We start from the raw sequence: 56,959 nt of genomic DNA on the forward strand, positions 1-56,959 counted from the left end.
AACCAGCAAGTCGCCGGCATGGAAACGGCTGACCTGCAGGCGCTGGGCACCGACCAGTTCCGCGTGCTGTCCTCCGCCCAAGTTGGCGCGATGACTACCGAGCAGTTGGCGGCCATCGAGACCGCCGACCTGGCCGTGCTGTCCACGAACGCCATCCGCGGCATCACGTCCGAGAACATTGACGCGTTCACGACCGAGCAGATCCAAGCCCTCAGCACGGGTCAGATCCAATCGCTGACAACGCAGCAGCTCCGCGGCCTGACCACCGAGCAGATGGCCGCGCTGGAGACGCAGGACCTGCGTACGCTGTCCACGGCCCAGATCCGCGTGCTGTCCACCGAGCAGCTCAACGCACTGACGACCGAGCAGGTCGGCACGCTGACCACGACCCAGGTTGCTGGCCTGACCACGCAGCAGATTGCGGGCATGGAGACCGCTGACCTGCGCGCGCTGAGCACCGATCACTTCCGCGTGCTGTCGTCCGCCCAAGTCGGCGCGATGACGACCGAACAGCTGGCTGCCATCGAGACCGAAGACCTCAAGCAGATCACGACGGCAGCGCTGCGTGGTCTCACGTCCGAGAACATCGACGCATTCACGACCGAACAGATCCGTGCGCTGAGCACCAACCAGTTCCAGTCGCTGACCACGCAGCAGCTCAAGGGCCTGTCCACCGAGCAGATCTCCGCCATGGAGACTGAAGACCTGCGCGCGCTGACCACCGCCCAGATCCGCGTGCTGGCCACCGAGCAGCTGAACTCGCTGACCACCGAGCAGTTCTCCGCCCCGACGACCATCCAGATCAGCAGCCTCACCACGCAGCAGGTTGCCGCGCTGGAGACCGCCGACCTGCAGGCGATGACGACCGACCAGTTCCGGTCCATGTCCTCCGCCCAGATCGGCGCGCTGACCACCGATCAACTGGCTGCGCTGGAGACCGCTGACGTCGCCGTGATCACCACGGCTGCGCTGCGCGGCATCACGTCCGAGAACATCGATGCATTCACCACGGAACAGATCCGTGCGCTGAGCACGGCACAGATCCAGTCGCTGACGACCCAGCAGCTCAAGGGCCTGTCCACCGAGCAGATGGCAGCTCTCGAGACGCAAGACCTGCGCGCCCTGAGCACCGCCCAGATCCGCGTGCTGTCTACCGAGCAGCTCAATGCGCTGACGACCGAGCAGGTCGCCACGCTGACGACGACCCAGGTTGCTGGCCTGACCACGCAGCAGATTGCGGGCATGGAAACGGCTGACCTGCGCGCGCTGGGCACCGACCAGTTCCGCGTGCTGTCGTCCGCTCAAGTCGGTGCGATGACGACCGAACAGCTGGCTGCCATCGAGACCGAAGACCTCAAGCAGATCACGACGGCAGCGCTGCGTGGTCTCACGTCCGAGAACATCGACGCATTCACGACCGAACAGATCCGTGCGCTGAGCACCAACCAGTTCCAGTCGCTGACCACGCAGCAGCTCAAGGGCCTGTCCACCGAGCAGATCTCCGCGATGGAGACTGAAGACCTGCGCGCGCTGACCACCGCCCAGATCCGCGTGCTGGCCACCGAGCAGCTGAACTCGCTGACCACCGAGCAGTTCTCCGCCCCGACCACCATCCAGATCAGCAGCCTCACCACGCAGCAAGTCGCCGCGCTGGAAACTGCCGACCTGCAAGCGATGACGACGGACCAGTTCCGGTCCATGACGTCCGCCCAGATCGGCGCGCTGACCACCGATCAGCTGGCGGCACTGGAGACCGCTGACGTCGCCGTGATCACCACGGCTGCGCTGCGCGGCATCACGTCCGAGAACATCGACGCGTTCACCACCGAGCAGATCCGCGCACTGACCACGGCGCAGATCCAGTCGCTGACGACGCAGCAGCTCAAGGGCCTGTCCACCGAGCAGATGGCCGCGCTGGAGACGCAGGACCTGCGCACGCTGTCCACGGCCCAGCTCCGCGTGCTGTCCACCGAACAGCTCAACGCGCTCACCACCGAGCAGGTCAGCCAGCTGACGACCGCGCAGATCGTGGGCCTGACCACGCAGCAAGTCGCCGGCATGGAAACCGCTGACCTGCAGGCGCTGGGCACTGACCAGTTCCGCGTGCTGTCGTCCGCCCAAGTCGGTGCGATGACCACGGAGCAGTTGGCCGCCATCGAGACCGCTGACCTGGCGGTGTTGACGACGGCAGCGCTGCGTGGCCTCACGTCCGAGAACATCGATGCGTTCACGACCGAGCAGATCCGTGCGCTGAGCACCAACCAGATCCAATCGCTGACGACCCAGCAGCTCAAGGGCCTGTCCACCGAGCAGATGGCGGCTCTCGAGACGCAGGATCTGCGTGCGCTGACCACCACGCAGCTCCGCGTGCTGTCCACCGAGCAGCTCAACGCGCTGACCACCGAGCAGATCGGCACGCTGACCACGGTTCAGGTCGCCAGCCTGACCACGCAGCAAGTCGCCGGCATGGAGACGGCTGACCTGCAGGCGCTGGGCACCGACCAGTTCAAGGCGCTGTCATCCGCGCAAGTCGGCGCGATGACCACCGAACAACTGGCCGCCATCGAAACCGCCGACCTGGCGGTGCTGACGACGGCTGCCATTCGCGGCATCACGTCCGAGAACATCGACGCATTCACGACCGAGCAGATCCAGGCGCTGAGCACGGCACAAATCCAGTCGCTGACCACTCAGCAGCTCCGCGGCCTGAGCACCGAGCAGATGGCGGCGCTGGAGACGCAGGACCTGCGTGCGCTGACGACCACGCAGATCCGCGTGCTGTCCACCGAGCAGCTCAATGCGCTGACGACCGAGCAGATCGGCACGCTGACCACGACCCAGGTCGCCAGCTTGACGACCCAGCAGGTCGCCGGCATGGAAACCGCCGACGTGCAGGCGCTGACCACCGATCAGTTCAAGGTCCTGTCGTCCGCACAGCTGAGCGTGCTGACCACCGAGCAGATCCGCGCGATCGAGACGCAGGACCTCGCCGTCATCACGACGACCTCCCTGCGCGGGTTTGCGTCCGACGACATCGCCGCTCTGGGCACGGAGCAGATCGTCGCGCTGACCACGGCCCAGGTGTCGTCGCTGACGACCACCCAGCTGGATGGTCTGGGCACCGAGCAGATCGCCGCGTTCGAAACGGCCGACGTCGTCGCGCTGAGCACGCAGCAGCTGCGCAGCCTGACCAGCGAGCAGTTCACCGGCTTCGAGTCGGCCCAGCTGACCGCGCTGACAACGGCACAGCTGAGTTCGCTGACGTCCGAGCAGATCCGGACCTTCGAGACCGAGGCGATCGTCGGACTCGACAGCACCGACTTCACGGCGTTCAGCACGTCGGCGCTCCGCGGCTTCGGCACCGAGCAGATCGTGGCGATGGGCAGCGAAGACCTGAAGGCCTTCAGCTCGGCGCAATTCGTCTCGCTGACGACGGAGCAACTGCACGCCATGACCAGCGAGCAGGTCCGCGGCATCGACGCGACCGACCTCGGCAAGCTGTCCATGGCGCAGGCCGGAGCGTTCACGTCCGAGGCGGTGCAGGCGATGTCCAGCGAACAGCTGAACCAGCTGGTCCCGGCACAGGTCTCGCCCATCATCCTGGACCTGGACGGTGACGGCGTGGAAACCACGGCGGCCGCCAACGGCGTCAGCTACGACCTGCTGGGTCGCGGTGTCTGGCAGCAGTGGGGCTGGGTCGGCGGCGGCGACGGCCTGCTGGTGCGCGACATCAACGGCGACGGCATCATCAACGACGGCAAGGAGCTGTTCGGTGAAGGCACGCTGCTGGCTGACGGCACCCGCGCCAAGGACGGCTACGCGGCGATGTCGGCGCTCGACAGCAACCACGACGGCAAGCTGGACGCATCCGATGAAGCGTTCAAGCAGCTGCAGGTGTGGGTCGATGCCGACCACGACGGTGTCACCGACGCCGGCGAGCTGAAGAGCCTGGCCGACCTTGGCATCGCCAACCTGAGCCTGCACTCCAACAGCTCGACGGCGGTCGACAACGGCAACCTGATCGGCCTGGTGGGCAGCTACCAGACAGTGGACGGCGCGACGCACCAGATGGCGGACGTATGGTTCAGCCGCGACCCGAACGGCACCGTCAGCACGACGGCACCGGCGGCAAGCGGCGACGAAGCCACCGTGCAGCTGCAGCTCAGCGACGTGCTGGCCGCACCGAGCGAGCTGACGCTGCCGGGCTCCACGCCGGAGGCCAACCTGGTCACGGCGCCGGTGCCGACGGTCGACCCGCTGCTGGCGGTGAAGCCCAAGACGCCGGAGGAAGACGAACTGAATCGTCAACCGCCGCTGATCTGATCAAGAAGTCGCAGTAATGACGTCGGTGGTGCTCACAGGTGCCACCGACGTTACTCACAATGGAGGGGAATCCCCTACCCCGCCTGACGCCCTGAGGGCGCCGAGCCATGGCCACCGTCAATACCCCCACCCCTGAGCAACTGCCTCAGCTCACGACCAAGGAGCTGAATGCACTGAGCGCGGCGGTGTGGGCCACTTTCACGCCGGCGCACATCGCGGCGCTGACGGCCGAGCAGGTGGCGGGGCTGAAGCCCACCGCCTTCAGCAAGCTGTCGGCGGACCTGATGACGTCGTTCCCGCTGGACAACCTGCAGGTGCTGAGCACCGCGGTCATCAAGGCGCTGAACACGGCACAGGTCGCCGCGCTGACCGTCGAGGAGTTCGGCGCGCTGACGCCCGGCCAGGTCGCGTCGCTGCAGCCCAAGCAGCTGGCCGTCGTGTCGGTGGACCAGTTCACCGCGCTGGGCGTCGACCAGGTCGCGCTGCTGATTCCCACCCAGGTCAAGGCGCTGACCACCGACCTGATGGCCGCGCTGTTGCCCGAGGAGCTGGGCGCGCTGAGCGCCAAGGCCGTGGCCGCGCTGAGTGCCGCGCAGATCCGTGCGCTCAGCGTCGAGCAGGCGCAGGGCCTGACGCCCGAACAAGCTGCCGTCTTCACCGGCAACCAGGGTGCCGGCCTGAGTGCCGAACTGCTGGGCGCGCTGGCGCCGGAGGCGCTGGCGAGCCTGTCGACGTCGGCAATACGCGCGATCTCGTCGACCACGTTGGCGAGCCTGGCCCCTGAGCTGCTCCAGCAGTTCAGCCCCACGCAGATCGCCGCTTTGGGCGCCAGCCAGATGAGCGCGCTGGGCACGGCCGGCCTGGACGCGCTGACGCCCGAGCAATTGCAAGGCCTGAACAGCGCGCAGATCCGCGGGCTCAGCACGACGCAGATCTCGGCACTGTCGGGCGAAGACCTGGTGGCGCTGGGCAGCCGCGGCCTGGCCAGCTTCACGTCCGCGCAGATCACCACGCTCAGCGTGGAGCAGGTGGCGGCGCTGGAAACGCGCCAGTTCGCCGGCCTGACATCGGCCCAGGCCGTGGGCCTGTCCAGCGCCCAGCTGGCCGGACTGTCCGCCGACGCGCTGGGGGCGATGTCCACCGGCGCCATCCGCGGCCTGCGCGACCAGGTCATCGCCAGCCTCAGCGACGAGCAGGTCGGCGGCCTCACCACCCGGCAGATCGCGTCGCTGACCTCCAAGCAGATCGCGGCCTTCGACACCGGCGACATCATTGCGCTCAGCAGCCAGCAGATCCAGGCGCTGGGCTCGGCGCAGTTGGCCGGGTTCAGCACCAAGCAAATCGCCGCCATCGAGGTCGACGACATGGCCGCGCTGCGCACCGCCAGCATCAAGGGGCTCAAGGGCGCGCAGATGGCGGCCCTTAGCACCGAGCAGGTGGTGGCGCTGACCACCGCGCAGGTGACGGCGATGACCTCGGCCCAGCTCAACGGCCTGTCCTCCGACCAGGTACGCGCGATCGAGTTGGTTGACCTGCAGGCCATAGGCACCAAGGCCTTGCAGTCGCTGTCGCCCGCGCTGCTGAACGCACTGAGCACCGAGCAGATCGAGGCGCTGTCCACCGGCCAGGTGCGCTCGCTGACCGGCAACCAGATCCAGAGTCTGGTGCCCGAGCAGCTGAACACGCTGAACACGCAGCAGTTCGGCGCGCTCAGCTCCAAGCAGGTCGTCGCGCTGACCGGCGCGCAGATGGCGGGGCTGCAGACCGAGGACTTCGGCGCGCTGTCGTCCAGCGCGTTCAAGGCCATCACGCCGACCCAGCTCGGCTCACTGGAGACGCCGCTGGTGCAGGCTATCTCCACGGCGCAGACCGCCGCGCTCAGCTCCAAGCAGATCACCGGCTTGACGCCCGAGCAGCTGACGGTGCTCGCCACCGACTCGTTCACGGCCATCAGCACCAGCGCCGTGCGCGGCCTGCAGGCCGGCCAGCTGCAGAGCCTGGGCGAACCCCAACTCAACCTGCTGAGCACCATCCAGGTCGCCAGCCTCACGTCCGCGCAGCTCAGCGCGCTGACCAACGAACAGCTCAACACGCTGACCGGCGACCAGTGGGCCGCGCTGACCTCCAAGCAGATCACCGGCCTGGCCGCCGACCGCTGGGACCAGTTCTCGGCCGCCCGCATCGCCTCCCTCAGTACCAGCACGCTGCGCAGCCTCAGCGCCGAGCAGGTGCGCGACATCAGCCTGGAGCAGTGGTCGGCGATGGGCTCGCGCCAGCTGGCCGCGCTGACCTCCAAGCAGATCGCCGAGATCGCCACCGATGAAATGCCGTGGCTGTCGGCCGAAGCGCTGCGCGCGATCACGACGTCCGCCATACAAGGCCTGACCGCCAACCAGCTGCGCAACCTGGACCCCGGCCAGGCCGCGCTGCTGACGCCTGCGCAGGTGGCGGCCTTGAGCACGCGCCAACTGGGCGACCTGACGACCGACGCGCTGGCCGCGCTGACCACCGCGCAGGTGTCGGCCATGACGGCCAAGCAGCTGGCGCTGCTGACCACCGCGCAGATCGCCAACATCGAGCTGGAAGACCTGGTCGCATTGGGCACGCGCGGCATCGCCGCGTTCAAGGCCGCGCAGATCGCCGCGATGACGCCGGACCAGCTCACCGCGCTGACCAGCCTGCAGGTCGGCGCGCTGACCACGGCGCAGCTGTCGCGGCTGAGCACCGAGCAGATCATGGCCATCGTGGTCGACGACCTCGGGTCGCTGTCCACGACGGCGCTGCGCTCGCTGAGCAGCGAGCAGTTCTCGGCGTTTGGCGCCACCGAGCTGTCGCTGCTGAGCAGCCGCCAGCTGTCCACGCTCAGCTCGGCCCAGATCAAGGCCATCGAGAGCGACGAGATCGCCGCCATCAACCCGACGCTGTTCGGCGCCTTCGGCTCCGAGCAGCTGCGCGGCATGACCGCCTCGCAGCTGCTGGGCATCACGGTGGACCAGATCCCGCAGGTCTCCACGCAGGCGCTGCGCGCGCTCAGCAGCGAGCAGATCACGCTGCTGGACACGACGCAGATCTCCTTCCTGACATCGCGCCAGATCGCGTCGTTGGGCGAGGCGCAGATCCGCGGGCTGGAGACCGAAGACGTCATCGCGATGAGCGACTCGCAGTGGGCCTCCATGGGCAGCCGCCAGCTGGCCGTGCTCAGCTCGGCCCAGATCGCCGCCATCGAGGCCGCTGACGTCACCGCCATCACCACCGGCGCCATCCGCGGCCTGAGCACGCAGGCCATGACCTGGCTGCAGACCGAACAGATCGCGTCGCTCAGCAGCCAGCAGGTCTCCGCCCTGCTGAGCGCTCAGGTGCGCGCGCTGGGCACCGAAGACTTCGCCGCGCTGTCGGCCGACGCGCTGCAAGGCCTCAGCAGCTCCGCCATGGCGTCGCTGACATCCCAGCAGACCAACGCGCTGACGCTGGGCCAGATGGCGCAGATGGGCTCGCAACAGCTGCGCCTGATGTCCACCGCCGGCATCGCGGGCCTGAGCACCGACATCATTCCCAACTTCACGTCGCAGCAGATCGCGGCGCTGAGCACCGGCCAGATCCGCGCCTTCACCAGCGACCAGCTGCAGCTGCTGACCGCCGACGGCCTGAACGCCTTCGGCACCGCGCAGTTCCGCGGCTTCACGTCGGCGCAGCTGGACATCCTCAGCTCCGAGCAGGTCTCGGCGCTGAGCAGCACGCTGCTGGGCTCGCTGACCAGCGCCCAGGTGCGCGGCCTCTCCACCGACGACCTGACGCTGTTCGACGCCGACGACATCGCCGGCCTCAGCACCGCGGCGCTGAACGGCATGACGTCCAGCCAGATCGGCATCCTCAGTGCCGTGCAGGCCATCGCGCTGAGCACGCAGCAGATCGCCGCACTGTCCAGCACCGCGCTGAACGCGCTGGGCACCGAGGCTTTCGACGCGCTCAGCAGCGAGCAGCTGGCCGCGCTGTCGCCGGCCCAGCTCGACAAGCTGTCGACCGAAAACGTCGCGCTACTGAGCGGCGCGGACCTGCAGGCGCTGACGTCCGCACAGATGGGCGCCTTCAACACGCGCCAGATCGCCGCGCTGGCCACCGACGCCATCACCGCCCTCGACGCCGACCACCTGAACGCCTTCACCACCCGCCAGGTGCGTGCATTCACGACTGAGCAGATGGCGTCCATCGAGAGCGAGGACCTGGCCGCGTGGAACACCAGCGCGCTGCGCTCGCTCAGCACCGCGCAATTCGAGGCGCTGCACAGCGACCAGATCCCGGCGTTCACGACGCAGCAGATCCAGGTGCTCAGCTCGGCCCAGGTCCGCACGCTGAGCAACGAGGAGATCGCGTCGTTCACGACGCAGCAGGTCGCGTCGTTCAGCACGCGCACGCTGGCCAGCTTCTCCACCGAGCAGATGCAGGCCTTCCAGACCGAAGACCTGAACATGCTCAGCTCGGCGCAGCTGCGCTCGCTGTCCACCGCGCAGCTGGTGGCGCTGCTGCCCGAACAGATCCCCGGCCTGGACAGCGCCGACATGCGCGGCCTGAGCATGACGCAGGTCAGTGCCTTCACGCCGGCACAGATCGCCGCGATGACCCCCGGCCAGGTGGACGCGCTGTTCGCCGCCACGCCCATCGTTCTGGACCTGGACGGCGGCGGCGTGAACACGCGGGCGGCCAGCCAGGGCGTGCAGTTCGACCTGAACGGCACCGGCAACGCCCAGCAATGGGGCTGGGTGGGCGGCGGCGACGGCCTGCTGGTGCGCGACCTCAACGCCAACGGCCTCATCGACGGCGGCCAGGAGCTGTTCGGCGCCGGCACCCAGCTGGCCAACGGCCTGCGCGCGGGCAACGGCTACGCCGCCATGCTGGCGCTGGACGACAACCACGACGGCCACCTCAGCGCCGCCGACGCAGCGTTCGCGCAGCTGCAGGTCTGGGTGGACGCCAACCACGACGGCGTCACCGACGCAGGCGAGCTGAAACGCCTGGCGGAATTGCAGATCGTGTCGCTGGACCTGAATGCGCAAAAGGGCGATGCGACCGACCACGGCAACCTGCTGGGCCTGACTTCCAGCTTCACCACGGCCGACGGCCAGCGCCACGACATGGCGGACGTCTGGTTCGCCAAGGACGCGCCCGAGGAAGCCGCGTCGCTGCCGGCGGCCAGCGAGCTGCTCAGCGCGCCGGCGACCGATCTGCTGGCCGGTCTGGGCAGCAGCTCGGACAGCGCCGCACCGCAGACGACGGCCGAGCCGACCGTCGCGCCGGCTCAACGATTGCCATGGCGGGAGCGCGGGCTGGACGATGATGCGGGCTGGACGCCGCTCATCTGACCCGCCCATGCCGACGCCGACCGACGACTCGCCCCAGATCCACCCGCTGGCCGACGTGCAAAGCCCCCACATCGGGCCGCGCACGCGCGTCTGGCAGTTCTGCGTGATTCTGTCCGGCGCCCGCATCGGCGCCGACTGCAACGTCAACGCGCAGGTGCTGGTGGAGAACGACGTCATCGTCGGTGACCGCGTGACGCTGAAGTCCGGCGTGCAGCTGTGGGACGGCCTGCGCGTGGAGGACGACGTCTTCATCGGCCCCAACGCCACGTTCACGAACGACCGCGTGCCGCGCTCGCGTCAGCGGCCGGCGGCATTCCAGCAGACGGTCATCGAACGCGGTGCGTCCATAGGCGCCAACGCGACCATCCTGGGCGGCGTGCGCATCGGCGCCGGCGCGCTGATCGGCGCGGGCAGCGTGGTCACCAAGGATGTGCCGGCAGGCGAGCTGTGGGTGGGCAACCCGGCGCGCTCGCGCGGACCGGTGCCGGCCAAGGACTAGGCCGCGGACCTCACGGCCTTCACCACTCGCTCCACCTGCGCATCCGTCATCCCCGGCCATAGCGGCAGGCTCAGCACGCGCTGGTGCATGGCCTCGCTGATGGGGAAGGCGCCCTCACCCAGGCCCAGTTCGGCATAGGCCGGCTGCCGGTGCGGCGGCACCGGGTAGTGGATCAGCGTGCCTATGCCCTGCTTCGCCAGATCGGCCTGCAACCGGTCGCGCGCCTCGTGCTGCACGACGAACAGATGCCAGGCCGAGTCAAGCCCTTCCGGCACCACGGGCAGCTGCAGCGGCACTCCGGCCAGGCCGTCCAGCAGCATTGCGGCCAGCCGGCGGCGCTCCTCGGTCTGGGCCTGCAGCAGCGGCAGCTTGGCGGCCAGCACGGCGGCCTGGATCTCGTCCAGCCGCGAGTTCCGGCCCTTGACCTCGTTGTGGTACTTGACCTTGGAACCGTAGTTGCGCAGCACGCGCACCCGGGCCATGGCTGCGGCATCGTTGCCGGTCACGCCGCCGCCGTCGCCCATCGCGCCCAGGTTCTTGCCCGGGTAGAAGCTCCACGCGGACAGATCGGCCAGACTGCCCACCGGGCGGCCGTGGTACATCGCGGCATGCGCCTGGGCGCAGTCGTCCAGCACCTTCAAACCGTGGCGTTCAGCGATCAGGTTGATGGCGCCCATGTCGGCCGGCAGGCCGTACAGGTGCACCGGCAGCAGCACCTTGGTCCGCGGCGTGATGGCGGCTTCAATGCGGGCCGGATCGAGGTTGTAGGTGCGAGGGTCGGGCTCCACCGGCACCGGCGTCGCACCGCACTGGCTGACGGCCAGCCAGGTCGCAATGTAGGTGTTGGACGGCACGATGACCTCGTCGCCCGGCCCCACGCCCAGCGCTTCCAGCCCCAAGGCCAGCGCGTCCAGCCCGTTGGCCACGCCGGCGCAGTCGGCCGCGCCCACGCTCTGCGCATAGGCACGCTCGAAGGCCTTCAACTCCTCGCCCAGCAGGAACCAGCCGCTGCCGGCTACGCGCAGCAAAGCGGCGTCGATGTCGGCCTTGGCCGCCCGGTAGACCGGCTGCAGGTCCAGGAAGGGGATGGGCGCGTCAGCCACGGCGTTGCTCGGTGACAGCGGCGAGGTAGTCGTCATAGCTGCGGATGTAGTCGGCCGGGTCGTAGGGATCGGAGGCCAGCACCAGCAGCACCGCATCGGCGCTGAAGCGGTACTGGATGCCCCAGACCATGGGCGGGATGTGCAGGCCCAGCAGCGGGCTGTCCAGCAACACCTCGTCGCGCAACTGGCCGTCGTCCAGCACCACGCTCAAGCTGCCCTTCACGCAGACCAGGAACTGGTGGCAGGCCTTGTGCGCATGCTCGCCGCGCACCTCGCGGCTGGGCACGTCGTAGACGAGGAAAAAGCGCTCCGGCGTGAACGGCAGCTGCGCGTCGATCTGGCCGACCGTGAGCGAACCGCGCATGTCGATGACCTTGGGCAGCTTGACCAGCGCCGCGCCGGGCACCTGCAACACCAGGTCGTCGGCGCTGACGCGGCGGGCCGGCTCGGCCGGGCGGGTGCCGGTGTCCACATAGCCGATCACATGGGCCGGATTGCCGGTCACGATGGCGTTGGGCGGCACGTCGCGGGTCACGACGGCGCCGTCCTGCACCATCGCGCCGGCGCCGATGGTCAGGCCGGGGCGGATGGTCGCGTTGGCACCGATGCTGGCGCCCTTGCGCACCCAGGTCCGCAGCGGCGCCTCGGGGCGCTGCTTGCTGCGCGGGAAGGGGTCGTTGGAGAAGGTGACGTTGGGGCCGATGAAGACGTCGTCGTCCACCTGCACGCCGTCCCACAGCTGCACGCCGCATTTCACCGTCACGCGGTCACCCACCTGCACTTCGTTCTCGATGAACACGTGGTCGCAGATGTTGGCGTCGCGGCCGATGCGGGCGCCGGGCAGCACATGGGCGAAGGCCCAGATGCGGCTGCCGGCGCCGATGTGCGGGCTCTCCACCAGGGCATGGCTGTGGATGAAGGGGGGCTGGGCGTCGCTCATGGGCCGGCACGGTAGCAGGTCGCGCCGCCGGCAAAGCGCGGATATTCCTGGCGTTCACCGTGTTACATCCTGCGGCCGGCGCGCTGGCCGGAAATACCCCTGTGCGGGCGCGCTTTTTGCCCGTTACAGGACGTCAAGGCCTGGGACAGTCGCTGAACCGATCAGCCGTACCATCCGCAGCCGCCGAAGAAACCGCCAAGTCCGTGAAGACAGACAACTATTTCTCAGTGTTACCCGTTCCGGGGGGCTACAGCCTGAGCCCATACTGCCGATCTATCGAACGTGACCGGGTACTGGCCCTGTGCCCTGGCGCACGACGGAGCTGATACCGACACTTGGCTTGCACCCATACATCTCACGAGGAAGCAGACATGGCCTCCACTCCCCTTGCCAGAGCCAGCGCAGTCGCTGATGGTGCACGCCGTTCGCCGGTGTTCCTGCAGGTCGACAACACCATGGTCCGCGACCTGCTGGACGAGCAGGAACGGTCCGAGCCCTCGCCTGCCGCCGTGATCACCGCGCTGCGCTATCTGCCGCGACTGAAGGTGCCGGCGGTCGCCAAGCCCTCGCCGATCAGCGTCCGCCCGCTGCCCTACAGCCGCCAGGACATCACCGAGGACGACATCGCCGCCGTCGCGGCCGTGCTGCGCTCCGACTTTCTGACCCAGGGCCAGGAACTGCCGGCCTTCGAGGCGGAGTTCGCGGCCATTCACCAGCTGCCCCATGCCGTGGCCGTCAGCAACGCCACGGCCGCGCTGCACATCGCCTGTCTGGCGCTGGGCGTCGAGCCGGGCGACAGCGTCTGGACCTGCACCAACAGCTTCCTCGCCTCGGCCAATTGCGCGCGCTACTGCGGCGCCAGCGTCGATTTCATCGACATCGACCCCGCCACCCGCAACCTCAGCATCCCGCTGCTGGCCGAAAAACTGGCTGCCGCCGAGGCCGCGGGCACGCTGCCCCGCGTCGTCATCCCGGTGGACTTCGCCGGCCTGCCCTGCGACTGGCCCGCGCTGCGCGCGCTTGCCGACCGCTACGGCTTCAAGCTACTGCAGGACGCCTCGCACGCCACCGGCGCCACGCTGCACGGCAAGCCCATGGGCGCCGACTGGGCCGACATCACCGTCTTCAGCTTCCACGCCGTCAAGGTCGTGACCACCGCCGAAGGCGGCATGGCCTGCACCCGCGACGCCGAACTGGCCAAGTCCCTGCGCCTGCTGCGCTCGCACGGCATGGTGCGCAACGCCGAAGAGATGCAAGACACGCCCGACGGCCCTTGGACGTACGAGCAGCAGGATCTGGGCTTCAACTACCGCATGACCGACCTGCAGGCCGCGCTGGGCCGTTCCCAGCTGCGCCGCCTGGCCGACATGCAGGCGCACCGCGAAAAGCTGGCCAGCCGCTACGACCACCTGCTGCGCACGCTTCCCGTCAAGACACCGCCGCGGCATGCCGAGGCCAAGTCGTCCTGGCACCTGTACGCCATCGAGCTGGACGACAGCGTGCTGGAACGCATCAGCCGCGCCGCCGTGTTCGAAGGCCTGCGTGCCTGCGGCATCGGCGTGCAGGTGCACTACATCCCCATCCACACCCAGCCCTATTACCAGGCGCTGGGCTTCAAACGCGGCGACTTCCCCGCCGCCGAGGACTACTACGCCCGCACGATCTCGCTGCCGCTGTTCCCGGCCATGACGGACGCCGACCAGGACCGCGTCGTCGCCGCGCTGCAAGAACTGCTGAAGCCCTGAGGTGAAGCAGGCCCCTCGCCCGGTCTTGCACCGGCTGAACGCCGGCACGCCCGGCCGGTCCCCCGTGGGGACGGCGATGCTTGCGGCATCGAGCCGCAAGCACATCGCCCCACGCGGGCCGGCTTGGGAGCGGCCCGGCGCTCGGCCCGCAAGACCCCGGCTTCATGCGCCCAGGATGGTGGAAAACACCATGGGCAACTGACTTGGAACTCGCTCTCGGCACCGTTCAATTCGGCCTCGCCTACGGCGCGGTAGGCCGCGGTCACCAGGTCGACCCCACCACGGCGGCTCGCATCCTTGACGCCGCCTGGCAGGCCGGCGTGCGCTGCCTGGACACGGCCGCCGCCTATGGCGACATCGAGGCCCGGCTGGCGGACCTGTGCGGAGCCCACCCGTTCCGCATCATCAGCAAGATCGCGCCGCTGGGCGGCCTTGCGCCCGCCGAGCGGCCGGCCGCCGTACAGGCCAGCGTGGCGCGCTCGCTGGCGCGGCTGGGTGACCGGCTGGACGCGCTGCTCTTCCACAGCGTCGCCGACCTCGAAGCCGAGGACGGCGATGCGCTGTGGGCCATCGCCCGCGCCGCGCTGCGCGAGACAGGCCGGCCGCTGCGGCTGGGCGTCTCCTGCTACGCCCCCGAGGAACTGCAGCGCCTGCGGGCACGGCTTGACATCGAGGTCGCCCAACTCCCCGGCAATGCGCTGGACCAGCGCCTGGCCGCACAGCCCGCGTTCACCGAGGTGGAGCTGCATGTGCGCTCGGCCTTCCTGCAAGGCCTGCTGCTGGCGCCGGAGCGTGGCGCCGTCCGCGTACCCGCCGCGGCCACGGCCTTGCAGCGCTGGCAGCAGCGCTGCGCGGACGCCGGCCAGGCGCCCACCGAGGCGGCGCTGGGCATCGTCCAGGGCCTGCCCGGCGTGGCGGCCTGCGTGGTCGGCGTCGAGACGCTGGCGCAGTTCGACGAGATCGCCGCCGCCTGGCGGCACGCGCGCCCGCTGCACTGGCCCGAGCTGGCCAGCCCCGACGCCGACGCCTGGGATCCGCGCCGCTGGCCTTAGAGCCGGGCCGAACCTACACCCGGCGCCGCAAAACGGCGCGCTTTTCGCCGTCAAATCCCGGGCCCCGGCCATGCACGGCGCGCCATACTGGGCGACCCTCACTTCGCCCCCACCATGCACGTCGTCGCGATCATCCAAGCCCGAATGAGTTCCACGCGACTGCCGGGCAAGGTGCTGATGCCGCTGGCCGGCCGGCCGGTGCTGGCCCATGTCGTCGAGCGCGTCCGCCATTGCGAGCGAGTGGACGACGTCGTCGTGGCCACGTCCACCGACGCCTCTGACGACGCCCTCGAGGCCTGGTGCCGCGAGGCCGGCGTCGCCTGCTGGCGCGGCAGCCTGCACGACGTGCTGGACCGCTACCACCAGGCCGCGCAGGCCCACCGGGCCGACGCCATCGTGCGCATCACCGCCGACTGCCCGGCACTGGATCCGGCCATCGTCGACGAGGTGGTCGACGCCTTCGTGGCCGGTGGCTACGACTTCTGCAGCCTGGCCGGCGAGTTTCCCGACGGGCTGGACTGCTCCGTCTTCGCCGCCAGCGCCATCGCCCGCGCGCACCGCGAGGCGCGGCTGCCCTCCGAGCGTGAGCACGTGGGCCCCTACATCGAGAACCACCCCGAGTGGTTCAAGCTCGGCGCGGTGCGCAAGTTCACCGGCCTGGCCCACCACCGCTGGACGCTGGACGAGCCACGCGACTACGAATTCCTGCAGGCCGTGTTCGGCCGCCTGTACCGCGACGGCGCAGCGCCCTTCGGCGCGGCGGACGTGCTGGCCCTGCTGGAACGCGAGCCGCAGCTCACCGCCCTGAACGCCGACATCACCCGCAACGCGGGCTATCTGAAATCCCTGCAAGCCGACAAGCAACAAGACCATGCTCAGCCTTGATGAACTGAAGACCGGCCGAGGACCGGCCCTGTACCGCCAGGCCAAGGACCTGATTCCCGGCGGCACGCAGCTGCTGTCCAAGCGGCCGGAGATGTTCGCGCCCGACGTCTGGCCGTCGTACTACAGCAAGGCCAAGGGCTGCCGCGTCTGGGACCTGGACGGCCGCGAGTTCATCGACATGTCCATCATGGCCGTGGGCGCCTGCATCCTCGGCTACGCCGATGACGAGATCGACGACGCCGTCGTCACCGCCATCCGCAGCGGCGTCAACAGCTCGCTGAACTGTCCCGAGGAAGTCGAGCTGGCCGAGGCGCTGATAGCCCTGCACCCCTGGGCCGGCATGGTGCGCTACGCGCGCAGCGGCGGCGAGGCCATGGGCATGGCCGTGCGCATCGCGCGGGCCCACACGCGCCGCGACACCGTGCTGTTCAGCGGCTACCACGGCTGGAACGACTGGTACCTGGCCGCCAACCTCGGCGAGCGCGACGGCCTGGACGGCCAGCTGATGCCGGGCCTGCAGCCCAACGGCGTGCCGCGCGGCCTCACCGGCACGGCCATCCCCTTCCACTTCAACGACATCGACTCGCTGCGCGACACGATCAAGGGCAAGGAAGGGCAGATCGCCGCCATCATCATCGAGCCCGCCCGCGGCGAGGAAGCACCCGACGACTACCTGCGCAAGCTGCGCGAGATCGCCAACGAGATCGGCGCCGTGCTGGTGTTCGACGAGATCACCAGCGGCTACCGCATGTGCGCCGGCGGCATCCACCGCCGCTACGGCATCAACCCCGACATCGCCGTGTTCGCCAAGTCCATGGCCAACGGCTACGCGATGTCCGCCGTGCTCGGCACCGAGCGCGTCATGCAGGCGGCACAGACCACGTTCATCTCCAGCACCAACTGGACCGACCGCGTCGGCCCGGCGGCCGCGTTGGCCACGCTGCGCAAATACCGCCGCGAACGCGCCGAGGAGCGCCTGATCGCGCTGGGCAACCAGACCAAGGCGATCTGGACCGCCGCCGCGGCGAAGGCGGGCCTGTCCATCAGCGTGTCGGGCCTGCCCACGCTGGCCGCCTTCGGCTTCCAGCACCCGCAGGCAGTGGCCCTGAACACGCGCTTCACGGTCGAGATGCTGCAACGCGGCTTCCTGGGCTTCCGCCAGTTCAAGGCCTCGCTGGCCCACGGCGATGCCGAGATGGCGGCCTATGCGCAGGCCTGCGACGAGGTCTTCGCGCGGCTGGCCGCCCTGCCCGCCGATGCGCTGCTGGACACGCCGCCGCACCACGCGGGCTTCCAGCGCCTGACCAAGGAGTGAGGCCTTGAGCGCAACCCCATCCTGGCAGGCCGCCGACGGCTGCGTCCACACCGGCCCGCTGCTGCAGTCGGTCAACGGCTTCGATGTCGTCGCCTGCGAGGCCTGCGGCTTCAGCCACACGCTGCCGCTGCCGACGCCGCAGGAGCTGGAGCACATCTACTCGCACGAGTACTACACGCAGGAGAAGCCGCTCTACATCGAGCGCTACCTGGAAGACAAAGCCTGGTGGGACGAGGTCTATGCCGAGCGCTACGAGCGGCTGGAAGCCGAACTGCCGGCCGGACGCCGCCGCCTGCTGGACATCGGCTCCGGCCCGGGCCTGTTCCTGGCCGCCGGCCGGGAGCGTGGCTGGAACGTGATGGGCGTCGAGCCCTCGGAGCGCGCCAGCAGCTACAGCCGCGAGGTGCTGAAGCTCGACGTACGGTCCATGTTCCTGAACGAGGAAACCGCTCCCACGCTGGGCCAGTTCGACGTCGTCAACCTCGGCGAGGTGCTGGAGCACCTGCCCGACCCGGCCGGCATGCTGCGCCTCGTGCACGGCCTGCTCGCTCCCGGCGGCATGCTGGTGGCGCTGGTGCCCAACGACTTCAACCCCTTCCAGCGCGTGCTCAACGAGAGCATGGGCGTTGCGCCCTGGTGGGTGGCACCGCCCCATCACCTGAACTATTTCGACACGGACACCCTGCCCCGGCTCGTTCAGCGCTGCGGCTTCGAGGTGCGCCATGTCGAGACCACCTTCCCCATCGACCTGTTCCTGCTGATGGGCCACAACTACATCGGCAACGACACCCTCGGCCGGCAGGCCCATGCCATGCGCAAGACGCTGGAGATGAACCTGCGTGCCGGCGGCGAGACGGGTCGGGCGCTGAAGTCGCGACTGCACCGGGCCTTCGCCGGCCTGGGCCTGGGTCGCGAAGTGCTAGCCTTCGCGCGCAAGATAGACGACTCCCCTTCCCCCGCATGAGCAACCCACTTGACGACGGCTTCCTGCTCGCCAGCCCGCTGGCTCGCGAGCTGTACGCACGCGTCCAGGCCCTGCCGATCATCGACTACCACAGCCACCTGCCGGTGGACGTGCTGGCCTCGAACAAGCCGTTCACCAACCTGACCGATGTCTGGATCCGCGGCGACCACTACAAGTGGCGCGCGATGCGGCTCAACGGCATCCCCGAGGCGATGTGCAGTGGCTCGGCTGGTGACTTCGAGAAGTTCCAGGCCTGGGCCGCCACGGCGCCGTACACGCTGCGCAATCCGCTGCACCACTGGAACCGGCTGGAGTTGCGCCAGTCCTTCGGCATCGCGCGCGAGCTGACGCCGGCCACCGCGCAAGGCATCTGGGACGAGGCCAACGCGCTGCTGCAGACCGAGGCCTGCACGCCGCGCGGGCTGCTGGCGGGCCGCAACGTCCGCGTGCTGTGCACGACCGACGACCCGGCCGACGTGCTGACCCATCACGCCGCGCTGCGCGCCGACGAGAGTTTCGGCACCGCCGTCTACCCGACCTTCCGGCCCGACGCGGCCTGCGCGCTGCACGATGCGGCCGCCTTCAATACCTGGCTGGAACGCCTGCGCGCCGTCGTCGACCTGCCCGTCACCGACCTCGCCGGCCTGCTCGACGCCCTGCAGCGCCGCCATGCGGACTTCCACGACCTCGGCTGCCGCGTGTCGGACCATGGTCTCGAATCCATCGACGCCGTCGACTGCAGCGGCGCCGAAGCGGCCGGCCTGTTCGACCGCCTGCTGCGTGGCGAGGCGCTGTCCGGCGCGCAGCTGGCGCAATGGCGCAGCTTCCTGATGCAGCGCTTCGCCGAGTGGAACCATGCGCGTGGCTGGGTCATGATGCTGCACCTGGGCGCGCTGCGGAACAACAACAGCCGCATCTTCGCGCGCGTCGGGCTTGACACCGGCTGCGACTCCATCGGCGACTTCGACCAGGCCCGCGGCCTGAACCGTTTCCTCGACGCGCTGGACCGGGCCGGCAAGCTGCCCAAGACCATCCTCTTCAACTCCAACCCGGGCGACAACCTGCTGTTCGCCACCATTGCCGGCAACTTCTTCGAAGACGGCGTGCCAGGCAAGGTGCAGTACGGCCCCGCGTGGTGGTTCCTCGACACGGCCGGCGGCATGCTGGCGCAGTTCGACGCGCTGTCGGCGGTGGGCCTGGCCCAGCGCTTCGTCGGCATGGTCACCGACTCGCGCAGCTTCCTCTCGTTCTCGCGCCACGACTACTTCCGCCGCCTGATGTGCAACCTGTTCGCCAGCGAGGCGCTGGCCGGCCTGGTGCCGTCCGACGTGGAGCGTCTGGGCGGCGTGCTGGAGGCGATCTGCCACGGCAACGCGGCCGGCTATTTCAACTGGGAACGCCCGGCATGCTGAACGACACGAACCTGGTGTTGATCGGCGCCAGCGGCGCCATCGGCGGCAACTTCCTGGCGGCCGCGCTGGAGCGCAACGCCCGCGTGGTGAACCTGGGCCGCAACGCGCCCGCGCAGGCCGGGGTGCGGCACCTCGACGCCGACATCGCGTCGCTGGCTTCGCTGCAGGCCGCCGCCGACCAGGCCTTCGACGAACTGGGCCGCGTGGATATCGTCATCAACTTCGCCGGCACCCACCACAAGCCGATGGACTTCCTGCGTGACGACGCCGAGGAGTTGCTGAGCGAGTTCGACCGCGTCATCGCCGTCAACCTGCGCGGCGCCTTCGTCATCACGCAGGTACTGGGCCGGCGCCTGCTGGCGCAGCGCCACGGACACCTCATCCACCTGGCCTCCAACGCGTCACGGCTGTCGCTGTACGGCTCCTACGGCTACAACGCGTCCAAGCACGGGCTGGAAGGCCTCATCAAGACCGCGGCGGCGCAGTTTGCACCCCATGGCGTGCGCGTCAACGGTGTCGCGCCCGGCACCGTCGAGACCGCGCTGAACCGCCATCTGCTGCGCGACCCGGCCGACGGCAAGCCGACGCCGCGCGCCGCATCCATCCTGGCCCACACGCCCACCAAGCGCTTCGCCTCGCTCGACGGCATCACCGAGACGCTGCTGGCCACCTGCGTGCCGCAACGTCACCTGACCGGCAACCTGATCTTCTGCGACGACGGCTACAACGTCGAAGGCCATTCCTGGCCCGAAGGCAACCGCGCCGTCTACGACAGCAGCGCGGCCGTTGACGCGCTGTACCAACGACTACAAGGAGGCGCGCCCGCATGAGCACGACCGAACTCGACGACCGTGCCTGCGCCCTGTGCGCCTGCGGCGACTACCGGCTGGTCTGCGAAAAGGCAGGCGCCCGCTACGTGCAATGCGCCGGCTGCAGCGTCGTGCGGCAGCACCCCTATCCGTCGGCAGACGACATCGCCGACTACTACGAGCACTACCAGTCGCACAAGACCGCGCAGTCCGACTATCTCAGCGAGGCCGGCTATGAGGCGTTCAGGCGCGACAAGCTGCTGACCTTCGCCGACCTCGGCCTGCCGGCGGACGGCTTTGCCGGCAAGGCCGTGCTCGACGTCGGTTGCGCGACCGGGCAGTTCCTGCACATGCTGGCCGACAGCGGTGCCGCACGCATCCACGGCGTCGATGCGAGCGCCGAATGCATCGCGACGGCGCGCGCCAGCGGCCTGGACTGCGAGCGGACCGACTTCCTCGCGCTGCAGGGCCGCTACGACGTGCTCACGATGTGGCACCTGATCGAGCACCTGCCGCGGCCGCAGGACTTCCTGCAGCATGCGTACGAGTTGCTGGCGCCCGGCGGCTGGCTGCTGGTCGAGACGCCCGTCATCGGCCTCATCTCCGAGGCCTTCGGCGCCGACTGGCGCTACTTCATGCCGACCGAGCACATCAACCTGTTCACGCCGGACGCGCTGATCCGCTTCGCCTCGCAGGCCGGCTTCTCGATGCGCGGCCAGGTGCGCTTCGGCAGCGGCAACGACAGCGGCGTCGTGCCCGCCGTCAACAAGCGGGCGATGGACCGCATCGCCAAACAGTCCGGCTTCGGCGACACGCTGGTGCTGTGGCTGGTCAAGAACCCCTGAACACCATGTCCACTCCCTCCCAAGAAGCCATCCTGATCGTCAGCGCGGGCATGATGCAGATCCCCGCGATCAAGACCGCCAAGGCGCTGGGCCTGCGCGTGGTGGCCACCGACCGCAACGCCAATGCGCCGGGCTTCGCGCTGTGCGACGAGGCCGTGGTGCTCGACTCCAAGGACGTGGACGGCCACGTGCGCTTCGCGCTGGAGCATCGCGAGCGTCTCAACCTGCGCGCCGCCTTCGCCGGCTCCGACATCGCCGTCACCGTCGCCGCCGTCACGAACGCGCTGGGCCTGCCCGGCATCCCGCTCGACGTCGCGCAGCGCTCCAACAACAAGGGCCTGATGAAGGAGCGCTGGCTGCGCGACGGTATCCCCACGCCGTTCGGCGCCGAGGTGCAGACGCTGGAAGAAGCACGCCAGGTGCTCAAGCGCACTGGCTTCCCCGCCATCGTCAAGGCCGTGGACAACGCGGCCTCGCGCGGCAGCATGAAGATCGAATCCGAGGCGGAACTGCCGCAGGCGCTGGAGCAGGCACGCGCCGCGTCGCGCACCGGCACGGCCATCGTCGAGCAGTACGTGGTGGGCGCCGAGCAGAGCGTCGAGACCATCGTCTGGCAGGGCCGCCACTACCACGTCGGCATGGCCGACCGCGAGTTCGGCTACCACCCCTTCCACATCGAGACCGCGCACAACGACCCCTCGCTGCTGGGCGACGACACGCAGCGCCGCATCTACGAGGTGGTGGACGCGGCCGCCGATTCGCTGGGCATCACCTTCGGCCCGGCCAAGGCCGACATGATCATGACCGCCAGCGGCCCCATGATCCTGGAGATGCCCGCGCGGCTCAGCGGCGGCTTCCACTCGCAGTACACGACGCCGCTGTCCACCGGCCAGGACCCCATCCGCGCCGTCATGGAGATTTCGCTGGGTCGCCCGCTGGACGAAGCGCTGATCCGCCCGCGCCAGCACCGCACGGCGATCTGCGCCGGCATCTTCCCGCCGCCCGGCCGCATCAAGGCCATCGAAGGGCTGGAAGCCGCGCGCGCCCTGCCCGGCATCGAGCAGGTCATCGTCACGCGCCAGGTCGGCGATGTGGTCACCGAGTACATCGACAACGGCTGCCGCTTCTGCTGGGTCATCGGCGTCGGCGACGACAAGGCGCAGGCGCAGGCCGCCATAGCGCGCGCACGCGCCACCATCCGCATCGAGGTCGAGCCGGCCGCCTGAAGCCGCCCGCCGCATCCACCACATACCCCAACCGCCGCAACGGAGGGCCCCGTGAACGTCCCATTCATCGCCGAAGTCTCCAGCAACCACGCGCAAGACCTGCAACGCTCCTTCGACTTCATTGATCGCTCGGCCGAGGTGGGCTGCGCCGTCGTCAAGTTCCAGCTGTTCAAGGTCGAGTCGCTGTTCTCGCCCGAAGCGTTGAAGAGCAAGCCCGACCTGCTCAAGCGCAAGGCCTGGGAGCTGCCGCTGGACTTCCTGCCCAGGCTGGCCGACCGCTGCAAGAGCCGCGGCGTCGCCTTCAGCTGCACGCCCTTCTACCTGGAAGCCGTGGCAGAACTCGCGCCCTACGTGGACTTCTACAAGGTTGCCTCCTACGAGCTGATGTGGGATGACCTGCTCGCCGCCTGCGCGGCCACCGGCAAGGGCGTCGTGCTGTCGACGGGCATGGCCACCATGGAAGAGATCGTTCACGCCACCGACGTGCTGAAGAAGAACGGCTGCGCCGCACCGACGCTGCTGCACTGCACCTCGGCCTACCCGACGCCTTACCAGGAGGCCAACCTGGCCGCCATCGAGACGCTGCGCCAGGCCACGGGCTGCGCGGTCGGCTGGTCCGACCATACGGTGCAACCCGGCGTCATCCACCGCGCCGTGCACCGCTACGGCGCCTCCATGGTGGAGTTCCACATCGACCTCGACGGCCAGGGCGACGAGTACGCCGCCGGCCACTGCTGGCTGCCCGACCAGATCGGCGCGGTCATCCGCGACCTGTCCATCGGCTTCGGCGCCGAAGGCGACGGCGTGAAGGCGCCCGTGGCGTCCGAACTGCCCGACCGGCTCTGGCGTGCCGACCCGAGCGACGGCCTGCGCCCGCTGCTGGAGATGCGCGCCCGCCTGCAAGCGGCGTGATGCCCATAGGCCGCGCGCCGCGCGTGCTGCTGGCCTGCCAGGCCGGCACCGGCGTCGGCCTGGGCCACCTGAGTCGCACACTGGTGGCCGCCCGCGCGCTGCAGCGCCTGCCGCAGGCCGAGGTGCAGCTGCTGGTGCAGGCCGAGCCCCTCGTGCACGCCGGCCTGGCGGCGTTCGAGCACCGCGTCATTCCGCCCGGCGGCGACCTGGCCGAAGCCATCGACAGCGCCGTGGCCGATGTGCTGGTGCTGGACCTTCAAGCCCAGCGCATCCCCGCCGACTTTCCCGCCTGGCTGCGGCGCTGGCGCAGCGCCGGCCGCAAGCTCGTGGCCATCGACGCGCTGCTGCCGCTGCGCGCCGAGCTGGATCTCGTGCTGATGCCGACCTTCCACTTCGTGCCGCCACCGGGCCTGCCCGACGGTGCTCCCATCCTGCACGGCTGGGACTGCTACCTCATCGACGGCGACGCGCCGGCACGCCCCTGGCAGCCCGGCCCGCGCGTGCTGGCGCTGACCGGCGGCAGCGACGCCACCCACCTGGGCCAACACTGGCCCGCGCTGATCGACGCGCAGCTGCCCGACGGCAGCGAGGTGCACTGGGTGACCGGCCCCTACGCCCAGCCGCCCGCCCTACCCGCACGGCCGCGCCTGGGCTGGCGCGAGCACGTGGCGCCCAGCGGGCTGCAGCCGCTGATGCGCGCCAGCGACTACGCGGTGACGGTCTATGGCGTCAGCTTCTACGAGCTGCTGCACCTGGGCGTGCCCACCGTCGTGTTCTCGCCCTACGGGAGCAAGGACAATGCCGAACTCGCGGCCGTGGCAGCGGCCGGCGTGGCACGGGTGGCTGCCGATGAGCGCGAGGCCACCCAGCTGCTGGCCGGCCTGATGCAGGATGCGACCCAGGCCGCGACGCTCTCGCGCAGCGCACGCGATCACCTCCACACGCCCGGCGGCGAGCGCCTCGCCCGCGCCATTCAAGCCCTGCTGACCTGACCATGCCCCAAGGCTATCTGCTGTTCCACCTGAACCTGGCGTTCTCGTCGATCAAGACCGAGCTGTACCCCGAGGTCATCGCGAAATGCTACTGGCCGCTGCTGCGCCTGGCCGAGCAGCGCCACCTGCCGCTGGGCATCGAGCTGACCGGCTGGACGCTGCAGCAGATCGAGTCGCTGGACCCGGCCTGGGTGCGCAAGTTCCGCGAGCTGCTGAAGGCCGGGCGCTGCGAGCTGATAGGCAGCGGCTGGACGCAGATGATCGGCCCGCTGGCGCCGTTTGAGGCCAACCGCTGGAACCAGCGCCTGGGGCTGGAGGCCTACCACCGCCTGCTGGGCACGACGCCCGCCATCGTGCTCGTCAACGAGATGGCCTACTCGACCGGCATGGTCGATGTCTACGCGGAGGCCGGCTACCGCGGCCTGGTCATGGACCGCGACAACGTGCGCCTGGCGCTGGGCCTGGCCGGTGCGCCGCTGGGCGCGACGCCCACGCACGCGCTGGGCTGCGGCGAGGCTGACGACGCCACGGCCCTGCCGGTGCTGTGGGGCGACTCCATCCTGTTCCAGAGCCTGCAGCGCGTCGTGCATGGCGACAAGCCCATGGCCGAGTACCTGGCCTACGTGCAGCGGCGCGCGGCGCGCGACGGCACGCTGCTGCCCATCTACTGCAACGACGCCGAGATCTTCGACTTCCGCCCCGGCCGCTTCACCACCGAGGCCGTGCTGAGCGGCGACAGCGAGTGGCAGCGGCTGGCCCAGCTGTGCGACCGCCTCGAGGCCGACCTGGGCCTGCAGTGGCTCAGCCCGTCGGCCGCGCTGGCCGAGCTACAGGCCCGCCTGCCGCGCCAGGCACGGCGGCTGTCGTCGGTGGCCCACCCCATCCCGGTCAAGAAGCAGGCCAAGTACAACATCAACCGCTGGTCCGTCACGGGCCGCGACGACCTAGCGCTGAACTCCGACTGCCACCGCCTCTGCGCGGCGCTGCAGGCCAGCGCTTCGCAGGACCCGGAAGCCTGGCGCGCGCTGTGCGAGCTGTGGGCCAGCGACCTGCGCACCCACATCACCGACGCCCGCTGGCAGCTGGCCAGCGAGCGGCGCACGGCGGGGCTGGACAAGCTGGGACCGGCCACCGCCGCCACCGCCGACACGCTGGCGTGGCAGACGCTGGAGCATTTCACGCCGCCCGCCGGTGTCACGCTGGCGCTGGACCCCTCCGCCATCCTGCTGGCGCTGACCGCGCCCGGCGTGTCGATGACGCTGAACCTGCGCCGCGGCGCCACCATCGCGTCGCTGGCCTTCGCGTCGACCGGTGGGCGGCCGGTCATCGGCACGCTGGATCAGGGCTATTTCGACAGCATCGAACTGGGCGCGGACTTCTATTCGGGCGGCGTGCTGCTGGAGTCGCCGGTGACTCGCCAGCGCCTGGCCGACCTCGAATGGGTGACGCCCGAGTTCGCCGCGCACGACGGCCAATTGCTGCTGCGCGCCCGGCTGCGCTTCGCCGACGGGCAGCTGGAGAAGCGCATCGGCATCGACCTGGCCACGGAGCGGGTCACGCTGGGCTATCACTTCGACGGCGTCTCGCGCCCGCTGGGCAGCCTGCGCGTGGCCGTGCTGACGTTGCTGCACGAACATCTGCAGGAGCCGCTGCGGCTGCACTGCACGCAGGGCGGCCCGGCGCCCGAGACCTTTGTGCTGGACCAGCCCGCCGCGCACGCCGAGCCGGCGTCCACGCTGGTGTCCAGCACCGCCGGCTTCGGCGCCACCGATGGCCAGCTGCTGCTTGAGGACGCGCGTGGCCCACTGCTGGCGCTGCGCTGGGACCCGACGCGCTGCGCGGCCGTGCCGATGCTGAGCCACCGGCACGCCAGCCCCGCCCCGTTCACGCGGCTGAAGTTCTCGCTGGCGGAACTGGACGACACCGCGCGCGCCGGCGGCACGCTGCGGGACTTCGAGTTGACGATCGCGCCGCGGTAGCTTAGTGACGCAGCCAGTGGCGCAGCGGCTGCGCCCCCTCCTGGCGGGCCAGCACGAGCCGGTGCTGGCCGGCGCGGAAATCGCGGAAATAAGCCGGATTGGCGGCCAGCAGCCGCAGCCGCGCCAGCAGCTCGACGAGGTTCATGCGCGGCGCGACGCCGGCATCGACGATGCTCCACTCGTCGCCCGCCAGCGGCCGGATCTCGGCCTGCAGCACTGCCAGCCCGGCACCCAGCAGCTCATGCAGGCCGGAGGTGGGCGCGTCGTAGCCGATGACGAGGTCGCAGCCGCGGCCAAAGTCCAGCAGACTGCCCTGCGCGCCGGCGAACAGGTCGTCGGCCGGCACCCCCAGCCGCTCGGCCAGCAGCAGGGCCGGCGTTTCGGCCATCCGGATGCGCCAGCGCAGCGCAAGCCCCAGCGCGCGGCAGCCCTCGGCGAGCTGGCGCAGGCCGGCGGCGTAGTCCTCGAAGTTCAGCAGGCTCACGCCATTGGCGCTGAGGCCGTTCAGCACCACGCCGACGGTCGCCAGGCGCGGCGCGGTGACCTCCTCCTGCTGCCACGCGCCCGGGAAAGCCAGCCGCTGCGCCAGCAGCGCGCGGCCGCCCAGGTCCACGCAGGGGCCATCCTGCAGGCCGTGGTGCAGGCACTGCACCTGCAGCCCGTCGCTGTTGAACACCGGCTGGTTGAAGACCTTGGAATGCGGCACCATGGTCACGGGCAGCCGGTGCCGGGCCGCGAAGCTCAGCAGCGCGCCGTGCACGGTGGAATCGTGGTTGGACAGCAGCAGCCGGCGCGGCAGCCGGCCGGCGAAATGCTGCTCCAGCCACAGGCACAGTAGGCCTTGCGCCTGCAGCGCCTGCCACAAGGCCTGCACCTGGGTTTCCAGGAAGTTCGCGTTCAACAGCAGCGGCTGCAGATGCGCGCGCAGCAGCGCGCAGACCGGGGCGGCCAGTTCGTCCAGCAACGCCAGCGCGGCCGGCGGCAGCAGCCCGCGCACCACGGCGCTGTCGACCAGCCCGCTGGCCGGCAGGCCTTCCAGCGCCACGTCGTAGACCTCGGCGCTGAGCACGCCGCAGCGCAGGCCGCTGGCCAGCAGCTCCTGGCGGAAATACTCGGCGTCGTGGAAGCAGGTGGGCAGGTGGCACAGCAGCTCCACGTCGCCCGGCAACTGCCGCAGGTCCGGCAACTGGCTGCCCTCCAGCGTCGGCACGTCGAAGCTGTAGGCCGTGTGCGGCAGGCCGCGGGCGCGCAGTTGCTCCACCAGCATCAGCCCCGGCACGAAGGAGTGCGCGCCATAGCGATGCGGCTGGCGCGGCAGCAGAACATGCCAGTGCTCGGGGCGCAGCTCGGCGGTGGCCTGCTGCCACACGGCGCGATAGCCCAAGGCGGTCCAGAAGAACTGCTGGAAGCGGTGCGCCGACCAGGGCACCACATCGGCCCCCGGCGCCAGGCGCTGCAGCAACGGTGCCAGCGCGCGGCTCAGCGCCAGCGCGCGGGCCTGCGCGTCGATCGCGGCAGCGCGGGTCGCGGCCGGGTCCACGCGCGTGTAGACCTCAGGTTCCGGCAGGGGGTGGTGCAGCACGCGGGCATGGTTCAGCGGGTCGACCAGCAGCACCCGCGCCTGCTGCTGCTCGACGAGCAAGGCCGCTGAAGGCAGGTCCAGGCGATGGGCGACGGCGATCAGGCCTGGCATCGGCACGTCCCCTGCTGCGGGATGTGGGGCGGCAGCACCGCGACGACTTCGCTCACTCGCTCTCCAGACGGATCCAGACGGAAAAAGGCCGCCAACGGCGGCCGGGGCTTACCTCAACGCAGACATCACGCCCGGTCCCAGGGACCACAGCAGGGCCAGCGCCTGCTGCGCCTCGAACAGCGTGCTGAGCTGGGCGACGCGCAGGGAATAGTAGTCGGACTCCGCGCCCATCACGTCGAACAGCGAGCGCCGGCCCATCTGCTGCCACTGCACCAGCGTCGCGGCGCGCAGCCGCTCGCTGTTGCGCAGGATCTCGACGATGCGGCGCGAGCGATCCAGCGCGGCCTCGGCCGAGCTGTAGAGGTCGCTCATCTGGTAGACCTTGGCGTTCAGGGCGTCACGCACCTGCGCCTCGGCCGCTTCGGCGCGCTTGCTGGCGGCCTGCTCGGCGGCCTGCTGGCCCGGTTGCAGGATGGGCACGGTCAGGCTGACGCCGGCGTTCCATTCGCCGGCCTTGCTGCCCTTGTTCGTCACGGTGGCCACGCCGGCACCGCCCAGGTTGACCTGCGGCTTGCCCTGGGCCGACACGCTCTCGGCATAGCGGCGCTGCGCGCGCGAGTTGGCCTGCAGCGCCAGCACGTCGGCCGACTGGGCCGCCGCCTGGCGCAGGTTCTCCAGGTCCGGCAGCTGGTTCAGCACGGCCGCGTAGCTGGCGCTGGGCGGCAGCTGGTCGCCCACCAGGCGCTTCAGCCGGAACTCGGTGGAGCGCAGCGCGCTGATGGTCTGCTCCATCGACAGCTCGGCCGTCATCTGGCTCTTCTGCGCCTGGATCAGCTCGCTGGCGCGGCCCTTGTCGACCTTGACGACGCCTTCCAGCGCCTCGACGAGACAGGCCATGCGGCGCATGTACTGGCGGTAGATCTGCGCCTGCAGCAGCAGGCGGCCGCGGTCCAGCGAGAAGTTGACGACCTGCACCGAGATCTGTTGCTCGGCGTTGAACAGGCCTTGCCGTGACGCCTCGGCCAGCTGCGCGCGCCAGGCGCTGTTGGAGGCGGTGCGGCCGGCGTCCCACAGCGGCATGCTGAAGCCCAGCGTCAGCTGCGACTGCGCCTGCTGCTGGCGCAGTCCGTTGACATGCTGGCCCGCGGCGGCACCGCTGACCGTGGCGTTCACGCTGGGCTTGTTGGCCTCGCTGGCCTGCACCCAGTCGTCACGCGCGGCCTGGGCCAACAGCGTGGCGGCGCCGATCTGCTCGCTGCGGCGCAGCGCCGTGTCCACCAGCGACACCAGTTGGCCGCGCGGGTCGGCAGAGGCGATGGACAGGTCCACGCCTCTGGCCTTGTCGGCAACGACGGCGGCGTCGTCCTCGCCACAGCGCAGCTGCGCCCACGCAGGCATGGCAATGCCGCAGGCCAGAGCCAGTGGCAGGAGGCGATGGAGGGCACGCATGTTCGGAACTACGGCAGGAGACAGCACGGGCTCCACTAGACCATGTGCACCCCCGAGCGAAAGGCTGGAGAAGCAGTGCCGTCGGGCCGCTATTCCACCGGGCCGAGCGCCGGGCCGCTCCCAAGCCGGCCCGCTCTGGCGATGTGCGTGCCGGTCGAACCGGCACGCATCGCCGTCCCCTCGGGGGACCGACCAGCACGCCTGCGTCCAGCATGGCGGGCTGGGCGAGGGGCTAACGTTCCCGCAACGCTTCCTGGGACCTCAGCAGCGGCCGCAGCAGATAGCTCAGCACCGTGCGCTCGCCGGTCTTGATCTCGACCGTGGCCGCCATGCCAGGGATGACCGGCAGCGGCTCGCCGTTGCGCATCAGCGTGTTCTGCTCGGCGCGCACCAGCGCGCGGTAGTAGCGCGCGTCGCCGGTGGCGGCGGACAGCTTCTCGTTGTCGCCCAGCGTGTCGGCGCTGATGACCTCGATCTTGCCTTCCAGGCCGCCGTTGATGTTGTAGTCGTAGCCGGCGATCTTCATGATGGCGCGCTGGCCGACCTGGATGAAGCCCACCTCGCTGGGCGGTATGCGCGCCTCGATCAGCACCGTGGGGCCCAGCGGCACGATCTCCATGATGGGCGAGCCGCTGGTGACGACGCCGCCCAGCGTCGTGATGCGGATGGCCTTCACGATGCCATGCACCGGCGAGCGCAGCACGGTGCGCTTCATCGCGTCCTGGCGCACGACCTGCTGCTCGTCCAGCGCCGCCAGCTCATTCTCCTGCCGCGCCAGTTCCTGGCTGGCCTCCTGGCGGAAGCGGCTGACGCGCTCCTGGCGCTGCTGTCGGAGGTCGTTGATCTGGCGGTTCACGCGCATGACCTCGACCTCGGACATCAGGCCCTTGGCCGACAGGTCCTGCGCCACCTTCAACTCACGGGCCAGCAGGCCGATGCTGCGATCCAGGCTGGAGACGGCCTCGTCCAGCAGCCGCTGGCGGGCCTCGAAGGCCTGCCTTTCCAGCGCCACCGCTTCGGACTTGGCCGGCACGTCGGCCGGCAGCTCGAACTTGCCGCCATAGGCCTCGGCCCGCAGCCGCGCGACGGCCACGCGCATCGCCGTGCGGCGCAGCGCGCCTTCGTTCTCCTGCGCTTCCACGCGGGTCGGGTCCAGCCGCGCCAGTTCCTGGCCCGCCTGCACCTCTTCGCCCTCGCGCACCTTCAGCTCGGCCAGCAGGCCGCTGTCCAGGCTGGCGATAACCTGCTCGCGCGCCTCGGGCACGACGCGGCCCTGCACGCGGCTGATCTGGTCCACCTCGGCGATGCTGGCCCACACGATGGCGACGACCATCGCCGCCGCCAGCAGGTACAGCGCCCACATCGAGCGCGGCAAGGGTTCGTCGGCGAGCGCATTCGCCAATGCGCTCGTGAACATGCCTTCCTGTCGACCACCCGCCATCGCGCTCACTCAGTCTTGGTCAGACCGAGGCTTGCCTTTGAACCGGTTGCGCGCTGGGGTGCATGTGCACACCCGGCTGCTGCTCGGCCGCCGGGCGCACGCCGGACAGCGCCGCCAGCACCTTGTCACGCGGGCCATCCAGCACGACCTTGCCGTTGTCCATGACCACCACGCGGGTCACCAGTTCCAGCACCGCCGGGCGGTGTGTCACCGCCACCAGCGTGACGCCTTCCGACGCCTGCTTCAGCTGGCGCAGGAAGCTCATCTCGGACTGCGCGTCCATGGAGCTGGTGGGCTCGTCCATCAGCAGGATCTTGGGCTTGTTGACCAGCGCACGCGCCAGCGCCACCAGCTGCCGCTGGCCGCCGGACAGCAGGCCGCCCATCTCGCCCACCTGCAGGTCCCAGCCCTGCGGATGCCCGGCCACCAGGCGGTCCAGCCCGGTCAGCTTGGCCACTTCCACCAGCCGCGCCGCGTCCACGTCGCCACGGCCCATCAGCACGTTGTCGCGCAGCGAGCCGTGGAACAGCCGCGGCTCCTGCGACACGAAGCCCACGTGCGAGCGGTACTCGGCCGGGTCCACCTGGCGCAGGTCTATGCCCTCCACTTCCACCAGGCCCTCGGTGGGCTGGTACAGCCCGCCCAGCAGGCGCAGCACGGTGGACTTGCCACTGCCGATGCGGCCCAGGATGGCGACGCGCTCGCCCGCGTCGATGCGCAGTGACACGCCGTTCAACACCTTGGGCGCCGCCTGGTCAGGCACCGGCGGCGGGTAGCTGAAACCCACGTCGTTCAGGCCCACGCGACCGGTCACCTGGTTCAGCGGCACATAGGCCTGGCCCACCTGGCGCTCGGTGGGCTTGCTCATCAGCGTGTCCAGGCTCTGCATCGCGGCGCGTGCGCCCTGGTAACGAGTGACCAGGCCCACCAGCGCACCCAGCGGCGCCAGCGCGCGCATGGAGAACATGATGGAGCCGATCAGCGCACCCTGCGTGATGACGCCCTCGCGGATCAGGTGGACGCCCACCAGCAGCATGACCAGCGTGTTGACCTGGTACATGGACTGCGACAGGTGGTTGATCAGCCCGTGCATGCTGCGCATGCGGTGGCCCGACTCGGCCGCCACCGCGTTACTCATCTCGTAGCGGTGCTGGAACTGCGGCGCCGCGCCGGAGGTCTTCACGTCCTCCAGGCCTTCCAGCGCTTCCACCAGGTTGCCCTGCAGCTCCGCGTGCTCGGCCATGCCGGTGCGCACCGAGCGGCGCACCAGGTGCTGCAGCAGGAAGATGCCGACCAGCATGATGGGCACGGTCAACGTGACCACCCAGCCCAGCGGGCCGCCAACCATGAACACCATGCCGACGAACACGAAGATGAACGGCACGTCGCTGATGACGGACATGGATGCCGACGCGAAGAAGTCGCGCACGGTCTCCACCTGGCCCATGTAGTGCGCGCAGGAACCGGCCGACGCGGGCTTGTGCTCCATGCGGATGGACAGGATGTGCTTGAACAGCCGTGAGCCGATGATGAGGTCGGCCTTGCGGCCGGCCAGGTCGATCAGGTCGGCGCGCAGGTGCTTGGCGAACAGGTCGAACACCACGCACAGCGCACCGCCGATGACCAGCGTCCACAGCGTGGCCATCGCGTCCTGGTGCGGGATGACCTTGTCGTAGATGACGGCCGTGACCATGCCGGTGCCAAGCATCAGCACGTTGCTGAGCAGTGCCGCCAGCATCGCGCCCTTGTAGTAGGGCATGAAGCGCTTGAGCGTGCCCCACAGCCAGTGGTCGGTGCGGTCCAGCTCGATCAGGTGGTGGTGGGCGCGCGCCTGCGAGCGCGGCACTTCCGCCGGGCTTGCCAGCAGGCAGAAACCGCTGTACTCGCCCTCCAGCTCGGCCAGCGAGGCCTCGACGGCCTTGGCGTCGGCGCCGGGGAAGACCACCTCGAAGCGGTCGCTGCCCTCGGCCAGCGGGCGCACCAGCAGGCAGGCGTCGCCGCCCTTGAGCAGCAGCACGGCCGGCAGCATCAACCCGTTGATCTGGGCCAGCGGGCGGCGCTGCATGGCAGCGTCGTAGCCGGCCTCGCGCATCAGGCGCACGGCCTGGTCGGGGGCCAGCGAGCCGTCGGCGGCGCCATCGGCGCGCAGCGACGCGGCGGAGCGCGGGCGACCGTGGTACTGCGTCAGCCAGACCAGCGCATGTAGCAGCGGGTCGCCCAGATCAGCACCGGCACCCGGCGCGTCCTCGGCCTCGGGCCGGCGCGGCGGCGCAGGCGGTGCCTCGGCCAGGTGCAGGCCGCGTCGACCACCGGCGCCCGGTGGGTCGAAGAAGTCGTCGCGGCGTTGAGGCACCCGTTGGTCTCCGGTTCAGCGTGTCAGCGGCGCGCCAGCGCCATGGTCTCGAACTGGTCTTCCATGTCGCGCACCAGCGCAGGCATGTCGAACAGCGGCGACGAGCGGCCGAATTCAGCCAGGTAGCGCTTGTAGGACTGTGAACGGGCTGGCTGCATGCCGATCTGTATCGCCATGCGCTCGTAATCCTGAAGCGTCTGGGTCGCCAATTCCGGCAATCCGACCGCATTCAGCAGGCTGCCGGCCATGCGCGAGATGTAACTGCGGCCGCTCAGCGTCAGGATGGGGGTGCCCATCCACAGGCAGTCGTTGGCGGTGGTGCCGGCGTTGAACGGGAAGGTGTCCAGCACCAGGTCGGCCAGCTGGAAGCGGGCCAGGTAGTCCGGCGGCGCAGCGCGCGGCGCGAAATACAGCCGCGACGCGTCGACGCCCATGCGCTGGGCGTTGGCCAGCATGTTCTCGCGGGCCTTCTCGTTGTCCGCCAGCAGCCACAGCACCGAGCCGGGCACGGCCGCCAGGATGCGCATCCAGGCGTCGAACATCTGCTGCGTGTACTTGTGGTTGTTGTTGAACGAGCAGAAGACAAAGGCCTCCTCCGGCAGCCCGACCTGGCTGCGCGTGGGCTTGGGGCCTACGGGGCGCTTGCGGTCGCTGGACTGGTAGCAATGCTTCAGATAGATGGGCCGCTCGGTGCAGTACGGCAGGTACTCCGGCGGCATCACGTAGCGGTCCGCGATGATCCAGTCCACGCCCGGCACCGCCGACGTGGCCGGCAGGCCCAGGTAGCTGACCTGCACCGGCGCCGGCCGGTAGGCCAGGATGTTGGGGCGGGCGCCGTTGGTCAGGCCTTGCAGGTCCACCAGCACGTCGATGCCGGCGGCGGCGATCAGCTGAGCGGCCTCTTCGTCGCTGCGGCCCTGCAGCGGAATGACGTGATCCATCGCCTGGCGGATGCGCGCCTGCTGGGCGCTGGCCTCGTCGCCGCTCCAGCAGAACGCGAACACCTCGAAACGCGAGCGGTCGTGCAGCTCGAAGATCTCCGGCGTCAGGAAGCCGACTGCGTGCATGCGCAGGTCGCCCGACAGGTAGCCGATGCGGATGCGGCCCTGGCGCTTCACGCGGGCGTGCAGCGGCGGGCCCTTGTACTTGATGACCTTCTCGTTGACGAAACGCTGCGCCACCATCAGCTGCAGCGCCGGGTCATCGCTGTAGCTCAGCATCGCCAGCAGCGACGTGTTGCTGAGCAGCTGGTTGGGCGTGACCTCACCCACCGGCTCGTAGATGGGCCAGGCGCACTGCTTCTGGCGCACATGCACATAGTGCTGCAGCACGTCGGGCTGCTCGGGCCGCATTTCCAGCGAGCGGCGCATCAGCGCCTCGGCCTCGGGGAAGCGGCGCTCCTGCTCCAGCAGGCGGGCCATGTTCTTCAGCGCGTGCAGCCGCATCTCGTCGGGCGCGGCACCCATGATCTCGACGGTGGTGTCGCTGTCGGCCACGTCGCGCCAGGTCTGCAGCGCCTCTTCCTTCTGGCCCAGATGCTCCAGCTGGTGGCCCAGGTTCACGCGGGCCTGCAGGAAGTCGGGCTTCAGCGCCAGCGCCTCGCGGTAGATGCGCGCTGCGTCCTCGTTGCGGCGCAGCGACGACCAGACCGTGCCCAGGTTGTACAGCGCCACCAGGCGCATCGGCCCGTCGTTGTGGTCCAGCCAGGCCTGATAGAGCTGGCCGGCCAAGTCCGCCTGGCCTTCGGCCTGCAGCTGGTTGGCGCGCGACATCAGCTCCGGCAGCGCGAGGCTGCGCGACTGGACGGCCGCCATCAGCTGCTCCCACTCGGGTTGCAGCGCTTGCGGGACGCTCAGGGTCTGCATGCTCGGACTGGCGATGTCCATGGTGTCGGCGGCATTGGGTTCCGGTAAAGACGGCACGCCACCCAGCCCGGGGCGAGATGGCGGCACCTGACTCCGGATTTTGCGCCGCTGCACTGTCTTGGATCCGTGCAATTGGACCGTCCCCTGAGCACTATTCGCGGCTGAAGGCCGGGTTTTCACCCAAATCAGCCTCCGAGATAGTCGCCCTTGCCCAGCGGGACGCCGGCGTGGCGCAGCAGCGCGTAGGTCGTTGTCGCGTGGAAATAGAAGTTCGGCAGCGCGAAATGGCGCAGATAGGTGACGCCGTCGAACTTCAGCGGGTCGCCGGTGCGGCGCGGGATGGTGATCTCGCGGGTCTCGCTGCCGGCGAAGGCGGATTCGGGCACCGACAGCACGTAGTCGCGCGTCTTGCGGATGCGCTCGGCCAGTTCGTCCAGCGTGGCCTCGTTGTCCTCGTATTTCGGGATCTCCTGGCCGGCCAGGCGCGCCACGCAGCCCTTGGCGGCGTCGCTGGCGATCTGGATCTGCTTCGTGAAGGGCAGCATGTCGGGCGCCAGGCGCAGCGTCAGGTAGACGTCGGTTGAGAACTTCCTGGCCTCGGCGTGGGCCTTGGCGGCCTCCAGCCAGTTCAGCATGTTGCCCAGCATCTTCGCGAAGGCCGGCGCGCTGGCGCCGTGCATGGAAATCTGCGTCATCGAATGTCTCCTGTCATCGGGAAACCGATGGTAGCCAGCTCCCCCGGAGGGTATGACGGGCCACGGCACAATGCCCCGCAAAACCTGTTGCCCATGAACGTCATCATCCTCGACGACTACCAGGATGCGGTACGCAAGCTGCGCTGTGCCGCCAAGCTGGAACCGCTGAACGCCAAGGTCTTCACCAACACGGTCAAGGGCATAGGCCAGCTGTCCGTGCGATTGCGTGATGCAGAAGTGCTGGTGCTGATCCGCGAACGCACCGCCTTTCCGCGCCAGCTGCTGGAGAAGCTGCCCAAGCTGAAGCTGATCTCGCAGACCGGCCGGGTCGGCAGCCACATCGACGTGGACGCCTGCACGCGGCTGGGCATTGCCGTGGCCGAGGGCCGAGGCGACCCCGTCGCGCCGGCGGAAATGACCTGGGCGCTGATCATGGCGTCCATGCGCCGGCTGCCGCAGTACATCGGCAACCTGAAGCACGGCGCCTGGCAGCAGGCCGGGCTGAAGTCGGCCTCCATGCCGGCCAACTTCGGCCTCGGGCTGGTGTTGCGCGGCAAGACGCTGGGCGTCTGGGGCTACGGCAAGATCGGCCAGCTGGTGGCGGGCTATGGCCGGGCCTTCGGCATGAAGGTGATGGTCTGGGGCAGCGAATCCTCGCGGCTGCGCGCGGAGGCCGACGGCTACCAGGCGGCCGCCAGCCGCGAGAGCTTCTTCGCCGAGGCCGATGTGCTGTCCGTGCACCTGCGGCTGTGCGACGCCACGCGCGGCATCGTCACGGCGGAGGATCTGGCCCACATGAAGCCCACCGCGCTGTTCGTCAACACGTCGCGGGCCGAGCTGGTCGTCGAGGGCGCGCTGGTGTCGGCACTGAACCGCGGCCGCCCCGGCATGGCCGCCATCGACGTGTTCGAGAGCGAGCCCATCCTGCAGGGCCACCCGCTGCTGCGGCTGGAGAACGCCGTCTGCACGCCGCACATCGGCTACGTGGAGCAGGACAGCTACGAGCTGTACTTCGATGCGGCCTTCGACAACGTGCTGAACTTCATCAAGTCCGAGCCGACGAACATCGTCAACCCCGACGCCCTCAAAGTCCTGCGTTGAACCGCCCGCAGTCGCTCGCCCACCTGTTCCTGGCGTTCACGCGCCTGGCGTTGCAAGGGTTCGGCGGGGTGCTGGCCGTGGCGCAGCGCGAACTGGTCGAGCGCCTGGGCTGGATGAGCAAGGACGAGTTCGTCGAGACGCTGTCCATCGCGCAGGTGCTGCCCGGACCCAACGTCGTGAACCTGTCGATGATGGTCGGCGACCGCTTCTTCGGGTTGCGCGGTGCGGTGGTCGCGCTGGCCGGCATGCTGGTGGTGCCGGCCCTCATCGTGCTGGTGCTGGCCGCGGCGTTCGATCAGCTGGCGGCGCACCCGACGGCGCTGGCCGCGCTGCGCGGCATGGGCGCCGTGTCGGCCGGCCTCATCCTGGCCACCGGCATCAAGCTGCTGCCGGCGCTGAAGACCAGCCCGCTCGGCCGTCCGCTGGCGGCCGGCCTCGCGGTGGCTGCCTTCGTGTTGATCGGCCTGCTGCGCTGGCCGCTGATCACCGTGCTGGCCCTGCTGGGCGGCGGCGGCCTGGTCATCGCGTGGTGGAAACTCAGAAAGTGAAGCCCCTCGTCCAAGGCGTACCTTGGCCGGTCCCCCGAGGGGACGGCGATGCATGCGGCATCGAGCCGCATGCACATCGCCAGTGCGGGTCGGCTCGGGAGCGGCCATGCACCGCCAAGAAGAGTTGAGATGGCCTCACCAGACCTGTTCAACCTCTTCCTGCACTTCCTGACGCTGTCGCTGCTGTCCATCGGCGGCGCGATCTCGACGGTGCCGGAGATGCACCGCTTTCTCGTCGACCGGACGGGCTGGCTGACGGAGTCCGGCTTCACGTCCTCCATCGCACTGGCCCAGGCCGCGCCCGGCCCCAACGTGCTGTTCGTGGCCGTGCTGGGCTTCAACGTGGCAGGCCTGGAGGGCGCCGCGGCGGCGATGGCCGGCATCATGCTGCCGTCCACGGTGCTGACGCTGGCCGCCACGCGCTGGATGCGCGCCAACCGCGGCCACCTGGGCCTGCGCGCGTTCTCGGCCGGCATGATGCCGCTGACGCTCGGGCTGATCATCGCGACGGGCTGGCTGCTGGCCCTGCCCTTCTTGCGCGACGAGGCTCACCGCTGGGGCGCGCTGGCGCTGATCGCCGCCACCGTGGGGCTGACCCTGAAGACGAAGCTGGGCCTCGTCTGGATGGTGCTGGGTGGCGGCGTGCTGGGCGCGCTGGGCTTCGTTTAGACGCCGAAGCCCGCTTGCGTGGCCGATCGCTTGGTCGTGGGCGAGGCGCCCAGCGTGACGCGGGCATACACCTCGTCGGCGCGCGGCATGATGATGGGCGTGTTGATGTCGGCCCAGCCGACGACGACGGTGCCGCTGTCCTCGTCCAGCTTGCCGGTGTCGATGGCGCGCTTCTCGGAGTAGCTCACATTGCCGGCGGCCAGCACCGTGACGGCCTTGTAGGGGCGGATCAGCAGGCCGCCCACCGGCCACATGTAGGTGCTGATCAGGTCATCCGAGCCACCGTCGCTGGCCGGCAGCTGGTCGCCGGCGAGGTCTTCGCCGTACAGCTCGATCTCCAGGCGGTAGGTCTTGCCGACGTCGCTGGCGTCGAAGGTCATCGTGCCGGCGACGGTCACGTCGCGCTTGCCGGCGGCCGTGGCGCCAAGGGTGATGGTGGGGGTGTTGAGTGTTGCCATGGTGGGCTCCTTGAGTCGGGGGCTGGCGCGCCGGATTGGCTTGCCTGCTGGTACTGACGCAAGGGAGCCCGCTCAGGGATCAGCGCGGTGAATGTTCACGGCCGGAACGCGGCGGGCGGCCGACCCAACCGGCGCACGAAGGCGCGCCGCATCCGCTCGGCATTGCCAAAGCCGCAGTCCTCGGCCACGCGCAGCACCGACGCCGCGCCGCCTTCCAGGGCAGCGCGCGCGGCCTCCACGCGCAGCCGCTCCACCACTTGCGCGGGCGTGGCGCCGGTCTCGTCGCGGAAGCAGCGCGCGAAGTGGCGCGGGCTCATGCAGGCGCGCGCGGCCAGGTCCTCCACGCCATGCGGCTGGCGCAGGTCGCGCCGCACCTCGTCCAGCAGCGCCGCAAAGCGGCCATCGGGGCGCTGCAACTCCAGCAGCGGCGAGAACTGCGACTGCCCGCCCGGCCGGCGGCGTTCGACCACCAGCTGCCGGGCCGCCTCGCGCGCGACGTCCTCGCTGTGGTCGTGCGCCACCAGCGCCAGGCACAGGTCGATGCCGGCCGTCATGCCGGCGCTGGTCCACAACTCCGGCAGGCCGCGCCGGGCCGGCTCGCGCACGTAGATGCGGTCGGGCTGCAGGCGCACGTCGGGATGATCGGTCGCGAACTGCCGGCCGCGCGACCAATGCGTCGTCGCGGCGCGATGGTCCAGCAGGCCCGCCGCCGCGAGCACCAGGCTGCCGCTGCAGATGCTGGCGATGCGGGCGCCGGACCGGCTGGCGCGCTGCAGCCAGCGCATCAACACGGCATCACGGCAGGCCGCGTCCACGCCGTCGCCACCGATGACCATCACCAGGTCCAGGTCGCTCAAGCGCCGCGGCAGCCCCTGCACCGGCCAGGCCACGCCGGCCGAACTGCGCACCGCGGGCGGCGCGCTGGCCACCAGCCGCCAGTCATAGCTGCCCGGCCGGGCCCGCTGCGCCACCTCGAACACGGCCATGGGGCCGGCCAGGTCCAGTTGCTGGAAGCCCGGAAACAGCACGAAGGCGATGCGACAGGTCATGGCAGAAAAGGTGGGAACTGCGTCATGGCGGCCATGCTACAGGCGCCCCACACTGGCGGCCATCAACACGGAAGCAATGCCATGAGCAAGCTGGGACAGGACCTCATCACCATCACACAACGGCCGGACACAGTGTTCGTCGAAGGCCAGGGCGCCTGGTTGACCGACGAGGGCGGCAAGCGACATCTGGACCTGATCCAGGGCTGGGCCGTGAACAGCCTCGGGCACAGCCCCTCCGTCATCACGCAAGCCCTGCTGGCGCAGTCACTGCGCCTGCTCAACCCCAGCCCCGCCTACTACAACCGCCCGCTGCTGGACCTGGCCCAGCGGCTGGTGGCCGTGAGCTGCTTCGACCGCGTCTTCCTCGCCAGCTCGGGCGCCGAGGCCAACGAAGGCGCCGTGAAGCTGGCGCGCCGCTGGGGCAGCCGCATGCGGGGCGGCGCGCACGAGATCGTCAGCTTCGAGCAGAGCTTTCACGGCCGCACGCTGGCGATGATGAGTGCGTCCGGCAAGCCCGGCTGGGGCGACATCTACCCACCCATGCCCGGCGGCTTCTCGAAAGCGCGGCTCAACGACATCGCCTCGGTGGAGCGCGCGCTGACGCCGGCCAGCGTGGCCGTCATGATCGAGCTGGTGCAGGGCGAGGCCGGCGTCGTTGTCGCAGACCCCGGCTTCGTGCGCGAGCTGCGCGCGCTGACGAGGGAGCGTGGCGTGCTGCTGATCGCCGACGAGGTGCAGACCGGCGTGGGCCGCTGCGGCACGGCCTTCGCCTACGAGCAGTACAACGTGGAGCCGGACCTCATGACGCTGGCCAAGGGCCTGGGCGGCGGGGTGCCGCTGGCCGCGCTGCTGTGCAAGGAGGAACTCAACTGCTTCGAGCCCGGCGACCAGGGCGGCACGTTCTGTGGCAACCCGCTGATGGCGGCCGTGGGGTTGGCGGTGGTGAACGAGGTGTGTCGACCCGACTTCCTGGCCGAGGTTCAGGCGCGAGCTGAACAGCTGTCTCAAGGCCTGCAAGCCATCGCGCGGGAGCACGGACTGGTGGGCGAGCGCGGCTTGGGCCTGCTGCGAGCTTTGGTGCTGCCGGTCGACGTGGCCCATGACGTGGTCGCCGCCGCCCAGGCGCTGGAACCCGTGGGCCTGCTGCTGAACGCGCCGCGCCCTCACCTCATCCGGCTGATGCCGGCACTGAACATCAGTGCGGCCGAAATGGACGAAGGCCTGGCGCTGCTGCGCCAGGCCTTGCGAAACGTGCTGCGATGAGTTTGCGGGCCGAGCGCCGGGCCGCTCCCAAGCCGGCCCGCCAAGGGCGATGTGCGCGCGGCTCAATGCCGCAAGCATCGCCGCCCCCTCGGGGGGCCGACTGGCCGCGCCCGCGTTCAGCGCGGCGCGACCAGGCGGGGGGCTTCATGTCGTTCCGAAGATCTTGTCGCCCGCGTCACCCAAGCCCGGGATGATGTAGCCCACGTCATTGAGATGGCTGTCGATGGCGGCCGTCCAGCAGCGCACATCCGGGTGGGCTGTCTCTAGCGCCTTCACGCCTTCCGGCGCGGCCACCAGCACCAGCGCCCGCACGTCCTTGCAGCCGCGCGCCTTAAGCAGGTCGACGGTGGCGATCATGCTGCCGGCCGTGGCCAGCATGGGGTCGATGATGAGTGCCGTGCGTTCTTCAAGGTTGCCGACGAACTTGTCGAAGTAGTTCACCGGCTTCAGCGTCTCATGGTCACGCGCCAGGCCCACCACCGACACCTTGGCGTTGGGCAGGATGTCCAGCACGCCGTCCAGCATGCCCAGACCGGCGCGCAGGATGGGCACCACGGTGACCTTGCGGCCGGCGATCTGGTCCACCTCGACCGCACCGCACCAGCCCTCGATCGTGGTCTTCTCCAGCGGGAAGTCGGCGGTCGCCTCGTAGCACAGCAGCCGCGCCACCTCGCCCGTCAGCTCGCGGAACTTCTTCGTCGAGATCTCGCCCTCGCGCATTAGGCCGATCTTGTGTTTGACGAGGGGGTGCGTGACTTCGATGACGGCCATGACGGGCTTCCTAGTTTTTCTGAATAGTCAGAATTATCGGCTGCGTTGGCGAAGGGCTTCGTAGAGGCACACCCCCGAAGCGACGGACACGTTCAGGCTCTCGACGGCACCGGCCATCGGGATGCGCACCAGCTCATCGCAGGTCTTGGACGTCAGCTGGCGCATGCCCTCGCCTTCGGCACCCAGCACCAGCGCCACGGGGCGCTTGAAATCGACGTCGTAGATGGAGCGCTCCGCCTTGTCCGAGGTGCCGACGACCCAGATGTCGCGTTCCTTCAGCTCATTCAAGGTACGTGCCAGGTTGGTGACCATCAGGTAGGGCACGGTCTCGGCCGCACCGCTGGCCACCTTGGCCACCGTGGCGTTCAGGCCCACCGCGCGGTCCTTGGGCGCCACCACCGCGTGCGCGCCGGCCCCGTCGGCCACGCGCAGGCAGGCACCCAGGTTGTGCGGATCGGTCACGCCATCCAGCACCAGCACCAAGGGCGGGCCTTCCACGGCGTCCAGCACGTCGTCCAACGAATGCAGCTGGGCGATGACCGACACGCGGGCCACCACGCCCTGGTGGCGCGGACTGCCCGCCAGTTGGGTGAGGCGCTCATCGCTGCTCTCCACCAGCTTGGCGCCGGCCTCCTTGGCGCGCTCGATGAAGGCGCGCATGCGCTGATCGCGCCGCGCGGGGTCGAAATGCACCTCGGCAACGGAATCAGGGTGGGTCTTGAGGCGGACGGTGACGGCATGGAAGCCGAACAGGACGGACTTGGGCGAACTCATGGCCGGGATTGTCAGCGACCCGCCTGGCGGCGTGCGTTCTCCATGATGTTGACCATCGAGTCGGTCCAGAAGCGGTGCTTGTTCTTCGCCAGGTGGTCCAGCAGTTGATCGTGCGCTTCCTTCGTGACACTCAGGTGCTCGGCGCCCACGCCATGGAACAGCAGCGACACCAGCGCGCCCTGCTCTGCCGCCTTCTCGACCAGCGCGATCAGCTGCTCGCCGGTCCAGCCTTCGACGAAGTAGGCCGGCATCGCGTAGGGGTCAAGTTGCGCCGTGTCCGTCGTCAGCGCCGGCGCCGCCGCGCGGTAGGCGACGAAATGCGGCTGCAGCGCCTTCACGAAATCCTGCCCGCCGGCCTGCATGTCGAAGCAAGGTGGCGTGAAGGTGCGGCGCGTCTTGCCGTCCAGCGCCTGCAGCCAGGTGTTGGCGGCAATGACCTGCTCCTGCACCTGCGCTGCCATTTGGCGCTCCAGGTCGCGCTGCGGTTGCACCCAATCGCGGCCCGGCCCCTTGGCCGAGCAGCCGTGGAACAGGCTGTGGTTGCCCAACTCATGACCGGCCGCCGCCGCATCCTTCCATTCGTTCTGCCGCTGGGGCAATGTGGGGCCATTGATCGGGATGTAGAAGCTCGCGCGCAGCCCGCGCTTGTTCAGCTGCGGGATGACGTGATCCAGCTGACTGTCCAGCGCGTCGTCATAGCCCAGGCTGACGGCGGCCTTGGCACCGCCGGGCCAGGTGAACGGGGCGGCGGCGGTCAGCGCCGACATCAACAAGGCGGTGGCCGCCACGAGCATCTTCTTCATCGTTTGTCTCCTCAACGCAAGACCTGCACGGCCATCAGCCCGCCGATCAGCACCGGCTGGTGCACCATGTAGAAACTCAGCGACCAGCGTCCCAGCCCCGCCAGCGGCGCGGGCGCCGGCCCCACCCACAGCTGCGGCCGCATGCGCGTGACGACAAAGCCCAGCAGCATGACGCCCAGCCAGGGCAGCACCGGCACGTAGTCCTCGGTGATGGGCTTGTGCGTGACCAACCCCAGCCAGTTGGTCCAGCGCGTGTCGAAGAAGGGATGCTGCACCAGCCACGGCGCGGCAATGGCCAGCGCCGCCAGCCCCAGCAGCGCGGCGTCCGGCAGCCGGGCCAGGCCCAGCCGCAGCAGCACCTGCATCACGGCAATACCGTGCAGCACGCCGAAGCTGATCCAGCTGTTCGGAAACATGAACCACGAGCTGAGCGACACCAGCAGCGCACAGCCGGCCACCTGCGCCCAGCGCCGCCAGAAACGCGCCGCGCCCTGGACCGCCCTGACGGCCAGCGCCTGGCCGCCGCCGGCGCAGAACAGGAACAGGCTGACGATGGCCGTGCGCTGCCAGGTCCAGACCGGGTCGCCATAGAAGTCCTGGCGAATCCAGCCGAAGTGATTCAGGTCAAAGCAGAAATGGAAGGCCGCCATCCAGACGATGGCGGCGCCGCGCAAGGCGTCGAGGCGGTCAAAGCGGGGGGCGGTGTCGGCAGCGGCCGCGGGCATGCAGGGTCAGGACGTCGGCGAGGAAGCCGGATTCTGGCCCTTCGGAATGCCGCGCTGGGTGAAACCGTTTTGTTGTTGCTGCTGCTCGCGCTGGCGCACGCGCTCCTCGGCGATACGGCGTCGCGAAATGCGGTCGCCTTCGTCCGGGTCGGCCGCGCTGTGCATGGCCTCGGCGCGCATCCGTGCATCGCGGCGGTCCCGGGAGCCGGTGTTGGTCTGGCGGGCCTGCGCCTGGCGGCTGATGGCCCAGTCCGCGTCGGTGTAGCGGCCCTGGCCCTTGCGGCACTGCCACGCGCGGCGCACCTCGTCCTGCATGAACTGACGCTCGGCGTCGCCCAGCGTCGTGGAGTTGGCGCGGACCTCCATGTTGGCGATCTCGCCGTCCGCCGGGCACACATTGCCGGCGGGCTCCCGTGCGGGCGGCGCCGAAGCCGCGCCCGATGCCGGCGCACCGCCCAGCGTGGCGCGCACCACCTCCGGCTTGATGCTGTCCACGACATTGGGCTGCAGGCTGCGCGCCGACACCGGCTGGCCGCTGCCGGGGCAGGGTTTGTCGCTGAAGCGCACCTGGCCGTTCGCCTCGCACTTCCACACCTGCTGTGCCCAGGCACCGCTGCCGAGCGCCAGCCCCACCACCAGACCCACAGCCATTCGTTTCATTGTCAACCTTCCCTTGCCGAGCAATGCCGCTACAACGCATGCATGGCCCGCGCCGCCGACAGCACGCTGCACGGACCCAAAATGCGCGCCATTGGCTTCGCCAACATGACATCACCATGCTTCAGCGCCTGCTCACCCTAACACTTGTCGCAACGCTGGCCACCGGCCCTTCCGTACAGGCGCAACCGCGTCCACAGGTTCAGGCTCAGCCGCGCGCCATCGCCCCCCGCGGCGCGCTGGACGCCGAAGAGATGAACAACATCGGCGTCTTCAAGCGCGTCAGCCCGTCGGTGGTTCACATCACGACGCTGTCCGTGCAAAGAGATTTCTTCTCGCTGCGCACCCACGAGCAGCCCAGCGGCACGGGCACCGGCTTCGTGTGGGACGGCGATGGCCACATCGTCACCAACTTCCATGTCATCCAGGGCGGCGACCGCGCCACCGTCACGCTGGCCGACCAGAGCAGCCACCCAGCCAGGCTGGTGGGCGCCTTCCCCGACCGCGACATTGCCGTGCTGCGCATCGAGGCGCCGCGCGACAAGCTGCCCGCCATTGCCGTGGGCAGCAGCCGCGAGCTGCAGGTGGGACAGAAGGTCTACGCCATCGGCAACCCCTTCGGGCTGGACCAGACGCTGACCACCGGCATCGTCTCGGCGCTGAACCGCGAGATCGAGTCGGTCACCCGGCGCACCATCAAGGGCGCCATCCAGACCGACGCGGCCATCAACCCGGGCAACTCGGGCGGGCCGCTGCTGGACTCGGCCGGGCGGCTGATCGGCGTCAACACGGCGATCTACAGCCCCAGCGGGGCCAGCGCGGGCATCGGCTTCGCGATTCCCGTGGACGAAGTCAACCGCATCGTGCCGCGGCTGATCCGCGACGGGCGCTTCATCCGGCCGGCACTGGGCGTTTCGGCCGGTGCCCCACAGTTGGCGCAGGCGCTGGGTGCACCCAAGGGTGTGCTGCTGGTGGAGGTGAGCAGCGGCAGTCCAGCCGCCGCGGCCGGCTTGAAGCCGTTCAGCTACGACCGATTGAGGCGCATCGTGCAGGGCGACGTCATCACCGCCGTTGACGGCCAAGCCGTGGCCGACCTGGACGACATGCTGTCGCTGCTGGAGACGAGGCAGATCGGGGAAAAGGTCACGCTGACCGTGTGGCGGGCGGGGCAGACGAGGAAAGTGGTGGCGGTGTTGGGGAGTTCGGATTGACGCCATCGTCGCGCGTTCCGGCGAGTGCCGGCGCAGCGCCCCACGACGACCTCGTAAAGTAGCGCCCCCGCCCAAGTCACACAGGGCTCCCTCGACAAACAGGACGACACCCCATGGGCGCGCAATGGAAAGCCAAACACAAAGACATCGCCGCCAACGCCAAGGGCAAGCTCTTTGGCAAGCTGGCCAAGGACATCATGATCGCGGCGCGCAACGGCGCTGACCCCAAGGACAACGCCAAGCTGCGCATGGCCGTCGAGGCGGCCCGCAAGGTGTCCATGCCCAAGGACACGCTGGACCGCGCGATCAAGAAGGGGGCCGGCCTGACCGGCGAGACCGTGCACTTCGAGCAGGTCATCTACGAAGGCTTTGCGCCGCACCGCGTGCCGGTGATGGTGGAGGTGCTGACCGACAACACCAACCGCGCCGCGTCGGACATGCGCGTGCTGTTCCGCAAGGGGCAGCAGGGCACGCCGGGCTCGGTGAGCTGGGACTTCGACCATGTGGGCCTCATCGAGGCCGAACCGGCCACACCCGGGGCCGATGCCGACATGGCCGCCATCGAGGCCGGCGCGCAAGACCTGCTGCCGGCCGACGAGGACGGCGTCACCGTGTTCCTGACCGATCCGACCGATCTGGACCTCGTCAGCCGCGCGCTGCCGGCCCAGGGCTTCACGGTGCTGAGCGCCAAGCTGGGCTACCGGCCCAAGAACCCGGTCGCGGCGTCCAGCCTGAGTGCGGAGCAATTGGAGGAGGTGGAGAGCTTCCTCGCGGCAATGGACGACAACGACGACGTGCAGCACGTCTACGCCGGCCTCGCCGGCTGACCCTTCGCCGCGCAATGGGCCAAGGAGTCCGCCTGCTGTGGCTGGATGCCGGCGCCGGCGCGGTGGCCGGCCTGCTGGGGCTGCTGCTGGCGGGCTGGCTGAGCGATCTGTACCGGCTGCCGCTGGCGCTGATGCTGTTCATCGCCGCGGCGAATGTGCTGTACGCCTGCTATTCGTTCTCGCTGGTCTGGCGCCGCCAGCGGTCGGTGTTTGCCGTGCACCTGCTGATTGCCGCGAACCTGGCCTGGGCCGGCGTCTGCGTGGGGCTGGCCTGGCACTTTGCCGGCGAGGCCTCGGTGTTCGGCCTGCTGCACCTCACGGCGGAAGCGCTCTTCGTGGGTGGACTGGCGGCCGTGGAATGGCAGCGGCGGGGTCGGTTGGTGTCGCTCATCCCCGGCACTCGGCCAGCAGCCACTGCTCAAACGCCTTGACCGCCGGCCGCGTGCGGGCCGCCGGGTCGATGATGAGCCGGTAGGCCCGCGCCGACGCGATGCCGGCGTCGAACGGCGTGACCAGTTGGCCCGATGCCAGCAACCCGTCCACCAACGGCCGCCGCCCCAGCGCCACGCCCTGCCCCGCCACGGCGGCGGCAATCGCTTCCGAGTAGCTGGAAAAGCTCAACCGCGCGGCCGGCCGCAGGTCGGCCAGACCCCAGGCGCCGAGCCAGGGCTCCCATTCGGCGGGCATGCCGGCGCTGTCGCCGTCCATGGCCAGGTGCAGCAGCGTGTGGCGGGCCAGGTCGGCCGGCTCGCGCAGCGGCAGGCCCAGTTCGCCCACCAGGCGCGGGCTGCAGACGGGCAGCATGGATTCGGCAAACAGCTGCTTGCCCTGCGCGGCGCCGACCGGGCTGTAGCGGATGGCCAGATCGAAGCCCTCGCTGGCCAGGTTGCGGTTGCCCAGGCCGGCGTCCAGCCGCACGTCGATGCCCGGGTGGGCGCGTGTGAAGGCCGTCAGCCGTGGGATCAACCACAGCGACGCGAAACCCGGTGTCGTCGTCAGCGCCAGCACCTGGCGCTGGTGCGGCTCGCGCACGGTTCGCACGGCCACCCGCAAGGTGTTCAGCGCGGTCGAGCAGGCCGAGTACAGGCGCTGGCCGTCCTCCGTCAACGCCAGCGCCCGGTGGCGGCGCTCGAACAGCGTCACGCCCAGTTCCTCCTCCAGCGCGCGCATCTGCCGGCTCATCGCCGACTGCGTGACGAAGCGCTCCTCGGCCGCCTGCGTGAAGCTCAGATGCCGAGCGGCGGCCTCGAAGGAGGCCAGCAGCTGCAGCGGCGGCAAACGGTCGATCGGCTTGGTTGACATGATCTGGAGGAATGCGAAGCCTTCCGAATCATCGTTTGTCGGCAAGGGCTTCAGCAATCAGCATTCGCAGCATGTGCCATGCCGCTTAAGCATGCAAGGAGCGAATGATGATGATCGATGTCCCCCACACCCGGCTGGTCCTGCAACGCGGCCAGACCTCGCGCCTGCCCCACGCGCGCGCCGCCCATCTGTGCAGCAGCGAGGGCACGCTGTGGATCACGGTCGACCAGGACGTCAAAGACATCGTGCTGGAGCCGGGCCAGTGCTTCGTCGTGCCCGGCGACTTGGGCGTGACCGTCAGCGCGCTGAGCCCGCGGGCGGTGCTGGACCTGCGGCCGGCTCCCGGAGCGCGGCCGTGACCACCGCGCTCGCGGCGGGTGCTGTCGCGGTCGCATCGCAAGCACGGGACTGGCACCTGCCCGGCGGTCGCATGGCACGGCTGCGCCCGTTGACGGCGCGCGACCGCGCCGCGGAGCAGGCCTTCTTCAACGGCCTGTCGCTGGACTCGCGCCACCAGCGCTTCCACTTCGGCCTGCGCGAGCTGAGCCCGGCGCTGCTGACCCTGTTGACCGATGTGGACCAGCGGCTGCACCGCGTGTGGGTCGTCGAGGCGCTGGAGCCTGGCCTGCCCGTCGTTGCCGATGCACGCTTTGTGCTCGACGCCGAGCAGCCCACGCGCGCCGAATTCGCGCTGGCCGTCGCCGACGACTGGCAGGGCCGCGGCCTGGGCCGGCGGCTGATGGCGCATCTGGTCGCCGAGGCCCGCCGGCAGGGCGTGCAACAGCTGTTCGGCGACGTGCTGGCCGAGAACCGGCGCATGCTGGCGCTGATGCGCGAGTCCGGCGCCCGCTTGCAGGCCCACCCGGGCGACGCGCAACTGGTGCGCGGCACGCTGATGCCGAACGCCTGAATTACCGCAGAAATTCAGGACACGATTCACACGACAATCACTTCAAGTCATTGTCAATTAATTGATTTTTAAATTCAATTCAGGACAAAATTCGGGACACACCTCCTGAACCCATGTCCGCCGACCTGCCCAGCCTCGAACGCCTGCTCCGCCCACGCGGCCCGCTGGGCCTGGCCGACATCGCCGCGGCGCTGGGCTGCTCCACGAAGACCGCGCAACGGCTGATCGCCACGGCCGGCGACGCGGTCGTGGCCGCCGGGCAGACGCGCCGCCGGCGCATCGCGTGGCGGCGCGAGTTCCGCGGCCAGCGCGTCGAGACGCCGGTCTACCGCATAGATACCGACGGCCGCCCGCAAGCCGTGGGTCTGCTGCGGCCGATCTGGCCCCAGGGCTGCCAGTTTGACGCCAGCGCGCCGGCCTGGCCCAGCGCCGACGAGGCGAGGGACGGCTGGCACGATGGCCTGCCCTACCCGCTGTACGACCTGCGCCCGCAGGGCTTTCTGGGCCGCGCGTTCGCGCGCCGGCATGCGCCCGGGCTGGGCCTGCCGCCCGATCCGCGCGACTGGGACGACGACGCGCTGCTGCTCGGCCTCAACCACTTCGGCGACGACCTGCCCGGCGAGCTGCTGGCGGGCGACACGGCGCTGCGGCGCTTTCTCGATGCCCGGCTGGCACTGACGCCGCCGTTGAGCGCAGCCGACACGCCCGGCGCCTACGCGGCGTTGGCCGCGCAGGCACTCGACGGCGCCCTGCCCGGCTCGTCGGCCGGCGGCGAGTTCCCCAAGTTCACCGCCACACGCGAACTGCCCGGCATGGCCACGCCGCATTGCGTCGTCAAGTTCAGCGGCGCTGACGACTCGGCCACCGTGCAGCGCTGGCGCGACCTGCTGGTGTGCGAGCAGTTGGCCGCCCAGGCGCTGGGCGACGACGCCGCACGCACGCGGCTGCTGGCGCACGAGGGGCGGCATTTCCTGGAGAGCGAGCGCTTTGACCGTGTGGGCCTGCACGGCCGGCGTGGCGTCGTCAGCCTGGAGAGCGCCAACGCGGGCCTCGCGGGCGAGGCCACCAACGACTGGACCCGCGTGGCCGCCACCCTGGCCGCGCGCGGACTGCTGAGCGCCGCCGACGCCGAGCGCGTGGCGCAGCGCCAGCTGTTCGGCCAGCTCATTGGCAACAGCGACATGCATGGCGGCAACCTCGGCTTCTTCCACGACGCCGCGGGCCTGCGCCTGGCACCCAGCTACGACCAGTTGCCCATGCGCTACGCGCCGCAGGCCGGTGGCGAGGTCACGTCGCCGCCGCTGCAGCCGGCCCTGCCGCTGCCGGCAGAGCGCGAACGCTGGCAGCTCGTTGCCCCGCGCGCATTGAGCTTCTGGCAGACCGCGGCCGATGACGTGCGCATCAGCGCCGCCTTCCGCCCCCTGTGCGCCGACAACGCCGCCGCGCTGCGGCGCGCCATGGACCTCGCGTGAAGCGGGGCCTGAGCGCGCTGCTGGCGCTGTCCCTGCTGCTGGCCGGACTGAGCCTGGCCGCCGGCGAATGGCTGACGCGGCCCGTGCGAGCCACGGTCGGTGCGCCGCCGCCAGGCGTCAATGCCGAAGCCGTCACCCTTCCCTACGGCGATGGCCAGCATCTGGCCGGCTGGCTGCTGCCCGGCCGCGAGGGCCACGGCGCCATGCTGCTTCTGCACGGCGTGCGCGGCAGCCGACTGCAGATGCTGGCCCGCGCCCGCTGGCTGCAGCGCGAGGGCATCACCTCGCTTGTCGTGGACCTGCCCTCGCACGGCGAGAGCAGCGGCGAGCGCATCAGCTTCGGCCGCCACGAGGCCCACGGCGTGCAGGCCGCGCTGGCCTGGCTGCGGGCCCGCATGCCCGGCGAGCCGGTGGGCGCCATCGGCGTGTCACTGGGCGGTGCGTCGCTGCTGTTTGCAAAACGCCAGCCGGAGCTGGACGTGCTGGTGCTGGAGTCCGTGTATCCCACCATCACCGACGCCGTGCACGACCGGCTCTCGATGCGCCTGGGCTCGGCCGCCAGCCAGGCGCTGGCGCCGCTGCTGCTGGTGCAGATTCCGCTGCGCCTGGGCTTTGGCACCGATCAACTGCGGCCCGTCGACGCCATCGCCGGCGTGAACGCGCCGCTGCTGCTGGCCTCGGGCACCGAAGACTTGCACACGCGCTGGCCCGAGACCGAGGCGCTGTTCGCCGCCGCCCGCGAGCCCAAGACGCTGTGGCCGGTGAAAGGGGCGGCCCATGTGGACCTGCATGCCTTCAACGCCGCGGCCTACGAGGCGCGGCTGGGTCCCTGGCTCAAAGCACAGTTGCGCAAATCCCCGAGCTGATGGGGTCAAGCCCATGCCGGCAAGATGCCCGCATGTCGTCCGCCCTGCCCCCGCTCTCCATCCTCGACCTGGCACCCGTCGTCGAAGGCGCCACCACCCGCGAGGCCTTGCTGAACAGCCTGGACCTCGTGAAGCTCGCCGACGAACTGGGCTACCAGCGCTACTGGGTCGCCGAGCACCACAACATGGAGGGCGTGGCCAGTTCCGCCACGGCCGTGCTGATCGGCCAACTCGCGGCCGCGTCCCGGCGCATCCGCGTGGGCGCCGGCGGCATCATGCTGCCCAACCATGCGCCGCTGACCATCGCCGAGCAGTTCGGCACGCTGGCCGAGCTGTTCCCCGGCCGCATCGACCTGGGGCTGGGCCGCGCACCGGGCACCGACCGGCCCACGATGCGCGCGCTGCGCCGCAGCCTGGAGACCACCGGCGAAGACGCCTTCCCCAATGATGTGCTGGAGCTGCAAAGCTACCTCGCGCCCGCAGCCGACCATGCGGTCGTGCGCGCGGTGCCGGGCCAGGGCACCGAGGTGCCGATCTGGCTGCTGGGCTCCAGCCTCTACAGCGCGCAACTGGCCGCCTACCTGGGCCTGCCGTTCGCGTTCGCATCGCACTTCGCGCCCGACATGCTGATGCAGGCGCTGCAGATCTACCGAAGCACCTACAAGCCCAGCGCACGGCACCCGAAGCCGCATGCGATGGTGGGGCTGAACGTCGTCGTGGCGCCCACCGACGAGGAGGCGCAATTCCTGTTCACGTCGGCGCAGCAGCGCTTTCTCGGCATGGTGCGCGGCCAGCGCGGCAAGCTGCCGCCGCCGGTTTCGAGCATGGATGCGCTGTGGTCGCCGGCCGAGAAGCTGCAGGTGCAGCGCATGCTCAACGAGGCCGTCGTGGGCTCGCCCGAGACCGTGCGCGCCGGCCTGGCCGCCACGCGCGAGCGCACGCAGGCGGATGAGTTCATCGTGGCCTGCGCGGTGCACGACCACGCGGCAAGGCGGCGCTCCTACGAATTGCTGGCGGGACTCTGAGCCTGCCTGCCCCCGTCCGCCCAGGCAAGCGGGGCGACTCGACTACTGCCGCTCAGCGCGAAGCTGAGCACGTGCACGCAGGCACCACCCACTATCAGGGCGCGATGGGTTGTACTTGCTGGGGTCACCGCGGTTCCAACTGTCGGTGGGATCAATCCCGAGCATCGATGTGATGTCTGCAAGCGGCAGATCATTTCCGGCAACTCTGAAGTACACGTAAGCACTTGGCATTCGCTGCCCCTTCCCTACCTTCATTCTGAACCCCGCTCCCGGCATACCAAACCGAGGTAGCGAGGGGTCCGCTCAGAAAGAGCCTTGAGTGGTGGCAGTTTAAGTAGCAAGAGCACCTCGGCAATAAATTTCGGACACGCTGAATCCAAGCCGCCCCCTGTCTGCATCTAAGCCTTCGAAACGCCCCTGTTGCGGCGCGAGAAGGAGCAGGAAATTTCTACACTTCATGGAACCTTGGCCAAGCGGATGGCTTTCGCCTGCCTCTTGACGCTTGGCCTGGCGACGCCTGGCGCCGGCATGGCCGCTGAAGGGCCGGCAGCGGGTGGCGCCGTGGCGGGCAGCGCGTCCGCTCGGCCAGCGATGCAGCAGCAAGCGCTGCATTTCTGGCAGGCCGTGGCAGCCAAGCCCAACGAACGCGCGGGGCTGCTGAAAGCGCATTTCAGCGCCGGCATCGTGCAGCGCCGGGGCGAAGACAAGCTGAACGAGACGTTCACCATGCTGGCGGAAATGCTCGGGCCGGCGATGGCGTCCCTGGCACCCACGGTGGTGCTGGGCAACGACCAGGAAGGCGAACTGCACTACACGCTGAAAGACGGGCGTCGCGTGGCGCTGATGCTGACGCTGCAGCACGCTGAAGGCCGGCAGCCCTTGATCGACCGGTTCGGCGTCAAGCCGCTGCCGCCCCTCGTCCCGACGGTCAAGCCGGCGGAACTGCCGGACACCATTGCCGCCCACCTCCGCGCGGAATACGGTGCCCAGCGTTTTTCCGGTGCCGTGCTGGTGGCGCGAGGGGATGCCGTCATCCACGCGCAGGCGATCGGCCTGGCGGATCGGCAATCGGGCCGTGCGAACACGCTGGCCACGCCGATCAACCTGGGCTCGATGAACAAGATGTTCACGGCCATCGCCATCGCCCAGTTGCAGGCGGCCGGCAAGCTGGACTGGCATGACACCGTGGGCAAGCACCTCCCCAACTTCCCGAACGCGGCGATCCGCGATCAGGTGACCATCCATCAATTGCTCACGCACACCTCGGGCGTGGGCTCCTACTGGAACGACGCCTACGCGGCGAACAAGCATCGCATCGCCACCCAACAGCAGTTCCTGCAGACCTTCGTCGATCAGCCACTGCTGTTCAAGCCGGGCGAGGGACTGGAGTACAGCAACGGCGGCCCGGTGATCCTGGGCCTCATCATCGAAGCGCTGAGCGGCCGCACCTACGAAGACTATGTGCGACAGCACATCTACAAGCCGGCGGGCATGAAGCACAGCGACCACTTCCGGCGCGACGACGCGAAAGCGGGATTCGCCGTCGGCTACATCCCGGCCGATGGCGGTCAATGGCTCGACAACCAGCAGGACCTGGGCCTGAGTGGCTCCGCTGCCGGCGGCGGCTATGCCTCGGTCCTCGACCTGCACCGGTTCTCGCGGGCACTCAGCCAGCAACGCCTGCTCAGCCGCAGCCAGCTCGAAGTGCTGTGGAAGCCCTACACGCAACCCGGCCCCATCGGCTACGGCTACCTGTTCGCCATCGGCCCGGCCTCTGGCAAGCGCTGGGTCGGCCACAACGGGGGCGCGCCAGGCATTTCGGCCGAGTTCATGCACTACCCGGACGACGGCCTGGTGATCATCGTGCTCGCCAACCAGGATCACGCGGCGATGCCGATGCGGGAATGGTTGAGCGCGTTGCTCGATGCATCTCTCGGCACTGGCCGCTGAGTCGACACTGAACCGATCAATCCCAACCGGCGACTACGATGGAATTCCTACCGATGCTGCTCATCCCGGGGGTGGTGCTGCTGGCCCCCGTTCTCCTCACGGCCCTCGTGCTGCGTTACCGACGCGCCCGTGCCGAGATGCGCTACGAGTTCCTGCTGAAGCTCGCCCAATCCGGAGTTGCCGTGCCACCCATGCTGCCCGGAGAAGCCACCCAGCCCCCCAGCGACCTCCGCCGCGCGCTGGTGCTGCTGGCCGGTGGTATCGGGCTGAGCCTCACGCTGCTGGTGCTGCCGCTGCACTATCACGTCGGGCGGCCGCTGGCGGAGCTGTGGGGTCTGGGGCTTCTGCCAATGGCCTTGGGCCTGGGCTACCTGACCCACTGGTTCCTGAGCCGTCGCGGCGGCGGGCATGGATGACCGTGATGGGCAGTCACGCCTGGATGCGGCGCTGGTGGAACGCGCCGTCCGCGATGGCGATACCCGCGCCTTCGAGGCGCTGGTGCGCCGGCATCAAGGGCTCGTGCGTGCCCAGCTGCGACGACTGCTGGGCCACGATGCGGCCATGGCCGACGACCTGGCCCAGGAGACCTTCGTGCTGGCGTGGCGCAAGCTGGAGCAGTTCCGCGGCGACTCGCGCTTTGCCACCTGGCTCTACCGCATCGCCCACAGCTGCTTCCTGCAGTTCTTGCGCAGCCACGGCCGGCAGGCAGAGACCGTTGCGCTGGACCCGGACGCCGACCACGCGGCGGATGCCGATCCGCAAGACCTGGAACTCCGCCTCGACCTCACCGCCGCCTTGCAGCACCTGTCCATGAACCAACGCGCCGCACTGCTGTACTGCGAACAGCTGGGCCTCAGCCACCAGGAAGCCGCCGAGGTGCTGGACATGCCGCTGGGCACCGTCAAGACCCATGTGATGCGCGGCAAGGCCCGCTTGCGCGAGCTGCTGCGGGATTGGGCACCGCACCCCATGCAAGGAACTTCCCCGTGAGCGACATCCAAAACAATGAACTGGACGCGTGGCTGCGCCACGAGTTCGAAGGCCCCGTCGCGGACGACGGATTCGCCGCGCGGGTGATGCGCGCCCTGCCGCCGCGCCCGAAGCGGCGGGCCTGGCCGCTGCCAGTGGCGGCCATCGCTGGCGGCCTGCTGGCCTGGCTGGCCCTGGCGCCGTCACCGCTGATGGACCTGGCCACGAGCGAATGGCTGGCGGCGGACTTCGGCGCCAGTTCGGGCGTGCTGCTGGCGCTGCTGTTCGGGATGACGCTGCTCGGCTGCGCCTGGGCGCTCGAAGAAGGGCCGTGAACGGTTGCCGGGCTACATTGGGTCCGCCAAACCGAACCCATCGCGCCCGCGCATGCAAACGCAAACCTACTACGCCGCCACGGCGCCCAGCCTGAGCTTCGCGCCGCTGGCCGGCGAGCATCACGCCGTTGAAGTTGCGGTGCTTGGCGGCGGATTTGCCGGGCTGGCCACGGCGCGCGGGTTGCAGGAGCGTGGCATCGCCAGCGTGGCCGTGCTGGAGGCGCAGACCATCGGCAACGGCGCCTCGGGCCGCAACGGCGGCTTCGTCTTCGGCGGCTACAGCCGCGACGCGGTGGACCTCGTGAACGACCTGGGCCTGGGGCCGGCGCGAGAGCTGTATGCGCGCAGCCGCGAGGCCGTCGCGCTGATCCGCTCACGCATAGACGCTCACGCCATCGCCTGCGACAAGGTCGAAGGCGGCGCCCTGCTCGTCAACTGGTTCCGGCACAGCGTCCACGCCGAACGACAGCTGCGTGACCAGGCGCGCTGGCTGCGCGAGCACTTCGGCGTCGTCTGGGACGAGATCGCGCCGGCGCAGGTGCGCGAATGGCTGGACACCGAGCGCTACGGCGGCGCGCTGCTGGAGCGCGACGCCTTCCACTTCCATCCGCTGAAATACGCGCTGGGACTGGCCCGCGTCATCGACCAGGCCGGCGGCCGCGTGTACGAGCACAGCCCCGTCATGGCCGTGGACCGGCAACCCGGAGACGGCTTCGTACTGCGGACGGGGCATGGCGCCGCCATCCGTGCGGCCCAGGTCGTTGTTGCGGGCGGCGCCTACCTGAAGTCCTTGCTGCCGGCGCTGACCGGCGCGCGCCTGCCCATCGCCACCTACGTCATCGCGACCGAGCCGCTGGTGCACGCGCCCATACGCACGGCATCAGCGCTGTACGACAACCGCTTCGCGTTCGACTACTACCGCATGCTGCCCGACCGCCGGCTGCTGTGGGGCGGGCGCATCTCCATCCAGGAGCGCGACCCGGCCCGCATCGCACAGATGCTGCAGGCCGACCTGTTGAAGGTCTACCCACAGCTGGCCGGCGTACGCATCGAGCACGCCTGGGGCGGGCTGATGAGCTATGCGCGGCACAAGATGCCGCAGATCGGCCAGCTGGCGCCGGGCCTGTGGTTCGCGCAGGCCTTCGGCGGCCATGGCGTGGCGCCCACGACGGTGGCCGGCGAGTGGCTGGCCGATGCGATCAGCGGCCGGGCCGACCTGCCCGCTGCATTGCAGCGCTATGGCCTGACGCCGGTGTTCGGCCAGGCCGGGCTGCTGGCGGCGCAGGCCAGCTACAGCTGGGCGGAGCTGCGCGACGCGCTGCGCGAGCGGCTCACTTGATGCGCTGCTTTTCCAGCTTGCGTGCCAGCGTGCGCCGGTGCATGCCCAGGCGGCGGGCGGTCTCGCTGATGTTGAAGTCGG

50 protein-coding genes (1 of these 50 cut by a window edge) are annotated in these 56,959 nt (G+C 69.7%); 32 read left to right on the forward strand and 18 right to left on the reverse strand.

What is annotated here, in order from left to right; translation table 11 throughout:
- Positions 1-18: 18 nt before the first annotated feature.
- The 3 genes from J2X21_RS15320 (at position 19) to J2X21_RS15330 (ending at position 10,179) form a co-directional block, all read left to right on the forward strand.
- A complete protein-coding gene (locus J2X21_RS15320) occupies positions 19-4,323 on the forward strand; it encodes a heme utilization protein (protein ID WP_310330065.1) in 4,305 nt (1,434 codons plus the stop codon).
- A 107-nt stretch (positions 4,324-4,430) separates the two neighbouring features.
- Complete coding sequence (locus tag J2X21_RS15325) at positions 4,431-9,680, forward strand: hypothetical protein (protein ID WP_310330066.1); 5,250 nt, start codon at positions 4,431-4,433, stop codon at positions 9,678-9,680.
- A 7-nt stretch (positions 9,681-9,687) separates the two neighbouring features.
- Positions 9,688-10,179 carry an acyltransferase gene (locus J2X21_RS15330; protein ID WP_310330067.1) on the forward strand — a complete coding sequence of 164 codons (492 nt, stop codon included), beginning with the start codon at positions 9,688-9,690 and terminating at the stop codon, positions 10,177-10,179.
- Here J2X21_RS15330 and J2X21_RS15335 read toward each other — a convergent pair.
- Positions 10,176-11,318 carry a DegT/DnrJ/EryC1/StrS family aminotransferase gene (locus tag J2X21_RS15335; RefSeq protein WP_310330068.1) on the reverse strand — a complete coding sequence of 381 codons (1,143 nt, stop codon included), beginning with the start codon at positions 11,316-11,318 and terminating at the stop codon, positions 10,176-10,178. The two genes, J2X21_RS15330 and J2X21_RS15335, sit on opposite strands and share 4 nt — an antisense overlap.
- Complete coding sequence (locus tag J2X21_RS15340; RefSeq protein ID WP_310330069.1) at positions 11,275-12,222, reverse strand: WxcM-like domain-containing protein; 948 nt, start codon at positions 12,220-12,222, stop codon at positions 11,275-11,277. Before J2X21_RS15340 ends, J2X21_RS15335 begins: the two co-directional genes overlap by 44 nt.
- A 371-nt stretch (positions 12,223-12,593) precedes the next feature.
- Here J2X21_RS15340 and pseC point away from each other — a divergent pair, with 371 nt between their 5' ends.
- From pseC to J2X21_RS15400, 12 genes are all read left to right on the forward strand, one after another.
- Positions 12,594-13,967, forward strand: a complete 1,374-nt coding sequence (gene pseC, locus J2X21_RS15345; protein ID WP_310330070.1) for a UDP-4-amino-4,6-dideoxy-N-acetyl-beta-L-altrosamine transaminase — start codon at positions 12,594-12,596, stop codon at positions 13,965-13,967.
- A gap of 203 nt (positions 13,968-14,170) precedes the next feature.
- Entirely contained in the window at positions 14,171-15,019 is an 849-nt protein-coding gene (locus J2X21_RS15350) for an aldo/keto reductase (RefSeq protein WP_310330071.1), read from the forward strand.
- Positions 15,020-15,133: 114 nt separating this feature from the next.
- Positions 15,134-15,904: a cytidylyltransferase domain-containing protein gene (locus tag J2X21_RS15355; protein WP_310330072.1), complete on the forward strand. Its 771-nt coding sequence runs from the start codon at positions 15,134-15,136 to the stop codon at positions 15,902-15,904.
- Positions 15,891-17,219, forward strand: a complete 1,329-nt coding sequence (locus tag J2X21_RS15360) for an aminotransferase class III-fold pyridoxal phosphate-dependent enzyme (protein ID WP_310330073.1) — start codon at positions 15,891-15,893, stop codon at positions 17,217-17,219. Before J2X21_RS15355 ends, J2X21_RS15360 begins: the two co-directional genes overlap by 14 nt.
- Before the next feature lie 4 nt (positions 17,220-17,223).
- A complete protein-coding gene (locus tag J2X21_RS15365; RefSeq protein WP_310330074.1) occupies positions 17,224-18,183 on the forward strand; it encodes a class I SAM-dependent methyltransferase in 960 nt (319 codons plus the stop codon).
- On the forward strand, positions 18,180-19,595 hold the full coding sequence (gene uxaC, locus J2X21_RS15370) for a glucuronate isomerase (protein ID WP_310330075.1): 1,416 nt from the start codon (positions 18,180-18,182) through the stop codon (positions 19,593-19,595). Before J2X21_RS15365 ends, uxaC begins: the two co-directional genes overlap by 4 nt.
- Positions 19,589-20,425: an SDR family NAD(P)-dependent oxidoreductase gene (locus tag J2X21_RS15375; RefSeq protein ID WP_310330076.1), complete on the forward strand. Its 837-nt coding sequence runs from the start codon at positions 19,589-19,591 to the stop codon at positions 20,423-20,425. Before uxaC ends, J2X21_RS15375 begins: the two co-directional genes overlap by 7 nt.
- The gene (locus J2X21_RS15380) at positions 20,422-21,249 is read left to right on the forward strand and encodes a class I SAM-dependent methyltransferase (protein WP_310330077.1); all 828 of its coding nucleotides are present in this window, start codon (positions 20,422-20,424) and stop codon (positions 21,247-21,249) included. The genes J2X21_RS15375 and J2X21_RS15380 overlap by 4 nt, the downstream gene beginning before the upstream one ends.
- Before the next feature lie 5 nt (positions 21,250-21,254).
- On the forward strand, positions 21,255-22,475 hold the full coding sequence (locus J2X21_RS15385) for an ATP-grasp domain-containing protein (RefSeq protein WP_310330078.1): 1,221 nt from the start codon (positions 21,255-21,257) through the stop codon (positions 22,473-22,475).
- Between the two features lie 51 nt (positions 22,476-22,526).
- A complete protein-coding gene (locus J2X21_RS15390; RefSeq protein WP_310330079.1) occupies positions 22,527-23,387 on the forward strand; it encodes an N-acetylneuraminate synthase family protein in 861 nt (286 codons plus the stop codon).
- Positions 23,387-24,379 carry a hypothetical protein gene (locus tag J2X21_RS15395; RefSeq protein ID WP_310330081.1) on the forward strand — a complete coding sequence of 331 codons (993 nt, stop codon included), beginning with the start codon at positions 23,387-23,389 and terminating at the stop codon, positions 24,377-24,379. Before J2X21_RS15390 ends, J2X21_RS15395 begins: the two co-directional genes overlap by 1 nt.
- A gap of 2 nt (positions 24,380-24,381) precedes the next feature.
- Complete coding sequence (locus J2X21_RS15400) at positions 24,382-26,358, forward strand: hypothetical protein (protein ID WP_310330083.1); 1,977 nt, start codon at positions 24,382-24,384, stop codon at positions 26,356-26,358.
- Between the two features lies 1 nt (position 26,359).
- Here J2X21_RS15400 and J2X21_RS15405 read toward each other — a convergent pair whose 3' ends face one another.
- The 6 genes from J2X21_RS15405 to J2X21_RS15430 all read right to left on the reverse strand — a co-directional run bounded on the left by J2X21_RS15405 (position 26,360) and on the right by J2X21_RS15430 (position 35,854).
- Complete coding sequence (locus tag J2X21_RS15405) at positions 26,360-28,057, reverse strand: hypothetical protein (protein WP_310330084.1); 1,698 nt, start codon at positions 28,055-28,057, stop codon at positions 26,360-26,362.
- Positions 28,058-28,159: 102 nt separating this feature from the next.
- Positions 28,160-29,500, reverse strand: a complete 1,341-nt coding sequence (locus tag J2X21_RS15410; RefSeq protein WP_310330086.1) for a TolC family protein — start codon at positions 29,498-29,500, stop codon at positions 28,160-28,162.
- Positions 29,501-29,732: 232 nt separating this feature from the next.
- A complete protein-coding gene (locus J2X21_RS15415; protein ID WP_310330088.1) occupies positions 29,733-30,917 on the reverse strand; it encodes an HlyD family type I secretion periplasmic adaptor subunit in 1,185 nt (394 codons plus the stop codon).
- 43 nt (positions 30,918-30,960) lie between these two features.
- On the reverse strand, positions 30,961-33,294 hold the full coding sequence (locus J2X21_RS15420) for a type I secretion system permease/ATPase (RefSeq protein WP_310330089.1): 2,334 nt from the start codon (positions 33,292-33,294) through the stop codon (positions 30,961-30,963).
- 23 nt (positions 33,295-33,317) lie between these two features.
- Complete coding sequence (locus J2X21_RS15425) at positions 33,318-35,180, reverse strand: O-linked N-acetylglucosamine transferase, SPINDLY family protein (RefSeq protein ID WP_310330090.1); 1,863 nt, start codon at positions 35,178-35,180, stop codon at positions 33,318-33,320.
- A 164-nt stretch (positions 35,181-35,344) separates the two neighbouring features.
- Entirely contained in the window at positions 35,345-35,854 is a 510-nt protein-coding gene (locus J2X21_RS15430; protein WP_310330092.1) for a DUF1993 domain-containing protein, read from the reverse strand.
- A 93-nt stretch (positions 35,855-35,947) separates the two neighbouring features.
- Between J2X21_RS15430 and J2X21_RS15435 the strand changes: the two genes are divergently transcribed.
- From J2X21_RS15435 to J2X21_RS15445, 3 genes are all read left to right on the forward strand, one after another.
- Positions 35,948-36,955 (forward strand): D-2-hydroxyacid dehydrogenase family protein, encoded by a 1,008-nt coding sequence (locus J2X21_RS15435; protein ID WP_310330094.1) that lies wholly within the window; start codon positions 35,948-35,950, stop codon positions 36,953-36,955.
- Positions 36,952-37,503, forward strand: coding sequence for a chromate transporter (locus J2X21_RS15440; RefSeq protein ID WP_310330095.1), 552 nt, complete (start codon positions 36,952-36,954; stop codon positions 37,501-37,503). Before J2X21_RS15435 ends, J2X21_RS15440 begins: the two co-directional genes overlap by 4 nt.
- A 129-nt stretch (positions 37,504-37,632) precedes the next feature.
- Positions 37,633-38,172 (forward strand): chromate transporter, encoded by a 540-nt coding sequence (locus J2X21_RS15445; protein ID WP_310330097.1) that lies wholly within the window; start codon positions 37,633-37,635, stop codon positions 38,170-38,172.
- Here J2X21_RS15445 and J2X21_RS15450 read toward each other — a convergent pair.
- Together J2X21_RS15450 and J2X21_RS15455 are read right to left on the reverse strand one after the other, a co-directional pair.
- Positions 38,169-38,630 carry a hypothetical protein gene (locus tag J2X21_RS15450; RefSeq protein ID WP_310330098.1) on the reverse strand — a complete coding sequence of 154 codons (462 nt, stop codon included), beginning with the start codon at positions 38,628-38,630 and terminating at the stop codon, positions 38,169-38,171. The genes J2X21_RS15445 and J2X21_RS15450 overlap by 4 nt on opposite strands.
- A 95-nt stretch (positions 38,631-38,725) precedes the next feature.
- Positions 38,726-39,679, reverse strand: a complete 954-nt coding sequence (locus J2X21_RS15455) for a GlxA family transcriptional regulator (protein WP_310330099.1) — start codon at positions 39,677-39,679, stop codon at positions 38,726-38,728.
- An 81-nt stretch (positions 39,680-39,760) separates the two neighbouring features.
- Between J2X21_RS15455 and J2X21_RS15460 the strand changes: the two genes are divergently transcribed.
- Positions 39,761-40,942, forward strand: a complete 1,182-nt coding sequence (locus tag J2X21_RS15460; RefSeq protein ID WP_310330100.1) for an acetylornithine transaminase — start codon at positions 39,761-39,763, stop codon at positions 40,940-40,942.
- Between the two features lie 144 nt (positions 40,943-41,086).
- On the opposite strand, the gene upp is transcribed toward J2X21_RS15460, so the two are convergent.
- From upp to J2X21_RS15485, 5 genes are read right to left on the reverse strand one after another with little or no spacing between them, the layout of a single operon-like run.
- Complete coding sequence (gene upp / locus J2X21_RS15465) at positions 41,087-41,713, reverse strand: uracil phosphoribosyltransferase (RefSeq protein ID WP_310330101.1); 627 nt, start codon at positions 41,711-41,713, stop codon at positions 41,087-41,089.
- Between the two features lie 33 nt (positions 41,714-41,746).
- The gene (rlmB, locus tag J2X21_RS15470) at positions 41,747-42,487 is read right to left on the reverse strand and encodes a 23S rRNA (guanosine(2251)-2'-O)-methyltransferase RlmB (protein WP_310330103.1); all 741 of its coding nucleotides are present in this window, start codon (positions 42,485-42,487) and stop codon (positions 41,747-41,749) included.
- An 11-nt stretch (positions 42,488-42,498) separates the two neighbouring features.
- Positions 42,499-43,290 (reverse strand): polysaccharide deacetylase family protein, encoded by a 792-nt coding sequence (locus J2X21_RS15475; RefSeq protein ID WP_310330104.1) that lies wholly within the window; start codon positions 43,288-43,290, stop codon positions 42,499-42,501.
- 11 nt (positions 43,291-43,301) lie between these two features.
- Entirely contained in the window at positions 43,302-44,015 is a 714-nt protein-coding gene (locus tag J2X21_RS15480) for an acetyltransferase domain-containing protein (protein ID WP_310330105.1), read from the reverse strand.
- Positions 44,016-44,021: 6 nt separating this feature from the next.
- Positions 44,022-44,666: a hypothetical protein gene (locus tag J2X21_RS15485; protein ID WP_310330106.1), complete on the reverse strand. Its 645-nt coding sequence runs from the start codon at positions 44,664-44,666 to the stop codon at positions 44,022-44,024.
- Between the two features lie 260 nt (positions 44,667-44,926).
- Here J2X21_RS15485 and J2X21_RS15490 point away from each other — a divergent pair, with 260 nt between their 5' ends.
- From J2X21_RS15490 to J2X21_RS15500, 3 genes are all read left to right on the forward strand, one after another.
- Positions 44,927-45,883 (forward strand): S1C family serine protease, encoded by a 957-nt coding sequence (locus tag J2X21_RS15490; RefSeq protein ID WP_310330107.1) that lies wholly within the window; start codon positions 44,927-44,929, stop codon positions 45,881-45,883.
- 113 nt (positions 45,884-45,996) lie between these two features.
- The gene (locus tag J2X21_RS15495; RefSeq protein WP_310330108.1) at positions 45,997-46,710 is read left to right on the forward strand and encodes a YebC/PmpR family DNA-binding transcriptional regulator; all 714 of its coding nucleotides are present in this window, start codon (positions 45,997-45,999) and stop codon (positions 46,708-46,710) included.
- Positions 46,711-46,724: 14 nt separating this feature from the next.
- Positions 46,725-47,141 carry a hypothetical protein gene (locus J2X21_RS15500; RefSeq protein ID WP_310330110.1) on the forward strand — a complete coding sequence of 139 codons (417 nt, stop codon included), beginning with the start codon at positions 46,725-46,727 and terminating at the stop codon, positions 47,139-47,141.
- Here J2X21_RS15500 and gcvA read toward each other — a convergent pair.
- Positions 47,098-48,012, reverse strand: a complete 915-nt coding sequence (gene gcvA, locus J2X21_RS15505; RefSeq protein ID WP_310330112.1) for a transcriptional regulator GcvA — start codon at positions 48,010-48,012, stop codon at positions 47,098-47,100. The two genes, J2X21_RS15500 and gcvA, sit on opposite strands and share 44 nt — an antisense overlap.
- A 110-nt stretch (positions 48,013-48,122) precedes the next feature.
- Between gcvA and J2X21_RS15510 the strand changes: the two genes are divergently transcribed.
- From J2X21_RS15510 to J2X21_RS15530, 5 genes are all read left to right on the forward strand, one after another.
- On the forward strand, positions 48,123-48,371 hold the full coding sequence (locus J2X21_RS15510; protein ID WP_310330114.1) for a DUF2917 domain-containing protein: 249 nt from the start codon (positions 48,123-48,125) through the stop codon (positions 48,369-48,371).
- Positions 48,368-48,922: a GNAT family N-acetyltransferase gene (locus J2X21_RS15515; RefSeq protein WP_310330116.1), complete on the forward strand. Its 555-nt coding sequence runs from the start codon at positions 48,368-48,370 to the stop codon at positions 48,920-48,922. The genes J2X21_RS15510 and J2X21_RS15515 overlap by 4 nt, the downstream gene beginning before the upstream one ends.
- A 113-nt stretch (positions 48,923-49,035) precedes the next feature.
- The gene (yjjJ, locus tag J2X21_RS15520) at positions 49,036-50,394 is read left to right on the forward strand and encodes a type II toxin-antitoxin system HipA family toxin YjjJ (RefSeq protein WP_310330117.1); all 1,359 of its coding nucleotides are present in this window, start codon (positions 49,036-49,038) and stop codon (positions 50,392-50,394) included.
- Positions 50,391-51,260, forward strand: a complete 870-nt coding sequence (locus J2X21_RS15525; RefSeq protein WP_310330118.1) for an alpha/beta hydrolase — start codon at positions 50,391-50,393, stop codon at positions 51,258-51,260. Before yjjJ ends, J2X21_RS15525 begins: the two co-directional genes overlap by 4 nt.
- A 44-nt stretch (positions 51,261-51,304) precedes the next feature.
- Positions 51,305-52,285, forward strand: a complete 981-nt coding sequence (locus J2X21_RS15530; RefSeq protein ID WP_310330623.1) for an LLM class flavin-dependent oxidoreductase — start codon at positions 51,305-51,307, stop codon at positions 52,283-52,285.
- Between the two features lie 42 nt (positions 52,286-52,327).
- Here the strand turns inward: J2X21_RS15530 and J2X21_RS27165 are convergent, their stop codons facing one another.
- Positions 52,328-52,561, reverse strand: a complete 234-nt coding sequence (locus J2X21_RS27165) for a DUF4279 domain-containing protein (RefSeq protein ID WP_404667355.1) — start codon at positions 52,559-52,561, stop codon at positions 52,328-52,330.
- A gap of 144 nt (positions 52,562-52,705) precedes the next feature.
- Between J2X21_RS27165 and J2X21_RS15535 the strand changes: the two genes are divergently transcribed.
- From J2X21_RS15535 to J2X21_RS15555, 5 genes are read left to right on the forward strand one after another with little or no spacing between them, the layout of a single operon-like run.
- Positions 52,706-54,235, forward strand: a complete 1,530-nt coding sequence (locus J2X21_RS15535) for a serine hydrolase domain-containing protein (RefSeq protein ID WP_310330119.1) — start codon at positions 52,706-52,708, stop codon at positions 54,233-54,235.
- Between the two features lie 38 nt (positions 54,236-54,273).
- Complete coding sequence (locus J2X21_RS15540; protein ID WP_310330120.1) at positions 54,274-54,651, forward strand: DUF6249 domain-containing protein; 378 nt, start codon at positions 54,274-54,276, stop codon at positions 54,649-54,651.
- The gene (locus J2X21_RS15545; protein ID WP_310330121.1) at positions 54,644-55,225 is read left to right on the forward strand and encodes an RNA polymerase sigma factor; all 582 of its coding nucleotides are present in this window, start codon (positions 54,644-54,646) and stop codon (positions 55,223-55,225) included. Before J2X21_RS15540 ends, J2X21_RS15545 begins: the two co-directional genes overlap by 8 nt.
- Complete coding sequence (locus J2X21_RS15550; protein ID WP_310330123.1) at positions 55,222-55,539, forward strand: hypothetical protein; 318 nt, start codon at positions 55,222-55,224, stop codon at positions 55,537-55,539. The genes J2X21_RS15545 and J2X21_RS15550 overlap by 4 nt, the downstream gene beginning before the upstream one ends.
- A gap of 52 nt (positions 55,540-55,591) precedes the next feature.
- On the forward strand, positions 55,592-56,878 hold the full coding sequence (locus J2X21_RS15555) for an NAD(P)/FAD-dependent oxidoreductase (RefSeq protein WP_310330124.1): 1,287 nt from the start codon (positions 55,592-55,594) through the stop codon (positions 56,876-56,878).
- Here J2X21_RS15555 and J2X21_RS15560 read toward each other — a convergent pair.
- A protein-coding gene (locus J2X21_RS15560; protein WP_310330126.1) for a response regulator transcription factor crosses the window boundary here: on the reverse strand, positions 56,871-56,959 show its 3' end. 466 nt of this gene lie beyond the right edge of the window; the window shows 89 of its 555 coding nt (coding positions 467-555); the start codon falls outside the window, past its right edge; it ends in the stop codon at positions 56,871-56,873. The genes J2X21_RS15555 and J2X21_RS15560 overlap by 8 nt on opposite strands.

Origin of the sequence: Roseateles asaccharophilus (assembly GCF_031458115.1) — a bacterium.
Taxonomy (GTDB): domain Bacteria; phylum Pseudomonadota; class Gammaproteobacteria; order Burkholderiales; family Burkholderiaceae_C; genus Pelomonas; species Pelomonas asaccharophilus_A.

What these genes read in the sequence shown, in the direction of transcription:
- J2X21_RS15320 (WP_310330065.1), top strand. Translation starts at nt 19, where the DNA reads ATGGAAACGGCTGACCTGCAGGCGCTGGGCACCGACCAGTTCCGCGTG.
- J2X21_RS15325 (WP_310330066.1), top strand. Translation starts at nt 4,431, where the DNA reads ATGGCCACCGTCAATACCCCCACCCCTGAGCAACTGCCTCAGCTCACG.
- J2X21_RS15330 (WP_310330067.1), top strand. Translation starts at nt 9,688, where the DNA reads ATGCCGACGCCGACCGACGACTCGCCCCAGATCCACCCGCTGGCCGAC.
- J2X21_RS15335 (WP_310330068.1), bottom strand. Translation starts at nt 11,318, where the DNA reads ATGACGACTACCTCGCCGCTGTCACCGAGCAACGCCGTGGCTGACGCG.
- J2X21_RS15340 (WP_310330069.1), bottom strand. Translation starts at nt 12,222, where the DNA reads ATGAGCGACGCCCAGCCCCCCTTCATCCACAGCCATGCCCTGGTGGAG.
- pseC (WP_310330070.1), top strand. Translation starts at nt 12,594, where the DNA reads ATGGCCTCCACTCCCCTTGCCAGAGCCAGCGCAGTCGCTGATGGTGCA.
- J2X21_RS15355 (WP_310330072.1), top strand. Translation starts at nt 15,134, where the DNA reads ATGCACGTCGTCGCGATCATCCAAGCCCGAATGAGTTCCACGCGACTG.
- J2X21_RS15360 (WP_310330073.1), top strand. Translation starts at nt 15,891, where the DNA reads ATGCTCAGCCTTGATGAACTGAAGACCGGCCGAGGACCGGCCCTGTAC.
- uxaC (WP_310330075.1), top strand. Translation starts at nt 18,180, where the DNA reads ATGAGCAACCCACTTGACGACGGCTTCCTGCTCGCCAGCCCGCTGGCT.
- J2X21_RS15375 (WP_310330076.1), top strand. Translation starts at nt 19,589, where the DNA reads ATGCTGAACGACACGAACCTGGTGTTGATCGGCGCCAGCGGCGCCATC.
- J2X21_RS15380 (WP_310330077.1), top strand. Translation starts at nt 20,422, where the DNA reads ATGAGCACGACCGAACTCGACGACCGTGCCTGCGCCCTGTGCGCCTGC.
- J2X21_RS15385 (WP_310330078.1), top strand. Translation starts at nt 21,255, where the DNA reads ATGTCCACTCCCTCCCAAGAAGCCATCCTGATCGTCAGCGCGGGCATG.
- J2X21_RS15395 (WP_310330081.1), top strand. Translation starts at nt 23,387, where the DNA reads ATGCCCATAGGCCGCGCGCCGCGCGTGCTGCTGGCCTGCCAGGCCGGC.
- J2X21_RS15400 (WP_310330083.1), top strand. Translation starts at nt 24,382, where the DNA reads ATGCCCCAAGGCTATCTGCTGTTCCACCTGAACCTGGCGTTCTCGTCG.
- J2X21_RS15410 (WP_310330086.1), bottom strand. Translation starts at nt 29,500, where the DNA reads ATGCGTGCCCTCCATCGCCTCCTGCCACTGGCTCTGGCCTGCGGCATT.
- J2X21_RS15415 (WP_310330088.1), bottom strand. Translation starts at nt 30,917, where the DNA reads ATGTTCACGAGCGCATTGGCGAATGCGCTCGCCGACGAACCCTTGCCG.
- J2X21_RS15425 (WP_310330090.1), bottom strand. Translation starts at nt 35,180, where the DNA reads ATGGACATCGCCAGTCCGAGCATGCAGACCCTGAGCGTCCCGCAAGCG.
- J2X21_RS15430 (WP_310330092.1), bottom strand. Translation starts at nt 35,854, where the DNA reads ATGACGCAGATTTCCATGCACGGCGCCAGCGCGCCGGCCTTCGCGAAG.
- J2X21_RS15435 (WP_310330094.1), top strand. Translation starts at nt 35,948, where the DNA reads ATGAACGTCATCATCCTCGACGACTACCAGGATGCGGTACGCAAGCTG.
- J2X21_RS15445 (WP_310330097.1), top strand. Translation starts at nt 37,633, where the DNA reads ATGGCCTCACCAGACCTGTTCAACCTCTTCCTGCACTTCCTGACGCTG.
- J2X21_RS15450 (WP_310330098.1), bottom strand. Translation starts at nt 38,630, where the DNA reads ATGGCAACACTCAACACCCCCACCATCACCCTTGGCGCCACGGCCGCC.
- J2X21_RS15455 (WP_310330099.1), bottom strand. Translation starts at nt 39,679, where the DNA reads ATGACCTGTCGCATCGCCTTCGTGCTGTTTCCGGGCTTCCAGCAACTG.
- J2X21_RS15460 (WP_310330100.1), top strand. Translation starts at nt 39,761, where the DNA reads ATGAGCAAGCTGGGACAGGACCTCATCACCATCACACAACGGCCGGAC.
- upp (WP_310330101.1), bottom strand. Translation starts at nt 41,713, where the DNA reads ATGGCCGTCATCGAAGTCACGCACCCCCTCGTCAAACACAAGATCGGC.
- rlmB (WP_310330103.1), bottom strand. Translation starts at nt 42,487, where the DNA reads ATGAGTTCGCCCAAGTCCGTCCTGTTCGGCTTCCATGCCGTCACCGTC.
- J2X21_RS15475 (WP_310330104.1), bottom strand. Translation starts at nt 43,290, where the DNA reads ATGAAGAAGATGCTCGTGGCGGCCACCGCCTTGTTGATGTCGGCGCTG.
- J2X21_RS15480 (WP_310330105.1), bottom strand. Translation starts at nt 44,015, where the DNA reads ATGCCCGCGGCCGCTGCCGACACCGCCCCCCGCTTTGACCGCCTCGAC.
- J2X21_RS15485 (WP_310330106.1), bottom strand. Translation starts at nt 44,666, where the DNA reads ATGGCTGTGGGTCTGGTGGTGGGGCTGGCGCTCGGCAGCGGTGCCTGG.
- J2X21_RS15490 (WP_310330107.1), top strand. Translation starts at nt 44,927, where the DNA reads ATGAACAACATCGGCGTCTTCAAGCGCGTCAGCCCGTCGGTGGTTCAC.
- J2X21_RS15495 (WP_310330108.1), top strand. Translation starts at nt 45,997, where the DNA reads ATGGGCGCGCAATGGAAAGCCAAACACAAAGACATCGCCGCCAACGCC.
- J2X21_RS15500 (WP_310330110.1), top strand. Translation starts at nt 46,725, where the DNA reads ATGGGCCAAGGAGTCCGCCTGCTGTGGCTGGATGCCGGCGCCGGCGCG.
- gcvA (WP_310330112.1), bottom strand. Translation starts at nt 48,012, where the DNA reads ATGTCAACCAAGCCGATCGACCGTTTGCCGCCGCTGCAGCTGCTGGCC.
- J2X21_RS15510 (WP_310330114.1), top strand. Translation starts at nt 48,123, where the DNA reads ATGATCGATGTCCCCCACACCCGGCTGGTCCTGCAACGCGGCCAGACC.
- yjjJ (WP_310330117.1), top strand. Translation starts at nt 49,036, where the DNA reads ATGTCCGCCGACCTGCCCAGCCTCGAACGCCTGCTCCGCCCACGCGGC.
- J2X21_RS27165 (WP_404667355.1), bottom strand. Translation starts at nt 52,561, where the DNA reads ATGCCGGGAGCGGGGTTCAGAATGAAGGTAGGGAAGGGGCAGCGAATG.
- J2X21_RS15540 (WP_310330120.1), top strand. Translation starts at nt 54,274, where the DNA reads ATGGAATTCCTACCGATGCTGCTCATCCCGGGGGTGGTGCTGCTGGCC.
- J2X21_RS15545 (WP_310330121.1), top strand. Translation starts at nt 54,644, where the DNA reads ATGGATGACCGTGATGGGCAGTCACGCCTGGATGCGGCGCTGGTGGAA.
- J2X21_RS15555 (WP_310330124.1), top strand. Translation starts at nt 55,592, where the DNA reads ATGCAAACGCAAACCTACTACGCCGCCACGGCGCCCAGCCTGAGCTTC.